General features: G+C 72.0%; 47 protein-coding genes (2 of these 47 cut by a window edge). 14 read left to right on the top strand and 33 right to left on the bottom strand.

Going from position 1 to position 57,671, the window contains the following annotated elements; translation table 11 throughout:
* Together ACIQFZ_RS10855 and ACIQFZ_RS10850 are read right to left on the bottom strand one after the other, a co-directional pair.
* A protein-coding gene (locus ACIQFZ_RS10855) for a sensor histidine kinase (RefSeq protein ID WP_402691077.1) crosses the window boundary here: on the bottom strand, positions 1-245 show its start. It extends 1,636 nt beyond the left edge of the window; only the first 245 of its 1,881 coding nucleotides appear in the window; it begins with the start codon at positions 243-245; the stop codon falls past the left edge of the window.
* Complete coding sequence (locus ACIQFZ_RS10850) at positions 242-916, bottom strand: response regulator transcription factor (RefSeq protein WP_365435191.1); 675 nt, start codon at positions 914-916, stop codon at positions 242-244. The genes ACIQFZ_RS10855 and ACIQFZ_RS10850 overlap by 4 nt, the downstream gene beginning before the upstream one ends.
* 176 nt (positions 917-1,092) lie before the next feature.
* Between ACIQFZ_RS10850 and ACIQFZ_RS10845 the strand changes: the two genes are divergently transcribed.
* Positions 1,093-1,500: a hypothetical protein gene (locus tag ACIQFZ_RS10845; RefSeq protein WP_365435193.1), complete on the top strand. Its 408-nt coding sequence runs from the start codon at positions 1,093-1,095 to the stop codon at positions 1,498-1,500.
* Positions 1,501-1,703: 203 nt separating this feature from the next.
* Here ACIQFZ_RS10845 and ACIQFZ_RS10840 read toward each other — a convergent pair whose 3' ends face one another.
* From ACIQFZ_RS10840 to ACIQFZ_RS10790, 11 genes are all read right to left on the bottom strand, one after another.
* A complete protein-coding gene (locus tag ACIQFZ_RS10840) occupies positions 1,704-2,483 on the bottom strand; it encodes an enoyl-CoA hydratase/isomerase family protein (RefSeq protein WP_376651440.1) in 780 nt (259 codons plus the stop codon).
* A gap of 5 nt (positions 2,484-2,488) precedes the next feature.
* Positions 2,489-3,736 (bottom strand): cytochrome P450, encoded by a 1,248-nt coding sequence (locus tag ACIQFZ_RS10835; protein ID WP_365432294.1) that lies wholly within the window; start codon positions 3,734-3,736, stop codon positions 2,489-2,491.
* Positions 3,737-3,825: 89 nt separating this feature from the next.
* On the bottom strand, positions 3,826-5,184 hold the full coding sequence (locus ACIQFZ_RS10830; RefSeq protein ID WP_383058394.1) for a cytochrome P450: 1,359 nt from the start codon (positions 5,182-5,184) through the stop codon (positions 3,826-3,828).
* A 13-nt stretch (positions 5,185-5,197) separates the two neighbouring features.
* Positions 5,198-5,758 carry an ATP/GTP-binding protein gene (locus ACIQFZ_RS10825; protein ID WP_361419790.1) on the bottom strand — a complete coding sequence of 187 codons (561 nt, stop codon included), beginning with the start codon at positions 5,756-5,758 and terminating at the stop codon, positions 5,198-5,200.
* A gap of 3 nt (positions 5,759-5,761) precedes the next feature.
* Entirely contained in the window at positions 5,762-6,139 is a 378-nt protein-coding gene (locus ACIQFZ_RS10820; protein WP_365432301.1) for a DUF742 domain-containing protein, read from the bottom strand.
* Positions 6,136-6,981 carry a roadblock/LC7 domain-containing protein gene (locus ACIQFZ_RS10815; protein ID WP_365432304.1) on the bottom strand — a complete coding sequence of 282 codons (846 nt, stop codon included), beginning with the start codon at positions 6,979-6,981 and terminating at the stop codon, positions 6,136-6,138. Before ACIQFZ_RS10815 ends, ACIQFZ_RS10820 begins: the two co-directional genes overlap by 4 nt.
* Complete coding sequence (locus tag ACIQFZ_RS10810) at positions 6,978-8,180, bottom strand: ATP-binding protein (RefSeq protein ID WP_365432307.1); 1,203 nt, start codon at positions 8,178-8,180, stop codon at positions 6,978-6,980. The genes ACIQFZ_RS10815 and ACIQFZ_RS10810 overlap by 4 nt, the downstream gene beginning before the upstream one ends.
* An 834-nt stretch (positions 8,181-9,014) precedes the next feature.
* Positions 9,015-9,293, bottom strand: coding sequence for a hypothetical protein (locus ACIQFZ_RS10805; RefSeq protein WP_365775045.1), 279 nt, complete (start codon positions 9,291-9,293; stop codon positions 9,015-9,017).
* The gene (locus ACIQFZ_RS10800; RefSeq protein ID WP_402691076.1) at positions 9,290-9,658 is read right to left on the bottom strand and encodes a hypothetical protein; all 369 of its coding nucleotides are present in this window, start codon (positions 9,656-9,658) and stop codon (positions 9,290-9,292) included. Before ACIQFZ_RS10800 ends, ACIQFZ_RS10805 begins: the two co-directional genes overlap by 4 nt.
* Positions 9,659-9,885: 227 nt before the next feature.
* A complete protein-coding gene (locus ACIQFZ_RS10795) occupies positions 9,886-11,364 on the bottom strand; it encodes a glutamate-cysteine ligase family protein (protein ID WP_402691075.1) in 1,479 nt (492 codons plus the stop codon).
* A gap of 133 nt (positions 11,365-11,497) precedes the next feature.
* The gene (locus ACIQFZ_RS10790; protein WP_365775049.1) at positions 11,498-12,862 is read right to left on the bottom strand and encodes an aminotransferase class V-fold PLP-dependent enzyme; all 1,365 of its coding nucleotides are present in this window, start codon (positions 12,860-12,862) and stop codon (positions 11,498-11,500) included.
* Positions 12,863-13,034: 172 nt separating this feature from the next.
* On the opposite strand from ACIQFZ_RS10790, the gene ACIQFZ_RS10785 reads away from it, so the two are divergent.
* The gene (locus ACIQFZ_RS10785) at positions 13,035-13,514 is read left to right on the top strand and encodes a MarR family transcriptional regulator (protein WP_365775052.1); all 480 of its coding nucleotides are present in this window, start codon (positions 13,035-13,037) and stop codon (positions 13,512-13,514) included.
* 102 nt (positions 13,515-13,616) lie between these two features.
* Here ACIQFZ_RS10785 and ACIQFZ_RS10780 read toward each other — a convergent pair whose 3' ends face one another.
* Entirely contained in the window at positions 13,617-14,864 is a 1,248-nt protein-coding gene (locus ACIQFZ_RS10780) for an FAD-dependent oxidoreductase (protein WP_365775054.1), read from the bottom strand.
* A gap of 914 nt (positions 14,865-15,778) precedes the next feature.
* Here ACIQFZ_RS10780 and ACIQFZ_RS10775 point away from each other — a divergent pair.
* The 4 genes from ACIQFZ_RS10775 (at position 15,779) to ACIQFZ_RS10760 (ending at position 19,752) form a co-directional block, all read left to right on the top strand.
* On the top strand, positions 15,779-16,612 hold the full coding sequence (locus ACIQFZ_RS10775) for a hypothetical protein (protein ID WP_402691074.1): 834 nt from the start codon (positions 15,779-15,781) through the stop codon (positions 16,610-16,612).
* A gap of 137 nt (positions 16,613-16,749) precedes the next feature.
* A complete protein-coding gene (locus tag ACIQFZ_RS10770) occupies positions 16,750-17,646 on the top strand; it encodes a class F sortase (RefSeq protein ID WP_402691073.1) in 897 nt (298 codons plus the stop codon).
* A 104-nt stretch (positions 17,647-17,750) separates the two neighbouring features.
* Positions 17,751-19,034 (top strand): ATP-binding protein, encoded by a 1,284-nt coding sequence (locus tag ACIQFZ_RS10765; protein ID WP_402691072.1) that lies wholly within the window; start codon positions 17,751-17,753, stop codon positions 19,032-19,034.
* Between the two features lie 79 nt (positions 19,035-19,113).
* A complete protein-coding gene (locus ACIQFZ_RS10760; RefSeq protein WP_402691071.1) occupies positions 19,114-19,752 on the top strand; it encodes a hypothetical protein in 639 nt (212 codons plus the stop codon).
* A 97-nt stretch (positions 19,753-19,849) separates the two neighbouring features.
* Here the strand turns inward: ACIQFZ_RS10760 and ACIQFZ_RS10755 are convergent, their stop codons facing one another.
* Together ACIQFZ_RS10755 and ACIQFZ_RS10750 are read right to left on the bottom strand one after the other, a co-directional pair.
* Positions 19,850-20,962 carry a sensor histidine kinase gene (locus ACIQFZ_RS10755; protein ID WP_402691070.1) on the bottom strand — a complete coding sequence of 371 codons (1,113 nt, stop codon included), beginning with the start codon at positions 20,960-20,962 and terminating at the stop codon, positions 19,850-19,852.
* The gene (locus ACIQFZ_RS10750; protein WP_365426433.1) at positions 20,959-21,627 is read right to left on the bottom strand and encodes a response regulator transcription factor; all 669 of its coding nucleotides are present in this window, start codon (positions 21,625-21,627) and stop codon (positions 20,959-20,961) included. Before ACIQFZ_RS10750 ends, ACIQFZ_RS10755 begins: the two co-directional genes overlap by 4 nt.
* A 200-nt stretch (positions 21,628-21,827) precedes the next feature.
* Between ACIQFZ_RS10750 and ACIQFZ_RS10745 the strand changes: the two genes are divergently transcribed.
* Positions 21,828-23,090, top strand: a complete 1,263-nt coding sequence (locus tag ACIQFZ_RS10745) for a DUF418 domain-containing protein (RefSeq protein WP_402691088.1) — start codon at positions 21,828-21,830, stop codon at positions 23,088-23,090.
* 58 nt (positions 23,091-23,148) lie between these two features.
* Here ACIQFZ_RS10745 and ACIQFZ_RS10740 read toward each other — a convergent pair whose 3' ends face one another.
* From ACIQFZ_RS10740 to ACIQFZ_RS10730, 3 genes are all read right to left on the bottom strand, one after another.
* Positions 23,149-27,204, bottom strand: a complete 4,056-nt coding sequence (locus tag ACIQFZ_RS10740) for an endo-alpha-N-acetylgalactosaminidase family protein (RefSeq protein WP_402691069.1) — start codon at positions 27,202-27,204, stop codon at positions 23,149-23,151.
* Between the two features lie 66 nt (positions 27,205-27,270).
* Entirely contained in the window at positions 27,271-30,003 is a 2,733-nt protein-coding gene (locus tag ACIQFZ_RS10735; RefSeq protein WP_402691068.1) for a family 20 glycosylhydrolase, read from the bottom strand.
* Between the two features lie 304 nt (positions 30,004-30,307).
* Entirely contained in the window at positions 30,308-31,348 is a 1,041-nt protein-coding gene (locus ACIQFZ_RS10730; RefSeq protein ID WP_402691067.1) for a LacI family DNA-binding transcriptional regulator, read from the bottom strand.
* Positions 31,349-31,687: 339 nt separating this feature from the next.
* Here ACIQFZ_RS10730 and ACIQFZ_RS10725 point away from each other — a divergent pair, with 339 nt between their 5' ends.
* Complete coding sequence (locus ACIQFZ_RS10725) at positions 31,688-33,481, top strand: beta-galactosidase (protein WP_402691066.1); 1,794 nt, start codon at positions 31,688-31,690, stop codon at positions 33,479-33,481.
* Positions 33,482-33,530: 49 nt separating this feature from the next.
* On the opposite strand, the gene ACIQFZ_RS10720 is transcribed toward ACIQFZ_RS10725, so the two are convergent.
* The 9 genes from ACIQFZ_RS10720 to ACIQFZ_RS10680 form a co-directional block, all read right to left on the bottom strand.
* Positions 33,531-34,364 carry a maleylpyruvate isomerase family mycothiol-dependent enzyme gene (locus tag ACIQFZ_RS10720; protein WP_376651451.1) on the bottom strand — a complete coding sequence of 278 codons (834 nt, stop codon included), beginning with the start codon at positions 34,362-34,364 and terminating at the stop codon, positions 33,531-33,533.
* Positions 34,365-34,517: 153 nt separating this feature from the next.
* Complete coding sequence (locus tag ACIQFZ_RS10715) at positions 34,518-35,312, bottom strand: maleylpyruvate isomerase family mycothiol-dependent enzyme (protein ID WP_365423911.1); 795 nt, start codon at positions 35,310-35,312, stop codon at positions 34,518-34,520.
* Positions 35,263-35,940, bottom strand: coding sequence for a TetR/AcrR family transcriptional regulator (locus ACIQFZ_RS10710; RefSeq protein WP_365423908.1), 678 nt, complete (start codon positions 35,938-35,940; stop codon positions 35,263-35,265). The genes ACIQFZ_RS10715 and ACIQFZ_RS10710 overlap by 50 nt, the downstream gene beginning before the upstream one ends.
* A 301-nt stretch (positions 35,941-36,241) precedes the next feature.
* Entirely contained in the window at positions 36,242-36,388 is a 147-nt protein-coding gene (locus ACIQFZ_RS10705) for a hypothetical protein (RefSeq protein ID WP_383058374.1), read from the bottom strand.
* A gap of 264 nt (positions 36,389-36,652) precedes the next feature.
* Complete coding sequence (locus ACIQFZ_RS10700) at positions 36,653-37,648, bottom strand: UbiA family prenyltransferase (RefSeq protein WP_383058372.1); 996 nt, start codon at positions 37,646-37,648, stop codon at positions 36,653-36,655.
* Between the two features lie 75 nt (positions 37,649-37,723).
* A complete protein-coding gene (locus ACIQFZ_RS10695; protein ID WP_402691065.1) occupies positions 37,724-39,454 on the bottom strand; it encodes a CoA transferase in 1,731 nt (576 codons plus the stop codon).
* Complete coding sequence (locus tag ACIQFZ_RS10690; RefSeq protein WP_383058369.1) at positions 39,451-40,278, bottom strand: class I SAM-dependent methyltransferase; 828 nt, start codon at positions 40,276-40,278, stop codon at positions 39,451-39,453. The genes ACIQFZ_RS10695 and ACIQFZ_RS10690 overlap by 4 nt, the downstream gene beginning before the upstream one ends.
* A gap of 768 nt (positions 40,279-41,046) precedes the next feature.
* The gene (locus ACIQFZ_RS10685; protein ID WP_361419876.1) at positions 41,047-41,709 is read right to left on the bottom strand and encodes a response regulator transcription factor; all 663 of its coding nucleotides are present in this window, start codon (positions 41,707-41,709) and stop codon (positions 41,047-41,049) included.
* Positions 41,706-42,830: a histidine kinase gene (locus ACIQFZ_RS10680; protein ID WP_365775066.1), complete on the bottom strand. Its 1,125-nt coding sequence runs from the start codon at positions 42,828-42,830 to the stop codon at positions 41,706-41,708. The genes ACIQFZ_RS10685 and ACIQFZ_RS10680 overlap by 4 nt, the downstream gene beginning before the upstream one ends.
* 209 nt (positions 42,831-43,039) lie before the next feature.
* Between ACIQFZ_RS10680 and ACIQFZ_RS10675 the strand changes: the two genes are divergently transcribed.
* The 4 genes from ACIQFZ_RS10675 to ACIQFZ_RS10660 all read left to right on the top strand — a co-directional run bounded on the left by ACIQFZ_RS10675 (position 43,040) and on the right by ACIQFZ_RS10660 (position 49,214).
* Positions 43,040-45,220, top strand: coding sequence for an MMPL family transporter (locus ACIQFZ_RS10675; RefSeq protein ID WP_383058366.1), 2,181 nt, complete (start codon positions 43,040-43,042; stop codon positions 45,218-45,220).
* A gap of 83 nt (positions 45,221-45,303) precedes the next feature.
* A complete protein-coding gene (locus tag ACIQFZ_RS10670; RefSeq protein ID WP_402691064.1) occupies positions 45,304-46,449 on the top strand; it encodes a winged helix DNA-binding domain-containing protein in 1,146 nt (381 codons plus the stop codon).
* Between the two features lie 71 nt (positions 46,450-46,520).
* Entirely contained in the window at positions 46,521-47,582 is a 1,062-nt protein-coding gene (locus ACIQFZ_RS10665; RefSeq protein WP_402691063.1) for a P1 family peptidase, read from the top strand.
* 174 nt (positions 47,583-47,756) lie between these two features.
* Entirely contained in the window at positions 47,757-49,214 is a 1,458-nt protein-coding gene (locus tag ACIQFZ_RS10660; RefSeq protein WP_402691062.1) for an aldehyde dehydrogenase family protein, read from the top strand.
* Positions 49,215-49,286: 72 nt separating this feature from the next.
* On the opposite strand, the gene ACIQFZ_RS10655 is transcribed toward ACIQFZ_RS10660, so the two are convergent.
* The 3 genes from ACIQFZ_RS10655 to phnA all read right to left on the bottom strand — a co-directional run bounded on the left by ACIQFZ_RS10655 (position 49,287) and on the right by phnA (position 53,221).
* Complete coding sequence (locus tag ACIQFZ_RS10655) at positions 49,287-50,420, bottom strand: TIGR03364 family FAD-dependent oxidoreductase (RefSeq protein WP_383058361.1); 1,134 nt, start codon at positions 50,418-50,420, stop codon at positions 49,287-49,289.
* Between the two features lie 70 nt (positions 50,421-50,490).
* Positions 50,491-51,831: an MFS transporter gene (locus ACIQFZ_RS10650; protein ID WP_365775075.1), complete on the bottom strand. Its 1,341-nt coding sequence runs from the start codon at positions 51,829-51,831 to the stop codon at positions 50,491-50,493.
* A gap of 145 nt (positions 51,832-51,976) precedes the next feature.
* Complete coding sequence (gene phnA, locus ACIQFZ_RS10645) at positions 51,977-53,221, bottom strand: phosphonoacetate hydrolase (protein WP_402691061.1); 1,245 nt, start codon at positions 53,219-53,221, stop codon at positions 51,977-51,979.
* A 225-nt stretch (positions 53,222-53,446) separates the two neighbouring features.
* Here phnA and ACIQFZ_RS10640 point away from each other — a divergent pair, with 225 nt between their 5' ends.
* Positions 53,447-54,370, top strand: a complete 924-nt coding sequence (locus tag ACIQFZ_RS10640) for a LysR family transcriptional regulator (protein ID WP_365775076.1) — start codon at positions 53,447-53,449, stop codon at positions 54,368-54,370.
* A 114-nt stretch (positions 54,371-54,484) separates the two neighbouring features.
* Complete coding sequence (locus ACIQFZ_RS10635; RefSeq protein WP_365424388.1) at positions 54,485-55,981, top strand: PucR family transcriptional regulator ligand-binding domain-containing protein; 1,497 nt, start codon at positions 54,485-54,487, stop codon at positions 55,979-55,981.
* Positions 55,982-56,006: 25 nt separating this feature from the next.
* Here ACIQFZ_RS10635 and ACIQFZ_RS10630 read toward each other — a convergent pair whose 3' ends face one another.
* Positions 56,007-57,431 carry a cytosine permease gene (locus tag ACIQFZ_RS10630; RefSeq protein WP_365424390.1) on the bottom strand — a complete coding sequence of 475 codons (1,425 nt, stop codon included), beginning with the start codon at positions 57,429-57,431 and terminating at the stop codon, positions 56,007-56,009.
* 158 nt (positions 57,432-57,589) lie between these two features.
* On the bottom strand, positions 57,590-57,671 hold the end of the coding sequence (locus ACIQFZ_RS10625) for a CaiB/BaiF CoA transferase family protein (protein ID WP_383058358.1). It continues 1,112 nt past the right edge of the window; the window shows 82 of its 1,194 coding nt (coding positions 1,113-1,194); the start codon falls outside the window, past its right edge; the stop codon is at positions 57,590-57,592.

The following is a 57,671-nucleotide window of genomic DNA, read 5'->3' as shown; positions in this document are numbered from 1 at the left end:
GCGGCCAGGAGCGGTGCGCCGAGCAGCGCCGCAGCGGACAGGGCGAGCAGCCGGGAGGCGGCCGAGGCCCCGCGCCGGGCGGTGACCAGGGCGTACGACGCCGTCAGTCCGAGACCGACGATGACGGCCCACAGGAGCCACCGCTCGGACGGGGACGGCGGCGCCCACCACAGGGAGGCGACCGACGCACCGGCGATCGGCGTGAGGGCCGCACACCGCAGGGCGGTCCGCAGGCGCGCGGTCATGAGGCGGGGCCGGACGCGTGGTCGCCCAGTCCCCGCTCGCGGGCGAGCAGGATGGCCTCGGTCCGGCCGCTCACCCCCAGTTTGGCGAAGATGGCGGACAGGTGGTTCGCGACGGTCTTGACGGCCAGTTCCAGCTCGGCCGCGACACGGGCGTTGCCGTGGCCGCGTGCCACCCGGTCGAGGATCTCGCGTTCCCGGGCGGTCAGTTCGGGGAAGGGGTCGGCCGGCCGGGGCGGCGGCCCGACCTGGCCGAGCAGACGGGCCGCCACGCCCGGCGCGATGACGAACTGGCCGGTCGCCACGGACCGGATGGTGGTCAGGATCTCCTCCTGCTGGGCCCCCTTGAGGAGATAGCCGCGGGCCCCGGCACGCAGCGCCGACAGCACCGTCTCGTCGTCCTCGTACATGGTGACGACGAGCACGGCGACGTCGGGCAGCAGCGCGGTCAGCCGCCGGGTGGCCTCCACGCCGTCCATCGACGGCATCCGGATGTCCATCACCACCACATCGGGACGGCTCAACTGCGCCTCACGCAGCGCCTCTTCGCCCGTGGCAGCCTCCGCCACCACGTCCACCCCGGCCAGCGAGGTCAGCAGCGCGCTCATCCCGCGCCGCACTACGGGATGGTCGTCGGCGATGAGCACCCGGATGGGACGGGCCGCGGAGGTCATGTCCCGATGATGGCGGAGACCGGTTCCCGGCGGGGAGGCTCTTCTCCCGGGACGTACGGGAAATCCTCCCTGCCGCCGGGGACGGACCACCGATGCGCTCCCTACCGCCGCTGCCGCATGCTCACCGCACCGGGTCGCCGCACCGGCGCCCCCGACTCCCGGACACAGGAGCCCAGATGAGCCAGACCAGCCGCACGGAAACCGTCCTCGGCCTCACCCGCAAGAACAAGGTGGGCCTCGTCCTCGCGGGCCTCCTGGGTCTGCTCGACATGACCAACTTCTTCACGCTCCCGGAACCCGACTCGGACACCCAGGGCCCGCCGATGGCCGTCGCCATCGCCGACGGCGTGCTCGGTGTGATCACGGTGCTCGCGGTCGTCTACACCTGGCGCACGCTCAACCGGACCGGCTCCCGCGTCGTGGCGGCCTCCCGGATCCTGTCGGTGGTCTCGGCCCTCCCGGCGTTCTTCGTCAGCGGCGTCCCGGCCGCGGTGGTCGCCCTGGTCGCCGTGTTCACGATCCTCAGCGTCGTCGTCATCGCCCTCGTCCTGACCCGCCCGGCCCCGGAGGCCGGAACCGCCTGACCGGCTCCGGGAGCACGGCGTGCCGCTCGGGCGTCGGGGACGCATCCGCCACCGCAGGGGAGCGGCGGATGCGTCCCCGTGCGTCGTCCCGTCCCGGTCCGGCCTGCCCTCGTCCTGGCCGGCCTGCCGTCGTCACGGACGCCTAAAACGCCGTACGCGCCCGACGCCAGGGGGGCGTCGGGCGCGTACGGACGGAGGTGTGGTCAGCGCTGGGCCACCGCCCGGCCCTGGTTGAGCTGTGCGGTGAGGAGATGGGCGTCGAGCAGCGCGACGTCGGCGGTGCGGTCGGCCCGCGCGTACCCGGCGAGCATGCGCTTGGTGAGGGTGAGGGCTTCCGGCGCGCGCCGGACGAGGGGTCTGATCCAGGCGTCGACGGCCGCGTCCAGCTCCTCCACGGGCGCGACCTTGTGCAGGAGACCGAGCCGGTGGGCGGTGGCCGCGTCGAACGGTTCGCAGGTGAGCATGAGTTCGCGGATCCTGGCGGACCCGCCCTCGGCGACCAGGCGGCCCATGGCACCTCCCCAGGCGGGGGGCAGACCGAGGGCGATCTCCGGCATACGGAAGCGGCAGGTGTCCGCCCCCGCGCGCAGGTCGCAGAAGGAGGCGAGCGCCAAGCCGGCGCCCACGACCCTGCCGTGGAGTCTGGCGATGGTCACCGCGTGCGAGTTCTCCAGGGCGTCGCACACGCGGTAGGCCTTGTCCACGATGCGGCGCATGGCGCCGCCGGTCGGGTCTTCCGCCAGTGCCGCCTGGAACTCGTCGCGGTCGGCGCCGAGGCAGAAGTCGTCGCCCTCCGCCGACAGCAGCAGCACCCGGATGTCGGGCCGTTCATGGAGGCTGTTGAGCAGGGAGACGAGGTCGTCGAGAGCCGCGACCGTCAGCGAGCTGTCCTGCGCCGACGGGTTGAGCCGGACCCGGAGGACGGGTCCGTCCTGCTCGACGCGTATCGCCTTGTAAGGGAAGTTGTCGAGGGTATTGGTCATTTCGATCATATGAGAGCGACATCCAGGTTCAGCGGGCGCCGGAAGGCCACGCGCGGCGCCCACGTCGGACGGCGCACGAGGGTGAGCCGCGGGAAGCGCCTGACCAGGTGGTGCAGGAGGGTCTGGGCCTCCAGCCGGGCCAGGGGCGCGCCGAGGCAGTAGTGAATGCCGCCGCTGAAGGCCAGGTGGGCCGGTTTGCGGTGCAGGTTGAACAGCTCGGGGTCCTCGTGCTTGGCGGGGTCGCGGTTGGCCGCTCCCACCATGAGGTGGACCATCTCGTCCTTGCGCACCTCGACGCCGCCCAGCTCGGTGTCCCTGGAGGAGACACGGCTGATCACATGGGTGGGCGGGTCGTAGCGCAACGACTCCTCCACGGCGGCCGGCACGAGGTCGGGGTGGATGGTGAGACGGTCCCACTGCCGGGGGTGTTCGAGGAGCAGCAGGGTCATGGTCGACAACAGGGTGGACGTCGTCTCCAGGGCGGCCAGCAGCACGAACAGGGCCAGGAAGTAGACGGCCTCGTCCGCCTTGTCCTGGTCGCTCTCCATGGCGTCCCAGAGGGTGATCCAGCGCGATACGGGGTCGTCGCCCGGGTGGGCTCGCCGCTCGCGCACCAACTCCAGGAAGTAGGTGCGCAGCTCGGCCGTGGCCGCGTCGGACAGCGCCAGTTGACTGGCCGAGGGCAGCAACTCCTGGGTGAAGACCTGGTCGTGGGTCAGCTCGCGCAGTCGGGGGAAGTCGGCGCTCGGCAGGCCCAGCCAGTGCCCGATGGTGGCGACCGGCAGCTCCTCGCTGACCAGGGCGTTGAAATCGGCCTCCCCGTCGCGTAGTTGAACGGCGAGGGAGTCCATCAGCCGGCCCGTGATATGGCCGACCGTGCCACGGATCTCCTCCAGGGAGGTGCGGTCGAACATGCCGGCCGACCGGCGCACCCACGTGTGTTCGGGGGGATTGAGGGCGGGCAGCGTCCTGCTCATCTCACGAGAGGAGGGGGCGGTCCACCGGGTGCCGTCCCCCTGCTGTTCTCGCCAGCGGGAGTCGGGCTCCAGCCACTCGCGGTTGCGCAGGATCTGATCGCACAGATCGAAGCGCGTGACGAGATGACCTCCCCAGGGCGCTGCGATGACTCCGCCCCTCGACCGAAGCTCCGCGTAGATCGGAAAGGGGTTGGCCTGGCCCTTCGCTGTCCGTAGACGAGAGAAGAGCGAGACCGCAAAACGTCTGTCGGGGGGCGGAGTTACCGCTGTCTCCACGACGGCTCCTTTCTAGGTATCAGCCGCCATGCATACCCCAACGGTGGCTTAAACATACGAGATGACTATGCGCGTTGGGGTTGCCTTCGTCACTCCCCTCGGGTCCATGCCAGGAAGCGGCTGAACATGCCCGCCTTGGGCTTGGCCGCGGACGTCGCCGCAGGCCTGGGCGCCGCGGAGGCGGCCATCGGGGCGCTGGGGGCGGCCGCCTGCTGCGCCTGCGAGGGCGTCGGCGCCACGACCCGGGGCGTGAACCGGACCGGGAGCGTCACCAGCGAACGGCTCCACGGAGCCGGAACCCAGCTCAAGTCCTTGAACGGCACGCGCACTTCGACGTCGGGCAGCCGGTTGAGGAGCGACTCGACGGCGGTGACGGCGATCATGAACGCGGGGTCCTTGGCCGGACAGGCGTGCGGGCCGGCCCCGAAGGCCAGATGCGCCTTCGCGCTGAGCTGCTCACGGTGCTCGGCCAGCCGGGGATCGGTGTTGGCCGCCGCGAAGGAGATGAGGACCGGGTCGTTGGCCCTGAGCGTCCTGCCGCCCAACTCCACGTCATGGGTCGGGTAGTGGGCCGCGTAGTTGGCGATCGGCGCGTAGTTCCACAGGACCTGGGTGACTGCGTCCTCGATCGGCAGGCCGGCCTGCCACCCCTCGTCGAGGATCAGCGCGCTGCTCGTGCCGATGGCCGCCGCCAGGGGAGCGGTGCCCCCGGAGAGCAGGGTCACCAGCTGGTGCAGCACCTCCTCGTCGGTCAGCCCCGCCACGTGCTCCATCAGACGGGTGGTCAGGTCCTGTCCGGGACGGCGCCGCTTGAGGGCGATCAGCTCCCCGAGCGCCTCGCCCAGCACCTGGTCGGCGTTGGGGGTGCCGTCGAAGATGCCGCTGATGCCGACGATGACGCGGTCGCCGATCTCCGGCGGGCAGCCGAACAGATCGCTGAAGACCAGCAGCGGCAGCGGCTGGGCGTAGTCGGCCATCAACTCGGCCTGGCCCATGCGGTCGGTGCTGAACCGGCTGATCAGGTAGTCGGCGGACTGCTGGGTCTGCCGCACCAGTTGAAGCTCGTTGACGCTGGCCAGACTGTCCGTGACCGCCTGGCGCAGCCGGGCGTGCGCCGCGCCGTCACTGAACAGCGCGTTGGGCCGGTACCCCAGCATCGGCAGCGCCGGGCTGTCCTCGGGGACACGTCCCTGGTTCAGCGCGTTCCAGCGCCGGGAGTCCCGGACGAACGAGGCGGGGTTCTGGAGGATGTACAGAGCGGCGTCGTAGCTGGTGACCAGCTCGACCTGGACGTCAGGGGCGACATCGACCGGCGCGCTGGGGCCGAGGGTGCGCAGGTACTCGTAGTGGCTGTCGGGATCGGAGCCGAACTGGGGGCCGTAGACCGGGACGTTGGCGTGGGCGGGGCAGCCGGGAGGTGGCCCCTGTATGCCGGGACGCTGCTGCATGGGCGGGTGGCTCCTAAGAAATGAGGGACAGGAGGTGGTGCACGAGGGTGATGAGGGCCTGCGCCGCCGAGTTCTGGTCCCGTACGTCACAGGCGACGACGGGGGTCTCCGCGGACAGGTTCAGGGCCTCGCGCACCTCCGTGAGCGGGTAGTTGGTGGTGCCTTCGAAGCGGTTGACGCCGATGGCGTAGGTCAGGCCGAAGCGCTCGACCAGGTCGAGGACCGGGAAGGACTCGGAGAGCCGCTCTGGGTCGACCAGCACCAGGGCGCCGAGCGCGCCCCGGGACAGCTCTTCCCACATCTCTTTGAACCGTTCCTGACCAGGCGTTCCGAAGAGGTAGAGCACCACCTCGTCGCTGATGGTCAGGCGGCCGAAGTCCATGGCGACCGTCGTGGTCGTCTTGTCCGGAGTTCCCGACAGGTCGTCAAATCCCACACTCGCTTCGGTGATCTCCTCTTCGGTCCGCAAAGGCTCGATCTCGGAGATACTTCCGATGCACGTGGTCTTCCCGACTCCGAAGTGGCCCACCACAAGGATCTTGACCGCGGTGGAGACGGCTGAATCCAGGTACACGTATCACGCTCCGAATCGGGCTTTGAGGCCATCGAGTACCGCGCTGAGGATTTCTCGATCGACACGTTCGGCGCGGGGGACGGGCTTCCTCGTGATGACGAGGCCGCCCTCTTCCAACTCCGCCAGAAGAATCCGGACGATCCCCAGCGGCAGGTGCGTATGGCCGGCCACTTCGGCGACGGACAGAAAGCCGTCCGTGACCATGTCCAGAACCTGGCCCGCCTCCGGGGAAAGCATGAGGCCGGCGGCGGAGGCACCGTCCTCCGCGGACACCAGCGTCGTGCGCTCGTAGGCGTGGTCCGGGGGCAGGGAACGCCCGTTCGTGACCACGAACAGTGGCACTAATGCCGACGTCAGCTCGAGATCGGGCTCGTCGTTCACTTGCTGCTCACCGCCCCCTGTGGTGACAGATGCGCGCTCAGCCGGGGCACCACCTGGTGCAGCCGGGTCGTGAACTCCTCGATGTCGGCGTCGTGGTCGGCCGCCGCGGCCAGGAAGGCGCGGTGACCGGCCGAGATCAGGAAGATCCAGCCGTGCTGGAACTCGATGACCGTCTGCCGCCACCGGGCGTGCTCGTGCACACCGGCGAACTGCGAGGTGGCGCGGCTGTAGGCGTGGATGCCCGTCATCGCCGCCGAGATCGTGTCCGCCAGGTCCTGGCTCATTCCCGTGGTGGCACCGCGGGGCAGACCGTCGGCGCCCAGCAGCACCGCGTGGCGGGCGCCGCGCACCTGGCTGACCGCCTCGTCGAGGTCGGCGATCGGGACACCGGTTCCCCGCCTGGCGCCCAGCTGGCCCCCGGCACGGTCGGAACGCTCGGCCGCGGCCTCCGCGTTGACCCTGGGGGGCGAGGTGAGGTTGTTGCCGAGCCGGGCGACGAGCCGGTGCATGCGGAAGGAGATCTGCTGCATGTCGACGTCGGGCGCCGCGGCCGCGGCGAGGTAGGCACCCTGCCCCGCCCCGATCAGGAAGATCCAGCCGTGGGAGAACTCGATGATCGTCTGGTTCCACTGCCGGTCCTCGCCGGGACCGGCGAAGTGGGAGGTCGCCCGGCTCAGTGCCTGCATCCCCGCCATGGCGGCGGATATGGTGCGCACGTCCTTCTCCGACATGCCGTCGGTCGCGCCGCGGGGGAGACCGTCTGCGGACAGCAGAACAGCGTGCCGCGCCTTCGGCACGTTGCTCACGATGTCCTCGAGCATCCACGACAGGTCGTTGGTCATGCGTTATCGGACCCTTCGAACGGAGCCGCGGAGAGGTTCCGGCCCGAGAGCGTGCCGCGCTGGAAGGCTCCCAGGCTTCGGCCGGCGCGGCCGGCCTCGTCCGGCGGCGCGACGGGCTGTGCCGAGTCGTCGCGGTCGGGCATGCTGTCGGGAACGGCGTCGGGAACACTGGCGATGGGCACCTGGCGCGCCCCTCGCTTGGGCAGACCGTGCGCGGTGCGCGGACCGGACTCGGACCGGCCCGTCGCGCTGCGGATCGGGCTGACCTGGGAGACCTCGGACGGCGCGGTCTCCTCCTCGGTCCACAGCTCCTCCGGCAGCAGCACGACCGCCCGGACGCCGCCGTAGCGGGAGACGCCGGTGACGTCCACCCGGAACCCGTACTGCTGGGCGAGCAGGCCGATGACGGGGAAACCGAACTTCGGCTGGTTGCCCAGCTGGGACAGTCGGGGGCGGAGCTCGCCGGACAGCAGGGTGGACGCCTTCTGCCGGTCCTCGTCGTTCATGCCGACACCGGCGTCGTCGATGACGATGCACAGGTTCTTCTGCACCCGCTGGAAGGTCACCTCGATCGGCGAACCCTGCTGGGAGAAACTGGCGGCGTTGTCGAGGAGTTCCGCGACGGCGAGAGCGACCGGGGAAACGGCGGACGCCTTCAGCGCGAAACCGGTCTGCTGCATGATTTCGACGCGGCGGAAGTTGCGAATCTGTCCCTGCGCGCTGCGCACCACGTCATAAACACTGGCGGGCTTACTGCGGCGGCCCAGCGGCGCACCGCACATCACCGCAATACCCTGAGCCTTTCGCGCCATTTGCGCATTGGCGTGGTTCACTTCCAGCAGATCCGCCAGTACGGCGTGGCCGCCGTACTTCCGCTGAACTTCCTCAAGGAGTGCCAACTGCTCGGCCGCAAGGCTCTGCAGGAAGCGTGCCGAGCCCTTGAGGACGGCCTTGGTGCTCTCCTCGGCCCCCTCTTCGGCTTCTTGGATGGTCTGGTCGTGCTCGGCCTTGTGACGCTGCAATTCATGCCACACGGTGGCAAGTTGCCCCTCGGCCTCGCTCAGCTTCTGTGTGTAGGCAGCCTCGGCCTGGCTCTTTTTCGTCGTGATGGCATTATTTCGACGATAGAGCACCAGGGTCGCTGCGACGGCGAGTACCACCGCGGCAACCAGGCACCAAACAAGTGCGTCTCGAATCATGGAAACCTTTCCTGGCGTTTAGCCTGCAGCCGATGGTGGGTGGCGCCTCGTGGGAGTCCGCGGCACAACCGCTCAGAGCGACCCGACCGCTGTTGCGTTGAGAACAGGCCGACCTCAATGCAGTGCCCGAGCCGAGTGGACCAAGGTCACAGACGCGGGGATGCTATCACTGACTTAGGACACCCTCCGCAACTCCGCGAGAGCAAGTGCCCGACGTCGTTCGCCACTTGGCCGCGTCCTGATATGCGCTGTGTTGCCTTCCCGCAGCCGGGACGTTAACCGTTATGTGTTCGCTACATAAGGCGGATTGCGGGATATCTGCGATTTATACGGTCAAGTCCCCACGCTCAGCGTGGATCTGACGGTCCGTCGCGGGCCCGGCGCACCACACGCTCACAACCCCGCAACGCTTTTTTCACAGACGAGGCTGCCCGCGCCCGCGGGTCATTACGCAGGGACGCCTCTCGGGTGTTCAACGGTTCCCGTCGTGCGACGCGGGCGCGGACACGGCGAGTTGAGAGCCCATGATCACCACCGGGTAGAATGCGGACGGAAACGGGCGGAGCCGTTCCACGTCTACCGGACGAGGCTCGCCGGATACAGGTGCTCCTCGGCCGGCGTGACGACCGAGGCGCGGGATCCGCCCCGCAGTCCACGGCGGCTCACGTGTCGCGGCGGACACCATCCGGCTCGCATACGGGACTTCGGGCGTCATCCGCCCGCACCTGTCCGGGCTGTCGCCTCCTGCTCGGCCGCGGTGCCGCTCACCGCGGCCGGTCTGTCGTGGCCGGGGTCAGTGGCACCGACTGTCCGCGCGGGCACCGGCGTTGGCGGTCACGTGCGGCTGCCGCATGGGTGTCGCGAGGGGTACCCGGCCGCGATCCATCGGCGCACCACGGCCCGCGGCAGGTGCCCGTCGGCCGCGATGACGTCCTCGGGTATGCCGGAGGACCAGGCGGCCAGCGCCGCCCTGTGCAGGGCGGCGGCGCGGACGCCGAGGCCGGCCCGGTACGCGGCCGCGGAGCCGCGGGCGAGCTTCGGGGCGTCCTCGGCCAGTTGCCGGGCCGCCCGGCGAACGGCGCGGCGGGCGCGCAGCACGTCGAGGTCGCTCATGCCGCCACCGCCTTCCGCTCCATGCCGAAGGGCGCGTCGTCCGGATGCCGGCACAGGCCCCGGACACCGCACTCCAGGGCCGGCCGTGCGACGAGCTGCAACAGCCCGCGCGCAGGATCCCCGGCCAGGGAGACGGCGGCGCGCACCGCCGTGGTCTCACCGTCGTCACGCCGCGGCCGAAGCCCGGTCGCGGCCCCTTTGCCGCCGGTGCCGCGGACGCCGCCGCCCTCACGCGGGATGCCTCCGCCGCCGAGGATGCCGATGCCGGAGACGAGGCAGGAGGCGACCCGGGTGGGGCCGCCGGAGTCGCAGTCGGGGTCGGCCACAAGCCGGAGAGCGAAGTCGAATGTGGTCGGGTTCGCCATGGAACCTCCCCTCGCCCCGCACGAGCGGGGCAGGACGAGGGCACGGCAGCCGTCGGCGGCGCGGGGCCGCGGGCTACCGGATGCCCGAGGAGCTGGGGGACACGGGAACGCGGGGCCGGGGACGGCCCGGACTACTACTGGAGTCCATGTCTCTCACCTCCTCGATGCCGGCGGCGAACCTCCACCATACTTGCACAGCAGCGCAACTACATACCCGGACGGTCCCGTCAGTCGACCGGCCACGTATGGCCCGGTGCGTTGAGGTGCATGTAGTCGACGTACTGCTGCGTCATGCGCCGCAGCGCCTCGTGCCGGCCGCAGTGGGTGGTGGCGTCGATGTGGTGGAACATCTCCTTCTGCCAGATCGCCCCGTTGCGGCCGGTGACGCACCGCTGCTCGATGATGCCGAGCAGCGGCTCGCGCCAGGCGTCGTCCATGCCGGACTGCTCCAGCCCCCGGTGGGCCAGCGGCAGCAGCCGCCGCAGCACGAGTTCGGGCACCGGCACCTCACCCATCCCGGGCCAGTACAGCCGTGCCTCCATGCCGTGCCGCGCCGCCGTGTGCAGGTTCTCCTCGGCGGCGGAGAAGGACATCCGCGACCACACGGGCCGGTCCTCCTCCACCAGGGCGCGGGTGAGCCCGTAGTAGAAGGCGCCGTTGGCGAGCGTGTCGGCGACGGTCGGTCCGGCGGGCAGTACCCGGTTCTCCACCCGCACGTGCGGCTTGTCGTGGTCGATGGCGTAGACGGGGCGGTTCCAGCGGTAGATGGTGCCGTTGTGCAGGGTGAGCTCGGCCAGCTCCGGGATGTCGCCGCGGTCCAGCGTCTCCTGGGGGTCCTGCTCGTCGCACAGCGGCAGCAGCGCCGGGAAGTAGCGCAGGTTCTCCTCGAAGAGGTCGAAGACGCTGTTGATCCACCGCTCGCCGAACCACACCCGGGGCCGTACCCCCTGCACCTTGATCTCCTCCGGGCGGGTGTCGGTGGCCTGCTCGAACAGCGGGATACGGGTCTCGTGCCACAGTTCCTTGCCGAACAGGAACGGCGAATTGGCCGCCAGCGCGACCTGGACCCCGGCGATCGCCTGCGCCGCGTTCCAGTAGCCGGCGAACTCCTCCGGGGAGACCTGAAGGTGGAACTGAGTACTGGTGCACGCGGCCTCGGGAGTGATCGTGTCGGCGTAGGTCCGCAGCCGGTCCACGCCGTCCACCTCGATGTGCAGGTCCTCGCCCCGGGCCGCGAAGACCTGGTCGTTGAGCAGCCGGTAGCGCGGATTCTCCGACAGCGCAGCCTCGCCGACGTCCTCCTGTCGCAGTGTGGGCAGGATGCCGATCATGATCAGATGCGCGCCGACCGAACCGGCACGATCCTCCGCGTGGTTCAGCGCGGCGCGGATCTCGGACTCCCAGTCGTCCGGGCCGCCCTCGGTCAGCTGGCGGGGAGGGATGTTGATCTCGAGGTTGAACCGGCCGAGCTCCGTCGCCCAGGCGGGATCCGCGATCGCCTCCAGCACGTCGCTGTTGCGCATCGCGGGCTCCGCCCCGTCGTCGCCCAGGTTCAGCTCGATCTCCAGCCCCACCTGGGGCCGCTCGGACTCGAACCGTGACTCGCGCAGCATCTGCGCGAACGCGTCGAGGCACTTCTGCATCTTGATCCGGTACCGGCGGCGGTCCTCGCGGGTGAAGACCAGCGCCGGGACGTCACGTCCCATCGGCCCTCCCGGAACCCCCTCCTCGGACACCTCACCTCCCCAGCGTCGCACCACCGGGCGACCCTGACCAGGCGAGGGCGGGAGGGCCCGAGCTCCGCACGGGGCGCGGGCCCGTTGCGGCCGCTCCGGGCGGTCACCGCGACCGGGCGAGCCGCTCCACCCGGGCGTGGACGTGTTCCACGTGGTGCTCGGCCTCCGGCTTCATCAGGACGCTGCGCAGGACGCGGGCGCCGTCGGCGTCCGCCGTGACCTTCGGGTGGCGGGCCGTGAACGCCTCGCGGCCGGCCCTCAGCGTGCTCAGGTACACGGGGTCGGGGCCGGTCATGCCGTCGTCGAGGATGCGCGCGGAGGCGGTGTCGACGGCGCTCAGCGTGGCCGGCTCCACGGCCGGGAAGTAGGTGACGATGTCCAGCTCGGGCCGCTGGTACAGCTCCAGGACCTCGGACTCGTCGATCAGGTCCGTCCACCTCAGCGCGGCCCGGCGGCCGGCCGACAGGACGCCGCCCAGACCGTCGGGCGTGGGCGGGAGAAGCCGGAACGTGAGCCACAGGGCGGCCGCCGAGGCGCCGGCGCGCGAGCACTCCAGGCTGATCTCGCCGAGGTGCAGTTCGGCGGAGGTGAAGTAGGTGTACGGGGAGTCGTGCAGGTAGAAGCGTCCCACCTCCGGGTCGCGGAAGAGGACGGCGCCGCAGCCGTAGGGCTGGAGTCCGTGCTTGTGCGGGTCGACGACGACCGAGTCGCACCCGGCGATCGCCCGCCACGGCTCGGGCGGCAGCCCCGCGTCACCGCCGGCGCCTGCGAGCAGGGTGAAGAAGCCGCCGTACGCGGCGTCGACGTGGACGCGGACGCCGTAGCGCCGCGCGAGGGGTACGGCGTCGTGGATCGGGTCGACGGCCCCGAGCCCGGTGGTGCCCGCGGTGACGACCACCGTGCCCACCCGGCCCGTCCGCAGCAGGTCCTCCAGCGCACCGAGGTCCATACGGCCCCGGTCGTCGGTCGGGACGGCGTGGCCCTCCATGCCCAGGACGCGGCACATGCGGCCGTGGGTGTAGTGGGCGTCCTCGCTGTAGGCGACGCCCCGCCCGGGGTGGAGTTCCCGGGCGACGTAGAGGGCTTCGAGGTTGGCGATCGTGCCGCTGGTGGTGAGGTGGCCGAGATGGGTGTCGTAGCCGAACATCGCGGCGAGCTGTGCGACGGCCTCCCGTTCCATGCGGGCGGTGGCCGGACCGCCGTCCAGGGCGTGGTTGTTGGGGTTGATCAGCATGGCGGTGAGGTAGCCGGCCACGGCCGCGGGGTGCGGGGGCTTGAGCATCTGGCCCACGTAGGACGGGTGGAAGAAGGGGTAGTTGTCCTTCAGCCGGCCGGTGAACTCCTCGAAGGCGGCGGCGAACCGGTCGTCGTCGACCTGGAGCGACGGGTGCGGCTGGTAGGGGGCGAAGGTGTCGGCCCACTCCTGTATCGCCTGGGTGGCTCGGCCGAGCCAGTGCTGCAGGTCCACTGCTCTCCCTCTCTTCGGCTCTCGTGCGGACCCGGCCACCATAGAACTTCGTTGACTGCTCAGCAATTGATTGCTCAGTAATTGAGGTGTCGGTAGGTGAGTCAGCAGTAAACTGGCCGGGACAGGACCGCGCGGGGCCGAAGTGGGAGAGGACATCAGGCAGGTGGAGGACATGACCCGGCAGGACGACGAGGCCGCCCGTGCCGCGAACAGTCCGCTCGTGCACGACTTCGGGCTGCTGATCAAGGCCGCCACTCGCCTGGAACAGCGGATCGACACCGCTCTGCGCCATGAGTGCGGGATCGGCCACACGATGTTCGAGGTCCTCATACGGCTCTGCCGGCAGCCGGACGAGGAGGTCTCGCAGCGTGTGCTCGCCACCGACCTCACCCTCACCAGCAGCGGCATCACCCGCCTGGTGGACCGCATGGAGGAGGCCGGCCTGGTCCGGCGCGTGCCGTCCCCCGGGGACCGCAGAAGTGTTCTGGTGGAGCCGACCGAGCAGGGCCGTGCTGTCTTCCTCCGGGCCGCGGCCGTGCACGCGGACGTCGTCGAGCGCTACTTCGTCACGCCGGTGGCAGGTGACGACTACGCCCGGCTGACCGGCTCGCTGCGGGAGATCCACCAGGCCCTGCGCGATGGCACCGACTGAGAGGTCCCGTCCCGAATCCATCGGGTGTCGGTCTTGCCGCGCCACCGTCGGACCTTACGGCCTTTCGAGCTTTCGGCCTTTCGAGCCTTCGAGCGTTCGGCCTTACGGCCGCCGGAGCCGGCGGACGGCGCTCTCCGGTGGGCGCTCGCGCAGCGCGCCGTAGGCGAGGAAGTACGCGGGCAGCCGCTGGACCAGCCGGGATCCGGTGAGCAGGCCGGCGGTGCGCCGGGCCCGGTCGGCGCTGCCGAGGGGTTGCCGCCCCCGCAGGACGGGCGCGATGACCCCGGCGTGGGCCGCCCGTTGCAGTGCCTGCGTCACGACGGTGGTGGGACGGCGGCGGCGCTGTACGGCGCGTACGTCGCGCAGGCCCACGGTCCCTCGGCGCAGCGGCCCGACCAGGTGCCGGGCGGCGGCGACGGCGTCCTCCACGGCGAGGTTGATGCCGATGCCGAAGACCGGGGACATCGCGTGCGCGGCGTCGCCGATGCACAGCAGCCCCGGGCGGTGCCAGCGGCGCAGCCGGTCCAGCCGCACGTCCAGGAGCTTGACCTCGTCCCAGGAGCGCAGGGCGTGCGTGCGGTCCGCGGCCCAGGGCACGGCGGCGGCGAAGTCGGCCAGGAAGCGGTCGAGGCCGGCGGCGCGGCGCTCGGCGTCGGTGCCCTTGGGGATGAGCGCGGCGCACTGCCAGTACGACCCGCGGTCGATCATCGCGGTCAGGAAGCGGTCACCCGCGCCGCCGACCAGTCCGCTCGGGTCGCCCTCGTGCCGCGGCAGCCGGAACCACCAGGCGTCCATCGGGCAGTCGAAGCGGCGCAGCCCCAGTTCCGGCCGCGAGCGGGCCAGTGAGCCGCGGCCGTCGCAGGCGACCGTGAGAGCCGCGCGCAGTTCACCGGTGCGGCCGTCGGAGGTGCGGTAGCGCACCCCGGTGACCCGTCCGCGCTCGATCAGGAAGGAGGTCGCCTCGGTGTTCATGCGCACGTCGAAGGACGGCTCGCGCCGGGCCTCGTCCACGAGGAGGTCGAGCAGGTCCCACTGGGGCACCATCGCGACGTAGTTGTACGGGCCGGGAAGCGCCGTGAGGTCCGCGACCGTCACCATCGACCGGCCGGGCCCGGCGGGCAGTTGGATGGTGCGCACCCGGCGCTGGGGCAGCCGCGCGAAGCGCTCGGCAAGGCCCAGCTCGTCCAGCAACGCCAAGGTCGAGGGATGCACGGTGTCACCGCGGAAGTCCCGCAGGAAGTCGCCGTGCTGTTCCAGCACGGTCACGGGGACGCCCGACCGGGCCAGCAGCAGGGCGAACACCATGCCCGCGGGACCGCCCCCCACCACACAGCACGTAGTCCGCTCCATCACGGCCCCGCCTCTCAGAAGAGCAGTAATTCATCGGATGATGAAAATTATACCCCCCGAGGGGTGGGTACACCCCCCTGAGCGGCCCGGAGGCCGGTCCGCGGCGTGGGCCAGTGCCGATCAGTGTCGGTCGGCGCCGGTCAGTGCGCTGGTCAGCGCTAATCAGCGCTGGTCGGTGCTGGGCAGAGGGAGACGCTGACGCTCGCCTGGCGTTACTGGCCCCACGGTGCCGATACCTGTTCGCCGGTGGCGGCGACCTGGCCCAGCAGGTCCGAGTCGCTGACCGCCGTGGGGTCGACGACGTATCAACTCTTACGGCGCATCAAGGGAGTTGGTCGCACCGATGGCCCATCTGCGCAGGCACGCCCACGACTTCGGGGATGCTTCGGCACACGCCGCCGCACGACATCCGGGCGCCGGTTCCGCCCCCGTCGTTCTGTCGAATGCGTGACGTGCGTACCGCGGTGCGCGACCCGTCGCGTCTTTGTATGCTTTCGTCATTCTTTGTACCTTCTTTGCGTATTCAGTGAGCCGGTTTACCAAAGACGGACGGCTGTTCGACGCTGAGAACGGGCTGTCACCGATCGGCTGTGGGCCATATGGATGGCCGGCATGGGCCGCTGACCCCCGCACGGCTTCGTTCGGCCCGCGGGCGTCCCGCGGATGGCTCCGGGGAGCGGGAGACCGGCCCGGACAACGGGATTCCGCCCTTCCTGACCGAGGAAGAGAGAGCACCGCGGCCAAGGCCGCCCTCGGTCCCCCGCTCGGACGTACGGAGAGGGTGTCAGTAGTCCGAATGCGACGCTCAGGTGGTGGGGCGTCAGAATTCCGCTGAAGGTGATCACGTTGCGGCTGCGATTCCCGATTGAGTGGGCGTTGGGCCGGCTCTCGCAGTCGTGACGGAAGGAACACCCATGCGTATCACCCGTACCCTGTTCACCTCCGCGGCCCTGGCCGCGGCTGTGGCGTTCTCCGCCCCTGCTGCGAGCGCGGTGACCCTGACCGCGCTCCCCTCCTCGCAGCAGCAGGCCGTCAAGGCCGACCACTCCCGCGGCGGGGACTCCGACGACAACGACCGTGACGAGGGCCAGAAGGGCGAGGACCGCGGCGACGACGAAGGCCGCGGTGGCCGCGACAACGACGACCAGGGCCGCGACTACGGCGACAAGGGCGGCAAGGGCCGTGACAACGGCGGCGAGGACCGTGGCAAGGGTCGCAAGGGCAAGCCGCACGGTGGCGTGCACGCCGGTGGCGGAGCCCTGGCCCTGTTGAAGGCTGACGGCGACCGTGGTGGTCGTGACGAGGACGAGCGCGGTGACCGCGACGAGGGTCGCGAGGGCCACGAAAAGGGCGGCAAGAGCCGTGGCGAGGGTTGCGACGACGACTGCGGTAAGGGCCACAAGGGACACAAGGGCCACAAGGGCCAGCCGCACGGTGGCGTGCACGCCGGTGGCGGAGCCCTGGCCCTGTTGAAGGCTGACGACGACGGTGGTCGTGACGAGGACGAGCGCGGTGACAGCGACGAGGGTCGCGAGGGCCGTGACAACGGTGGCGAGGACCGTGGCGAGGACCGTGGCGAGGGTGGCAAGGGCCGGCCGCACGGTGGCGTGCACGCCGGCGGTGGCGGGCTGGCCCAGTCCTCCAACACTCTGGGCCTCGGGGCGGGGGCCGCGCTGCTGCTCGGCGGCCTGGGTGCCGGCGCGTACATGCTCCGCCGCCGTCAGGCGTCGGACCCCTCCGCGGCCTGATCGGGCTGCTCTTGCTTGTCGCTGGGCTGCCGCGGTCCGCGTCACCTCCCCAGGAGGGCAGCGCGGGCCGCGGCAGCGGCGGCCGACCCCAACCGTCGCCCGCGGCCAGTACCACCCCATGACGAAAGGCACCGTCCATGGCTTCTCAGCAGCCGCCCCAGACGGAGCAGCGCGGGATCAAGCCCGCCAAGCGTCGTTCCCGGCTCCGCCTGCTGTGGCCCGCGGCAGCGGTCGGGCTGGGCATCGCTCTCATTCACAACTCCCTGGTCGCGGCGCCCGTGGCGCACCCCACGCACACGAACGGTCCGGCGGCGATCACCTCCCTGGCTCCCCTGTCGCCGGAGCCGAGCGTCGACACCAGGACCGAGACCAGGACCCGCACGAAGACCGACCCCAGGACCCGCACGAAGACCGACCCCAGGACCGGCACGACGACCGATCCCGGGACCGGCACGACGACTGATCCCAAGGCCGACCTCAAGACCGGCACGACGACCGATCCCAGGACCGGCACGACGACCGACTCCACAACCCACCCAAGGACCGGCACCAAGGCCGGCAAGTCGCTGCCCCGCTCGGCACCGACGCGGATCTCGATCCCGGACATCGGGGTGGACGCGCCGTTCACCAAACTGTCCGTCAACGCCTCGGGACAACTGAACCCGCCGCCGGCCGAGAACACCAACCTGGTCGGATGGTTCAAGGGCGGGCCGTCGCCCGGCGAGCGCGGAGCGTCGGTCGTCGTCGGTCATCTGGACACCAAGACCGGTCCCGCGGTCTTCGCCGAGCTGGACTCGCTCGAACCCGGAGCCGTCGTGAAGATCACCCGCGCGGACGGCACCGTCGCCCGCTTCAAGGTCGACTCCATCGATGCCTTCAGCAAGGCGCACTTCCCCGACGACAGGGTCTACGCGGACACCGCGACCCCCCAGCTGCGGCTGATCACCTGCGGCGGGAAGTTCGACCGTGCCAAGGGGGGCTACCAGGAGAACGTGGTCGTGTTCGCCCACCTCGCCTCGAGCTCGCGAAGCTGACGAACCGGGAAGGGTGCGTACCAGTGCGTGTCGCACCCACCCCGGCCTGCATGGCTCGCCGCCCGGCGCACCAGCGGAGACAATGGACTGCCGGGAGCGGTGAGGTGGTTGCGATGCCCGCATGGCACCTGCGCGACTATCGCGACGACGATCTTGACCAGGCGATCCTGATCTGGGAGGAGAGCCGGCAGGCCAGCGAGGATCCGGTCTTCCCGGTCTCGGAGGTGATGGCCGAGGCCCGGGCCGGACAGAACGCCGTGGTCGCCGTCGTGGGTGACGAACTGGTGGGCATGGCCGCGGCACGGGCAAGCGGCCAGCGAGGATGGGTCCTCCTGGTGGCGCTCGCCGCCCGGTGGCGTCAGCGCGGCATCGGCAGCGCCCTCCTCACCGAACTGGAACGGCGCCTGAGGGCACTGGGCGTGCGTCGCATCAGCGCCCTGCTGCCGCCCGGCGCCGCCGGAACCACGGCCCTGGAACACTGCGGCTACCGGCTCCGGGACGACCTGGTCTACTACGAGAAACTCGAACCGCAGGGACCCTCCAACGCAGGCGCCCTCACGGAACTGGGCGGGCGCATGCTTCCCGAGGGGCTCTGGGACGCCATGGCCGGCATGGAACGGGAGAAGCAGGTCGTCGAACGGCGTGTCGTGCTCCCTCTGGCGGAGCCGACGCTCGCCGACCGCTACGGCGTCGTCCCACCGAAAGGGGTCATCCTCTTCGGCCCGCCCGGCACCGGGAAAACCAGTTTCGCCAAGGCGGTGGCCTCGCGGCTCGGCTGGCCGTTCGTGGAACTCTTCCCGTCCCGGCTCGCCGCCGACACGAGCGAGGGGCTGGCGGCGGCGCTGCGGGAGGTGTTCGCCGATCTGGCGGAACTGGACTCGGTGCTGCTTTTCATCGACGAGGTCGAGGAGATCGCCGGTGTGCGATCCGGCATGGCGGTGGACCCGGGGCACGGGGTGACCAACGAGCTGCTGAAGCTGATCCCCGGCTTCCGCGAGCACGACTCCCGCCTGCTGGCCTGCGCCACGAACTCGGTGCGCTCCCTCGATCCGGCGTTCCTGCGGCCGGGCCGGTTCGACTACGTCATCCCGATCGGACCCCCCGACGCGATGGCCCGCTCGGCGATCTGGGACCGCTATCTCCGGGCGGCCGACTCGGTGGACGTGGCACAACTGGTCGCCGCCAGCGAGCTGTTCACCCCGGCCGACATCGAGTTCGCCGCCCGCAAGGGCGCGCAGGCGGCGTTCGAACGCGAGGTCACGCATCGGCAGGGCCGTCCGGCCACCACCGAGGACTACCTCGAAGCCATCGCCGACACCCGGCCCACGCTCACCGCGCAGGCGATCGAGGAGTTCAGCGAGGACATCGAGAAGTACAGTCGCCTCTGAGACGGGCGACGATGCCGGGCCGACGTCGACGACGAAACCGGCGTGCGGCGGTGACGCCGCGGTCGGGCGGGAGGCGGGTGTGGCGAGGTCACGCAACAGGGCGTCGCTGCGCCGGCGAGCGCGGCGCCGCAGGGCCGCGGCCGGTGGCGCGAGCGGCTACCGCGCGCCCGGCGCCCCGGAGGGTGCCGGATGGGGCATCGGCGCGGACCGGCAGCGGACCCTGCGGAAACTGGCCGATCGAGCGGACGCGTCCGCGGCCGCCCCGCTGCGGCGGCTCGTGTGGTGGTGCGGGTCCGTCGTGTTCCTGACCGGCATCGTGCTGCTGGGCACGGTGGCCGTCTCCGCGGTGGGATGGGCGGGCACCCCGGGTATGTTCACGGCCCGCGAGTGCCATCGGGAGGAGGGCGGCAGGGGAGGCAAGAGCAGGGCCTGCTCCGGGTCGTTCGTCGCCGAGGACGGAAGCCTCGTCGACACGGCCGCGGTCCTGCACTGGGCGGAGGGCAAGGCGGGAGGACGGATCCGGGTCCGCACCCTGATCCTGGGCGGCTACCAGAGGGAGAGCGCGCTCGACGCGGCACTGGTCGCCGTCCTCATCGCGCTTCTCGCCGCCCCGGCGATCGGCTGCGCCTTCGCCGGCCTGTCCCGCCACAGCCAGGACCGCCTCGCCGTCCGGCTGCCCGGCCGGGCCTTCAAGTCCTATGTGCGATGGAGGTCCTGACGGCGCGGAACCGTCGTCCCGACGGACGACCAACCGGGCATCCCGGGCCGGACGCCGTCCGGCGGCTCCGCTGCCCCGGTTCGCTTGCCGCGGGTGGTTACGACGGGTCGCCGGTCGGCAGTTCCAGGAGGAGTTCGTAGCCCCCGTCGGCCGTGGGCCCGGACGTGACGGTGCCGCCGAGGAGCTCGGCGCGCTGGCGCAGGCCGGCCAGGCCGTGGCGGGCGCTGGGCAGCGGGAGGGCGGACCGGGTGGGGGCGGTGTTGGCGATCGTGGCGCGCAGCGTGCCGCCGCTGTGCTGGACGCGGACGGTCGCCGTGGCGCCGGGCGCGTGTTTGCGGATGTTGGTCAGGGCCTCCTGCACGGTGCGGTAGACGGCGCGCTGAACCGGGGGAGGAAGGTCCTCGGGCAGGTCCGTCTTCAGTTCCGCCTCGATGCCGCTGCCGTCCACCAGCCGTCGCAGGTCGGCGAGGGACGGCTGGGGGGTCAGCTCGGTGGGGCGGCTGCCGGAGGCGCGCAGCACGCTGACCATGTGCCGCAGCTCGTCGAGGGTCTCCACACTGAGCCGCCGGATGGTCGCCGCGGCCTTCCTCGTCCCGGTGTCGGGACCGGCCACCTGGAGCGCCCCGGCCTGGACGGCGATCAGGCTGACCTGGTGGGACACCACGTCGTGCATCTCCCGGGCGAGCTGCGCGCGTTCCTTCGCCAGGACGCTCTGGGCGGTCAGCAGCCGTTCGTACTCGCGGGCCTCGGAGATCTCGGCGAGCCGGAGGGACAGGTCGCGGCGGGCCTGTACCAACTGGCCCAGGAAGACGGGGGCGGCCGCGGTGGCCAGCGTGTAGCTGAGGTGGAACAGGCTGCCGGTGCGGGTGAGTTCGGCAGCCTTCAGGGACGACCACGGCCAGGGCAGGAAGTCGGTGGTCGCGTAGACCAGGGCGCAGCCGGCAAGGAGCGGGCGGTGGCGGCTGAGCGAGGAGAGCGTGTACAGCGCGGCCATCGGGGCGATCACCGCTTCGCCGACCAGGGCGCTCGGGAGCGTGAGCACGAACGTCGTGAGGGGCAGGCGGCGACGCAGCGCCAGGGCCAGGGCGGCGAGCAGTGCGCAGGCCGTGGCCGCCCGCGCCTCGACGTGGACGTGGACCGCGGCATCGGCCAGCGCGGCCAGGACCAGGGCGGCGTCCAGCAGGGCGGGCCGCGGCCGTCGGGGACTCATCCGGCACGGCCGTCCTGCGACGGCGTGAGCAGGCCCGCGCGTTCGGCGATCAGCGCCGCCTCGACGCGGCTGCCGACCCGGAGCTTGCCGAGGACGGCGCTGACATGGCCCTTCACGGTGCCGGTGCTCAGGTGCATCCGGGCGCCGATGTCGGTGTTGGCGAGCCCTTCGGCCATGAGGACGAGGACGGCGCGCTCGCGTTCGGTCAGCCGGGCCGTGAGCCGGACGGCGGACGGCTCGCGCACGCCGTTGTTGAGGTAGCCGTCCACCACCGTCCGGGTGACCGTGGAGGACAGCACCGTGCCGCCCTCGGCCAGGGCACGCACGAGAGACGGAAGTTGCTCGGGGTCGGTGTCCTTGAGGAGGAAACCGGCGGCGCCCGAGCGCAGCGCGGTCGCCACGTACTCGTCGGTGTCGAACGTGGTGAGCATGGCGACCACCGGAGGGTCCGGCAGGCGCCGGAGGCCGGCGAGGACGGTGAGCCCGTCCACGTCGGGCATCCGGATGTCCAGCAGGACCACATCGGGGCGCGACTCGCGCACCGCCCGTACGGCCCGGCCGCCGTCGACGGCCGCCACGACCTCGATGTCGCCCGCCGTGTTGAGGATGTGTGTGAAGCCCCCGCGGACCAGGGCCTCGTCGTCGACCACCACTACCCGGATCACGTGCGCTCCGCTCGTCGCAGCCCGTCGCTCGATCTGTATCACGCGGGGTGTCCGCCCGCTCGCGGACCGCAGGCGCCTCCCGCCGACCGGCGGCCGCGGCGCCGGCCGACCGGCCGGGGCGGCTCGGGCCGGTCGGCCGGGTACCTTCGGAAAGGAGACATGTACGTCGTGCCGGGTATTTGGCAGAGTCTGAGGACATGATGCAGAACGCAGTACCGTCGGCCGTGCCGTCACTGGCGCCGTCCGGGACAGGGGCCGAGCCCGCCGCCACCCGCGCCGGGCCGCCGTCGACGGGACGGCTGATCGGCATCGACCTGGCGCGCGGACTCGCGGTCTTCGGCATGTACTCCGCCCACGTCGGCCCCGACGTGACCGTGGGCGGGCCGGTGGGGTTCTTACTGGAGACGGCACGGGGCCGGTCCTCCGCGCTCTTCGCGCTGCTGGCCGGCTTCTCGCTGATCATCCTGACCGGCCGGCCGCGTCCCCGGACCGGGCGGGCCGGCCGTCAGGCGGTGGCCAGGATCGTGATCCGCGCCGCAGTGCTCGTGGTGCTCGGCTACGTCCTGACCGCCCTCGACACCGGCGTCGAGGTGATCCTCAGCTTCTACGGACTGCTCTTCCTGGCCGTCCTGCCGCTGTACCGGCTGCGGGCCGGGGCCCTGGCGCTCATCGCCGCCGCCGGTGCGCTGGTCCTGCCGCAGATCCTCTACGTGGTGCGGAAGTCGATCGAGGAGGGGCACTGGGCGGACGCGGTCGTCGCCCGGGACCCGCTGGCCCGGATCACCGGCACGCTCGGCATCATCGAGCTGCTGTTCACCGGGGGATATCCGGTTCTCGCCTGGGTGCCGTACCTGATCGCGGGCATGGTGGTGGCCCGGCTCGACCTCACCCGGCCCGGGGTCCGGTCCCGGCTGGGCGCCGCCGGCGGCGCCCTCGCCCTGCTCGGCTACGGCGGCTCCTGGCTGGCCCTGCGACTGGTCCCGCGCGCCCTGCCGGCCGTCTCGGCCGCCACGGACGGCGGCGCGGCGAACTCGGCGTGGTGGTCCGACCGGGTCGGCGAGACCGGGCACCACATCCCGCCCGCCTGGTTGCTGGTGGCCGCACCGCACAGTGAGACGACGTTCTCCATCCTCGGCAACACGGGCGTGGCCCTGGTCGTGATGGCCGTGTGCCTGACCGTCGCCGCCCGGCTGCCACGGCTCACGCGCGCGGCCAGGCCCGTCGCCGCGGTCGGCATGATCGCGCTGACCGTGTACGTCCTGCACATCGTCGCTCTGTGGCTGCTCTCCGACGTCTGGCACGTGGGCGGGATCGACGAGGACGGCATGTCCGCGCTTCCGGTGCTCCTCTCCTTCATCGCCGTCGCCGTGCTGCTGGCCACGGCATGGACCCGGCTGTTCCGGCGCGGCCCCCTGGAGTCCCTGCTCCACCTGGCCACCAGCCCGGCCCGGCACGTCCGCTAGACGACCCTGCCGCCACCGGTGGTGAACACGCCGGTGGCGGCAGGGCCAGGAGGTGCCGCTACGGCCGGTCGGCCGGCGGGTACCCGGTGGGCAGGTCCACCGGAGTGCCGTACACACGCATCTCGGCGGCGGCCGCGAACGGCTGGCCGTTGAGAGCGTTCAGCGCGGTGAACCTCACGTAGGAGGCGCGGACCGAGGGGAAGGAGATCCGCTGCATCTGCGGCGAGTCGACGAGGGTGCCCCTGGCCACCGTGGACCAGGTGCGGCCGTCGTCGGAGACGGCCACCTCGTAGTCCCCCACACGGCCGTTCTGACCGCCGCTCTGCCGGTCGAGGTAGCCGAAGCCGTTGACGTCGGCCGGACCGGCCGGCTTCAGCGTCACCCAGTGCGGGTACGGCGCGTTCCCGTGGCTGTAGTCGGTGTGCCAGATGGTGCCCGGGTCACCGTCCAGCACGTTGGCCACCGGGCCCTCCGCCGGTCCCGACGAGAGGTTCTCCGAGTCGGCGGTCGCCGTCATCGAGCCGGGCGAGAGGACCGGCACGGTCGAGACAGCCGCCCTGGCGTCCGCCGACACCGTCTTGGTGACGCCGGAATCAGCGTAGACGGCCGTCGCCTTCCAGGTCGCCGACGTCCCCGCGGCGCTCGCCGGCGGTGTGAGGATCCAGGTGGTGCTCACGGTCGCGCCCGGCTTCACGCTGTCGAAGAGGTTGCCGTCGCGCTTCTCGACCATCGCGGTCCAGCCGTCGGGCAGGCCGTCGAGCCGCAGGGCGACGTTCGTGACGTCGCTCTGCTCGTTGTTGGTGAACGTCGTGACGTACTCGCCCGGCACGCCGGGGCTCAGGTCGGCGCCGGCCGGAGTGGTCACGCTCGCGCAGGCGGCGCCGCCGCTCACCGGACCGAGGTCGGTCACACGGAAGTCGTCGAGGACGAAGTCCGTACCGGCCGCGCCGCCGAGCTTGCGCAGGCCGACCCAGGTGTCGCCGCAGCCGGCGACGATCTCCTTGGAGTAGGTCGCGGTGTCCAGCGCGGGGGCGAGCGTCTCGCGGGTGATGTCCTTGGAGACGGCCTTGCCGTCCCCGACCCGGTCCGCTCCCGTCACCCAGGCCCACTGGCCTTCGACGTTGGTCTGGTAGCGGAACGAGACCGCGTACTTGTGCCCGGCGGTGAACGGCACCGTGGCGGGGACCGTCCGGTACACCAGTCCCGTGTTCTCCTCGTGGGCCTTCAGCGAGTGCTTCCCACCGATGACGTCGTCCACCGCCTGGCCCTTGAGGGTGCCCGAGGCGTAGGGCGAGTAGGTGTTCTTCCAGGTCTTCTGGCTGTACGGGGCGTGCAGCTCGCTGACGCTGGTGCGAGGGTCGGTGGAGCCGCCCGCGTCGCCCTTCACGAACGGCCCCCAGCCGGGCTGGTTGCCCTCGAAGTCGTCGTGGGCGACCACGGTGCCGCCGGACGGGCCGTCCTCGCCCCGCGGCAGCGGCGTGGAGGTGTCGGCCATGATCCGCACGTCGTCGAGGGTGACCGCCGCGTCCCCGGCGGCCGCCCCGATCGCCACGGTGACCTCGCCGTCGGCGGGCGCGGTGAAGGCGACGGACGCGCGCTGCGCGTAGGTGCCCTGCTTGGAGTCGGCGGCCATGGTGTTCCGCAGCGGGGTGGTGTCGAAACCGTTGTGCGCCTTCACCCCGTCGCCGGTCACGCCCAGGGTGACGGCGCGGCGCTGCCCGGCGGCGACCTCGACATGGGCGCTCAGCGTGTACCGCCGGCCCGGCTTGAGGTCCTTGACCTGCTGGGAGATGCCGGACTCGCCGGTGCCGAGCCGCACGACGTTGTCACCGGTGGCGCTGCGCGCGACCGCCGCCCCGCCGCGCGGGTTCCAGGCGTCCAGGTTTCCGGCGTTGAAACCGGGGTCGGCCAGGCCGGTGCCCTCGCCGTAGTGCGCGTCCCGGTGCGGGGCCTGGTTCCCGTTCGGCACGAGGACGTAGGGCTGGTCCTTGTCGCCGGTGAGCGTCACCCGCCCGTCCTGGGCCTTCACCTGGGCGGCCTTCACCCGGCCCTGGTCGGTGAGCTTGTACAGCGTGAAGTTGCGGGTGGAGGCGAACTGCCGGGTCAGGTCGAAGGTGCGGGTGCCGCCGGAGGCGCTGTAGTAGTACATCTTGTCGGCCCGGCTCGGCGAGGAGGTGCCGTTGCCGTCCTTCGCCTCGCCCCAGGGCAGCAGATAGGTGTCGCCGTCGAGCACGACCGTGCCGTCCATCGACACCTGGCGCCTGCCGTCGGCCTTCGCGACCCGGACACCGCCGGTGAGGGTGGCGGACTTGCCGAAGTCCCAGTTCATGACCTGGTAGTGCTGGAGGAACTTGGTCGGCAGGTTGTCGGTCCAGATGTTCCGGTAGAAGGCGTTGAAGTCGTCGTGGCCGGTCCAGCCCTCGAACTCCTTGACGCTGGCCCCGCCGAGCAGCGGGTCCACGTTCCACACGTCGCGGTCGGAGTTGGCGATGAACCGGACGATGTTGGAGTTGATGCCCTTGTTGGTGGCGCCGCCGTAGCCCTTGTCGCTCGCCCAGTGGGACCAGGTCGACGTGCCCTCGAACTTGTAGGCCCACTCGGTCGCGACCTCGAAGCCCATGGTCCGCAGCCGCGCCGCCAGCGAGTCGGCCAGCCAGCCGCTGGAGTAGTAGACGTCTATGTAGAGGCCCTTGAGGCCCGGGGCTTCGCGGCGCAGCTGCTCGAACCGGTCGAGGACGGCTCCGGAGCCCAGGTCGGCGCGCTGGTCGATGTGGTACGACTGGTTCAGCCAGTTCCAGCCGTTGACCTGGCCCTTGACCAGGGCCTCACTGAAGTTCCTCGCCTGCGGGTACGCCTCGGTGGCGTTCACGTGCACGGCGAAGTCGGAGTTGTACTCGGCACCGGCCTTGGTGAGCTTGTTCAGGTCGGCGAGCCCGCCGGCCCGGGTGTTGTAGTTGCCGCCGTAGTCCGGGTGGGCCGAGTCGTGGCCCTCGCTGCCGTAGCCCTTCTCCAGGACCCACTGGCCGAGGTCGTCCGTGGCCATCGAGACGCGCTTGACGTTGTCGAGCGTCTTGAGGAACGGATTGGTCGCCTGGCTGGCGAAGTTGAAGGGGATGTGCTGCACGACGCGCTCGGGCACCCGGTCCGCGCCGAGCGGCCGGGGCATGTGGTCGCGATAGGCGATGGCGCCGTCCTGCCAGTCCACCCGGCCGTCCCCGTTGGCGTCCGCGGCGAGCACGACGGTCGTCTTGGGCAGGGCGTACGTCCTCACCCGCGGGTCGGTGGCGCCCCGGGGCGCGTAGGTGTAGGTGCCGGCCGACAGCTCCGCGCGCCGGGCGCCGTTGCCGGCGTCCACGATCCGCGACTGAAGGCGGGTGTTCCAGTTGTCGTTGTTGTCCTGCGCGGAGTCGTCGGTGGCGTTGGTGATGATGCCGCCCGCCAGGTCGCCGTTGCTCACGAAGCCGTACGGCGTGCCGACGGCGGCCTTGTCGGGGGCCGTGGCGGCGGTGATCGGGACGAACTCGTCGGCCGTGGTGGTCGAGTTCGTCGAGATCTTCGTACGGGCCAGGGCCGTGTGCGGGGAGGAGGAGTCGGCGGAGACGAGTGACTGGTCGGGGATCGACAACTGGTCGACGGTGGAGGCGGCGGCGCCCTCGATGCTCTTCACCGCGAAGACGACGGTCCCCTCGTCGGTCACCGTGATCGTCGAGGTGATGGTGAGGTCCGGCAGATCGGCGAAGACGGAGGTGTAGACGGCCTGGTTGTCGTTCGCCGTCATGGTCGTGGTGGCGGTGTGCGCCTTGCCGTTGACGGTGAAGGTGTCCAGGGCCCGCGCCTGGCCGCCGAGGGATCTGCCGTTCATCGTGTACGAGATGACCTGCGGGAACTCCTTGGCCACCTGGACCGTCAGGCCGGGACCGGTCAGCTCGACCGGTGTCGCGGGGTGGTCCGGGGGAGCCGGCGCCGCCGTCGTGGGCGCGGCGGCCGGGCCGGCGTGGGCGGGAAGGGCGCCGGCCGACAGCGTGCCGAGCGCGAGCAGCGCGGCGGTCGCCGCGGCGGCGCCTGTTCTCGACCGGGGCGTGCGTCGAGGGCGTTGCGGGTGGATGGCATCCACGGTGGGGCCTCCTGATGACTCCGGTACGGGAGAGAGGAAGACACGACCCTTGTCGGGGCCGGTGGGTCAGGGGGTCGGCGTCGCGTCGACGCCGACTTCGGCGACGGCGGTCCACGGGTTGCCGTTCACCTCGGACAGGGCGACGAGCCTGAGGTAACGCGCCGTCGTGGTCGGCACCGGCACCCACCGGGCCTCGGCGGTGTTGGGGAAGGTGCCCTTGGCGACCGGTTCGCCCCAGGTGCTGCCGTCGGTGCTCAGGTAGATCTCGTAGTCGGCGATCCGGCCGTTCCCGGAGCCGCCGCCGCTGCCGTGCCGGGGCAGGTAGGTGACGGCGCAGACGGACTTCGCCGCGCCCAGGTCGAACCGGATCTCGTGCGGTGGACGCGGCTCGTTCCTCGACCACTCCGTGTGCCAGTACGTCGCCGGGTTCCCGTCGATCGCGTTGACGGCCCGGCCGTCCTCCCCGGCGGTCTCCTGGCTGTCCGCGTAGGTGACGGCGGTCGGCCGGGTCGATGTGTCCGCGCAGCTCAGGCGCAGCTGCGCCGAGGCGGTGACCGTGTGGCGGACGCCCTGCACAGTGGAGTCGACCGCGACCCCGAGGGAGGCTGTCCCGGCCTGCGCCCGCTGCGGCGGCGCGGCGGTGAAGGTGGCAGTCCAGGTCGCCCCGGGCGCTACGGTCGACGCGGTCGCGCCGTCCGGGGTCACCGTCCAGCCGGCCGGGGCGGTCGGCCGGACCTCGACCGAGGAGGCGGGTGTGGCGGTGGTGTTGGCGACGGTGACGGTCAGCGTCGCGGTGCCGCCCGGCACGACGGTCGCCCGGTCGGCTGCCGCGGACACCCTCAGCACCGGCGCCAGGGTGAACACCGTGGCCCGGTGGCCGTCCGGCACCTGCTGCACCAGGCGGCCGTCGTCGTCGAGGACGGCCACCATCCGGGTGATCGCGTTGGTGAGGGTGACACCGCCGTCGGCCGCGGTGGCCTGCCAGCGCTGCAGCCGGTTGCCCGCGGCGCAGGTCTGCGCGGTGATCGGGGTGCCGGGCTCGAGCGGGGTGTTGAGGTAGCGGGTGCCGACCCGGGACTCCGCGCAGCGGCCGGTGGCGGCGTTGCGCAGCGTGTAGTAGCCGTCGGCGGTGGTGCCGAGGTCCCACGCCGACTCCGCTGCCCCCATGGTCAGCGGCGCGCCCTCGGCGGCCGTGGTCGCGGACAGGAACGCGTCGCCGCGTGCGAGGGTGTACGTGCCCGGCTGGACCGGCGTCCGGTCCACGTTTTCGAACCCGGGCGCCCGGCCGACCGCGTTCACCCGGGCGGTGAAGGCCGCGTAGTCAGGGTCGGGCTTGGGCCGGCCCCAGGTGACCTGGGAGACCAGGCGCAGCGGCGCGAAGACGTCGGACTCGACCTCGTTCTCGGTGTTGCCGGAGCCGTTGTCCGGCCACATCGTCAGCTTGGCGCCGGTGACACCGTCGGCCGACGGGACGGTCTCGCCGAGGAAGTTCCGCGGGTCCCAGCCGTCGTCGTACAGCTTCCGGGTGTTGACACCGTAGCTGCCACGGACGTGGTACAGCGCGTTGCTCGCGTTCATCAACCGGTGCCCCTGGGCCAGCAGCCGGCTGGGCTTCAGACCGGAGTTGGTCCAATGCTCGACGACGATATCGGGGTTGAGCGGCACCGTCGCGGCGGAGGTGATGCCGTCGTTCCAGATCCGCAGCGTCTTGCCCTTGGCCCTCACATGGGCGTCGACCCGGTTGACGAAGTCCACGAACGCGTCCTGCGGCACGGCGTCCGGGCCGAACTTCTCCTTGGCGTACGCCGCCATCTGCGGGTACCTGGCGTAGTCCGAGCCGAGCATGTACTCGTCCGCGCCCATGTGCCAGTACGGCGTGTCGAACACCGTGAAATACTCGTCGATGATCCGGGTCAGGAAGGTGAACGCCTCGGGCTTGGTGATGTCGAGGCGACTGACCTGCTTCTGCCCGGCGTTGTCGGTGAGTTGCAGGTCGGGGCGTTGACGGATCCACGGCTCGATGTGGCCCGGCGAGTTCACCTCGGGCACCAGCGTCACGTGGTAGCGGTGCGCGAGCCGCTGGAGGGCGGCGATCTGAGGCTTGGTGTAGTAGCCCCATTCGTTCGCCTCGGGGTGGGTGGTGCTCTTCACCTTCAGCTCGATCCACAGCTGATTGAGCTTCAGGTACGCCGCGTCCTTCACCAACCGCTCCAGCGACGGGGTGGAGACGTTGATGATGCAGGCGCAGACGCCGACGCCGCGTTCGGCGTACCGCGGCACGTCGACGGCGCTGCCCGCCGGTACAGCCGAGCCGCTGTGGAACATCTGCAGCAGGGTGCGGGTGCCGTAGAACGCGCCGGCGTCCGTCCGGGCGGTGACGGTGGCGGCGGTGCCGACGGTGAGCGTGTAGCCCTCGGCGCCCAGATCGGTGCGGGAGGTGTCCAGCCGCAGCACGATGTCGCCGGCCTTCGCCGCCTCGGTGCTGTGCACCACGGGCGGCCGCTTGCCGGTCTGCACCGCGATGTCGTCCGCGAACGTCGCGGCCTCGTCGTGCGTGGAGGTGGCGCGCGGGTCGACCAGCACGCGGCTTTGGCGGGTGAGGTGGAAAGCCCCCTCGGCGGGCTTCCAGTCGGGCAGTGCCGGGACCGTCACCGGCGCGGTCGTCGCGTCCGGTGCGGCCTCCGCGCGTGCGGGGGCCGTTCGCGCCGGGGCCGGTGTGGTCGTCAGCGTGGCCAGCGCGGTGACCAGGGCGGCCGGCGTGCCGACGCGGCGCCGGTACCTACGGGATCGGGGTCTCACAGGACCGTTCCTCCTCGGGTCGGGAGGGGGCGCAGGGCAGGGGCTTCACCTGGCCGCCTCCTCATGACGCTGATGGGGGCGGGGGAGACAGTAGGGGAATGGCATCGATAACACCAGATGCTGTTTGCGATTCGCTGTTGGGGATGGCATCGCCGTGCATCGTCGGAGAGCACTGCCGGCTGTCCGCAGTCGGCCGCAGCCGGGCCGGCCCGGTCGGGCACGGACAGGCCCCGACCGGGCACGGCAGAGCGGCGGCCGGAGCCGCCTCCTTCCGGGGCTGCTCCGGCCGCAAGCGGAGGGCTTTCTACTGGTCGCCGCGGCGCATCGGCGCGGTGCTCGCGCGCACGATCAGGGCCGGCTCGACGGACGCGGGTTCGGGGGCGGCGTCCGGGTCCTCCAGATGACGCATCAGATGGGAGACAGCGAGAGCTCCCATCTGCGTGAACGGCTGGGCGACGGTGGTCAGCGACGGCGAGCAGTACTCGGCCAGGGCGATGTCGTCGACGCCGACGACGGAGATGTCGTCGGGCACCCGCCTGCCGAGCTCGTGCAGCGCCCGGATCACTCCGAACGCCATCTCGTCGCTGGCCACGAAGACGGCCGTGACGTCCGGGATCCGGCCCAGGACGAGGCCGTTGCGGTACCCGGACGCGGGCGACCAGTCACCCTCCAGCTCGGGCGGGACGCTCCTGCCCTCCGCCTCCAGCGTGTCGCGCCAGCCCTGGGTGCGGCTGACCGCGTCGAGCCACTCGCGCGGACCGGCGACGTGCCAGACCGTCTCGTGCCCGAGGTCCAGCAGATGCCGGGTGGCCAGGCGTGCGGCCTGGGTCTGGTCGACGGCCACCACCTCGGTGGCGGAGGTGCGCGACCCGTCGATGGTGACGGTGGGAACCGAGCCCGTGAGCTGCTCGATCCGCCTGCTCACATGGATCAGCGGGACGGCGAGGACGATCCCCTCGACACCCTGCTCCTCAAGGCGCGCCAGCGCTCCCTCGATGGCGGAGGTGTCCAGGGAGGCGGTGGTGGCGGTGGAGACCGAGTAGCCCGCCTCGCGCGCCGCGTTCTCGATGCCGTACAGGACGGCGGTGCGCGAGTAGAAGGTGGTCTGCAGCGTCACCACGCCGATGGTGCGGCTGCGGCCGGACGACAGCATCCGCGCCGCGTTGTTCTTGCGGTACCCGAGCTGGTCGACGGCCGCGAGGACCTTGGCCCGCGTCCTCTCCCGCACGTTGGGGTGGCCGGACAGGGTCCGCGACACGGTCTGGGGGGAGACCCCGGCGAGCCGGGCGACATCGGTCATGCCCGGGGGCCGTGCGGCGCCGTCGCCTTCGCTCGGCTTCTTCATGCGTTCCCTCGTCCGCTCATCCCACCGCGATGATAGCGCCCGCACGGCGGTGTCCGTGCTGCTCGGAGTGCCTTTTGCAGCGGAGGCACCCTCCCATTGGCATCGCTATCATCCTGTGTCATAGTTCCGGCACGTCAGCGTGTCCCGGCCGTGCGGCGGACCGCAGGGAAGCCGGGTTCCGCTCTCCCCACCCCACGTCGAAGGAGAGGCCGTGAGGAAGCCAACCACGCGCAGGGCGGCAGTGACGAGCGCGGTCCCGCCCGGACCCGTTCCCGCGCGACGCCCCCGCGGTCGCGGGCCGGCCTCGTGCGCCACCGCACCATGAGAGAGGCACGCCCCATGCGCCGGCCGACGCCTGCCCTGTCCCACCCCGACGGCGAACTCCTGCGGCACGGCCGCCCGCACCGCGTCCTCGCCGGGTCGCTGCACTACTTCCGGGTCCACCCCGACCAGTGGCCGGACCGACTGGCGCGACTCGCCGCCATGGGGCTGAACACGGTCGACACCTATGTGCCGTGGAACTTCCACGAGCGGCACCGGGGCCGGGCGCGCTTCGACGGCTGGTACGACGTCGAACGGTTCCTCCGCCTCGCGCAGGAGGCCGGGCTGGACGCGATCGTGCGACCCGGCCCGTACATCTGCGCCGAATGGGACAACGGCGGGCTGCCCGCCTGGCTGACGGGCACCCCGGGGATGCGGCCGCGGTCCTCGCACGGCCCCTTCCTGGACGCGGTGGCGGGCTGGTTCGACCAGTTGATCCCGCGTCTCGCCGCGCTTCAGACGGCGCGGGGAGGGCCCGTCGTCGCGGTGCAGATCGAGAACGAGTACGGCAGCTACGGCGACGACCACGTGTACCTTCGCTGGGTCCGCGACGCCCTGGTGGAACGCGGCATCACCGAACTGCTCTTCACGGCCGACGGCCCGACCGAGCTGATGCTCGACGGCGGCACGCTGCCCGACGAGCTCGCGACCGCGACGTTCGGCTCCCAGGCGGCCGAGGCCGCCGCACTGCTGCGGGCGCGCCGCCGGGGCGAGCCGTTCGTCTGCGCGGAGTTCTGGAACGGCTGGTTCGACCACTGGGGGGAGCGGCACCACGTCCGGTCGCCTCGGAGCGCTGCGGAGACACTGGGCGACATCCTCGACGCCGGTGGCTCGGTGAGCCTCTACATGGCCCACGGCGGCACCAACTTCGGGCTCTGGGCTGGCGCCAACCACGACGGCGAGGCCATCCAGCCGACCGTGACCAGCTATGAATCGGACGCGCCGATCGCCGAACACGGCGGGCTCACCCCGAAGTTCTTCGCCCTGCGCGACCGGCTCGGCGCCGTGACCAGCCTTCTGGAGCAGCCACCGCCCGCCGATCCCGCGCTGCTGGCACCCCGTGTCGTCCCGGTCGTCCGGGGCGCCGAACTGCTCGGCGGGCTGGAAGCCGTCTCCCGGCCGGTGGACTCACCCCACCCGCCGAGCTTCGAGGAACTGGGACAGTCCTCCGGCCTGGTGCTCTACCGTGCGCACCCGAAACTCCCCGAAGGCGCCCTCGAATTGACCGTCAGCGGACTGCACGACCGCGCCCAGGTCTTCGTCGACGGCGCCCCGGCCGGCGTCGTCGACCGGGAGGCCGCCTCGCTCACCCTCCACGGCACGGGGCGGCGGGTACGGCTGGAACTCCTCGTCGAGAACCAGGGGCGGATCAACTACGGCCCGCTCCTCGGCCAGGGCAAGGGCATCCTCGGCCATGTCCGGGTGGGACGCCGGATGGTCCACGGCTGGACGACGCACCCGCTGCCGCTGGACGAGTGGTCGGCGGAGGAGGTCGACCGCGCGGCGGCCGCCACCGACCCGCGGGGACCGGCCGGATTCGCGACGGCACGGTTCACGGTGGACGAGCGGGCGGACACCTTCCTGGCGTTTCCCGGCTTCGGCAAGGGGTTCGTCTGGATCAACGGCTTCCTGCTCGGCCGGTACTGGGAGATCGGCCCCCAGATGACGCTGTACGTCCCGGCGCCGCTCCTGGTGCCGGGCGAGAACACCGTCACCCTGCTGGAGCTGGAATGTCTCGGGGAGCGGATCGAGTTGCGCGACGCGCCGGAGCTGGGGGAGACCGAGGAGTACGTCGAGACCTTCTCCTCGTAGCGGCACCGACAGCACGGCCGGGGTGAGCGCCGCAGGGGAGTCGGGCGGATCAGGGCGCCGTGAACAGGTTCGGGAAGCGGGGCGCGAGCCAGGGCCTGCGGCCCCAGGCGATGACGTGCCCCCGTGCCATGGCCCGCCACGGGTTGAGGCGGCCCAGCGCGATGAGGAGGAAGGCGACCGGTTCGATCAGGATCGTGCAGTCGGGCCGGATCGCGGGCCCTGAGGCCACGTGCACGGCGCCGTCGTCGAGAGCGACGCCGAACGCGGCGCCGCCGCGCAGGCGGATGGCGTAACGCGCCGTCATGCCCGCGGCGGACGCCGCGGTGACCCTCGGCATGACCAGGAGCATGAACGGCATGCACAGCCCGACACGGGCACGGTCGACCATGTGCGGGCGGCCCAGCGCCCGGGCCAGGTCGTAGCCGTGGCCCAGCATGTGCGTCAGGAGGTAGGACGCGAGCGTGGCCCTGTTCATGCGGCCCAGCGGCGTGACGAGCGCCGGGTCGTCCGCGGCGCCCTCGTCCGCGGCCCGGTCCACGGCGTCCAGGAACGCCTCGGCCTGTTCCACGATCATCGCCGCGAGCGGCTCGGGCCGACGCTCCTCGAACGCGGCGAGGGCCCGCGCGTTGGCCGCCGCCAGACTCTGCGGTGTGCCGTCCCCGTAAGGGCGATCCCGCCCGCGCGCGAGGTCGGCCATCAGCTCGTTGGCCAGCGCCAGATGGGCGGCCGCCTCGCCGACCGTCCACTCCGACCGCGGAACGGGAAGCGCCGGGTCGGCCGCGCCCCGCAGCAGCGCGGCGATGTCAGCGGCGGTCTCACGTATCGCTTCCGCGAGCCCTTCGGGCAACGGCCGCCCGTTGCCCGGCCGCACTGTGGGATGCACGCCCTTGGACCCCTTCCTGTCTCGTGTACGCGCGGTCGAGTTCCCGCTGTGAACGAGGGCCGAGCGTACCGGGTCGGGCAACCGGCGGATCGGTACCGCGACGGCTGCCCCACGATCCCGGCCGGGCCCGCTCCCAGGGTGCCCGACGGGGGATCAGAAGACGATCCGGGCCCGGCGGGCGGCCACGAGGGCGGCGTCGGATCCGGAGACCAGTTCCAAGGGCACGTCCGGATCGCGTCCGGCCAGGCCGCGCAGATAGGCGACGGCGTCCGCCCGGACGACCGACGCGGGCAAGCCCGAGCCGATCAGCCACGTGCCCCCGGCGGGCCCGGTGAGCTCCAGCACGACGGGTGCTCCGGACCAGGTCAGGGCCAGGTCGCGGATCACCTGCTCGACGATGAGCCGGTCGTGCTCCCCCACCACGAGGGGCTGCCCCGTGGCCCGTGCCAGGTCGACGCGGTGCATCCACAGGTCGCGGTTGTAGATGGTGTCGAGCAGATGGCCCACGGACATCCGGGGTGCCTCGGCCACACCGGTGGCGACCCGGGCGCGCCGCATCAGCCCCGGGCGGCGGCGACGGGCCTGTACGGCGCGGGGCCACAGCAGCGCGAACCGCTCGGCCAACTCCGGTCCTGAGGCGGTGGCGTGGTCGGCGATCTGGGCCGCCATGTGGGCGTCGACCGGGCCCATGCCCCGGTGGCGCCGCCTGCCCGTGATCTCCCTACGCACCATGGTGGCCAGGGAGATGTTGTCCTCGCACTGGGCGACGAGGTGGGAGACCAGCGTGCGCACGTCCCACTCCACGCAGTCGGTGGGACGGTGCCAGTCCTCGTCCCCGAGCTTGTCGAGTACGTCCATGGCGGCCCGGCCTTCCGCCTCTGCGATCGCGGCCGACTGGTCACGACCGGTCTGCGGCAGGCGTGCGGCCTCCCCGTAGGTCTGAGTCATCGCACTCGCCCTCCTCGGGGGCGTAGAAGTGGAAGAACATGTCGACCGTCGTCCGGGTGAGCCGGGTGAAGCGGCCCTCCTCGACCCGCGCGGACGGTTCGTTGGCGAGCTGCTGGCTGATCACGCCGGCCATCAGCGCCGTGTAGAGGGCCATCCCGTCCTCCTCGGCGGCGGCGGGCGACAACTGCCCGGCGCACACCGCGGCCTGGAGGGCGGCCCGCAGGAGTTCCAGTTGCCGCACCGCGGGTTCGAAGGCCCGCGGGGTCGGTTCGAATCCGGGCACGGGCCGCCAGTACAGCAGTTGTGCCAGGACCGGATGGGCCATCGCCCAGGCGACGGTGGCCTGCTGGCCCGCCAGGAGGGCACCGCGCGGATCCCGGGAGAGCACGGCCCGGTACGGCTCCAGGACGTCGACCGTCTCGCGCATCCCCCGCTCGAACAGCGCGTCGTAGACGGCCGTCTTGGAGGGGAAGTACTGGTAGAGCGAGGGCGGCCGCATACCCATCCGCCGGGCCACCTCGGCCATGCTCAGCGCGGCCACGCCTTCTTCCGCCATCACCTCGAGCGCGATGTCGAGGATCTCCCGCACGGTGTCGTTGCGCCGGCGCAGCCTCCGGTCCTCCCTCATGTCCTTAGGAAAACCTAATGGGCGTAGGGGAGTCAATACCCCGTCAGTTCCACGATCGGACACGCGGGGAGAGGGCATGCGTCGCGATCGCCCGGGCGTTGACGTGCGGTCAGGACTCCGCGACCCTCCAGTGACCGTGGCTCGCTCCGACCGCCCCGCGGACGGCTCGCGTCACGGCGGCACCCGCTCACCGACCTTCCGTACGGAACGGGTGTGGTGCGCGTACGGATGGGTGGTGGCGCGCGTGCGGATGGGCGGTGGCGCGCGGAAGGCCACCGTCAGGACGGGGCCCGGGTACGGATCAGGTCCACCGTCCGGTGCCGTAGGGCAGTGCCCCGTCGAGCAGCCGGTCGCGCAGTTCCTGCCGACGGACCTTGCCCGTCGCGGTGAGCGGGAGCTGGTCCAGGGGCAGCACCGTCGGCTCGCCGAGTGGCGGGAGGTCGGTCACGGCCTGCTTCCACGCGTCGAGGTCCAGCGTGCGGCAGTCCGCCGGCCGCGATGTCCAGCGGCCGGCTCAGACGGACCGTCGTCCCGGTGCCGCGGTCGGCCAGGACGTCGAAGAACGGTCCGGGGGCGAGGAGTTCCATCGGGTGACCTCCGAGGAATCCCGTTACGCGCACGGGAGCTGATGGAAGGTGGGGCGCGACGGGTCGGGCGGGCCTCCGCTCGGAGCGCGGGGACGCGGCTCGGGTCCTTGCCCCGCCCTTCCGGCTCAGGCGAGGCCGGTGATCGTGAGATTGACCGCCACGAGTGTGACGACCAGGATCCGGTGGGCCCGGATGCCGATCAGCCGGCCGCGCAGGACGTCACCGCGCACCATGCCGACCGTGAACTGCCGGACACGGGTCGCCTTCAGCGGGACGAAGGCGAGCGGCAACCACCACGGGGCGAATCCCAGCAGCGGCGCGGTGACGATCGCCATGGTCTCGAGTAGCGACAGCGCACCGATGAACAGGCGGTTGCCGCGGAGGGACAGCGGACACGCGGCGGTCGGCCGGCCCACCGCGCGGTCACCTGCGACGTCGTGGGTGTCGGAGTACACGCCGAACAGGACCGGACCCAGCCCGAACAGGAACGCCTCCACGGCCGCGAGCCCGGTCGCCTCCCCGGCGAGCAGGCCGAACAGCGGCAGCACGAAGGCGCAGCCGACCACGGCGAGGAACACTTCCTGGAATCCCCGGTAGCTGAGCCGCAGCCCCCACGAGTACTGCGGGACGACGACGGCGGCGGCCACCAGGGCGAGCACCGCCCACAACGGTCGGTGCGGCGCCCAGACCAGCGCCGCCGTCCAGCACAGACACCCGGCGACGAGCGCGCACCAGGCGAAACGGACCGCGGCCGCCTCGGTGAGCGTCCCGGCCGGCAGCGGTTTGCGGGCCAGTGCCCGTGCCTGCGCGTCGGGGCCGTAGTTCGCGGCGTCGCTTCCGTTTCGGTAGCCGGTGACGTCGTCGAACGCGACGGCCGCCGCCACCAGGCACACCTCGCCCAGCAGGAACGCGAGCAGTGTCGGCAGCGACCCGCCGTCGAGCCGCTGGGACGAGGGGAGCAGCGACCAGACGACGGCCAGGCTGAGGTAGTAGTCGACCAGGCCGAGCTTGGCCGGCCGGAGGTAGGCGGGCAGCCGCGCTCCCGGGTGCCGGCCGGTACGGACGCCGGCCTCCTGGGGCGGCGGCTCCGTGGCGGTTCCGGTGCTGAGCTCACTGGTCATGGACGCTCCCTGTGGTCGTGGCGTCGGGCGTCCGCGGGGCGCGGAGCAGCGGTGTCGCCGTGGTCCAGGTCTTCGTCATGCGGTGAACTCCCAGGGCGTGCCGGGCAGGACACAGCCGGCCCGGGTCAGTGCGGCGCCGAACCGCGGGTCCGCGGCGAGTTCGGTGAGGTCGGACGTCAGCGGTACCGAGGGCCCGGGACGGCGGGAGGCGTCGGCGCCGGATCCGTGCCGGGTCAGTACGGTCGCGGCGGAGAGCAGGGAGGTGTCCACCCGCAGGAGTGGGGCGCTGCCGTGCCGGTCGCGGCCGCTGGTGGAGCGCGCCGCCAGCGCGGCCAGCACCCCCTCGGCGCAGACCAGACCGCCGAGCACGTCGAGCAGCGTCATCAGCGAGGGCGTCGGTGGCTCGCAGTGCCGCCCGGTCAGCCCGGCCAGACCGCTGCCCGCCTGCACCAGGTAGTCGGTGCCGAGCGGCGGGGTGGGCCCGAGGGCCTCGCCCCAGCCGGACGCCCGGGCATGGACGAGGCCGGGCCGGACGCCGGCCAGATCGGGGGCGTCGAGGCGCCACGCGGCCGCCTTGCCGGGGGCCCAGTCGTGCAGGAACACATCGGCGTCGCGGACGAGTTCGCGGAGCGTGCCGCGGCCGCCGGGGGTCCGCAGGTTCGCCTCCACCGCGTCCTTGCCGTGGTTGAGCGCCAGGAACCGGGCCGAGCAGCCGCCGACCAGCGGCTCGGTGCCGCGCAGGGGGTCCCCGCCCGGCGGTTCGACCTTGATGACCCGGGCCCCGAGCCGGGCGAGTACGTGCCCGGCGAGCGGCCCCTGCACCTGTTCGGTGGACTCGACGACGACCAGCCCGGCGAGCGGCCCGGACACCGTGGGGGAGGCCGTGGCGGGTGAGGGCACGGAGGGCCCCGCCGCGGTGGGCAGTGCGCTGACGGTCCATGGGGTCTCGGGCAGGGCGCCCGGGTCCGGTGCGTCGGGGCCGCGGACGGGCAGCACGCTGACGTCGGTCCGGGCGGCCACGGAGCGGATCACCTGGTAGGAACGCCGCGCGGCGACGCGGTGCAGTGCGGCGGGCAGCGGGCAGACGGCGGTGGCGAACCGGTTCTGGAACGGCGACCAGCCCCGGCGGATCGCGGTCCGCTCGGCGTCGAGGAGGGTCCAGAAGCTCTGCCAGGCCTCGGCGTCGAGTGTCTCGATCTCGAACCTGACCCCGTCGGCGCTGGTGAACGGCGGTGCCGCGGCGTCCGGAGCGGGGGACGTCATCGGCACCGGCATGTCCGGAGGGTGCGTACGGGCGGCGCTCGCCATGGCCAGGTACTGGCCGGTGGCGAGCAGCGCGCCCTGCGCCACCGAGGTGCGCACCCGGCCGATCCGGGTGCCGCGCGCGGCGGCGTGGAACGCGGCGAGCATGCCGGTCACGGCGAGCACCCCGGCCACCGTTCCGGCGTAGTCGAGGCCGAGCGGCGTGGGCGCCCCGTACCGGCGCCCGTGGATGTGGGCGATGCCGCAGGCGGACTGCACATCGGCCTCGCTCGCCAGGGGCAGCGCCACCGGGCCCGCCCAGTCGATGGCGCAGGTGAGGCTGCCGGCACCCGTGGCGGCGACGAGGGTGCCCGCGTCGCCGGTGTCCAGGGGGCCGTGCCCCGGGCCGGTGGTGGCCGGTTCGCAGCCGAGGAGCGCCAGGTGATCGGCGGCGACCGCGAGCGCCGTCGAGCCGCCCGCGGTGCTCACCTGGATCCCGGCCAGCGGCCGGTGCGGTTCGGGCGCCCGACGCGCCTCGGTCCGTACGCACGCGTCGACGCTCACCGAGCCCGCCGCCCCTGCACGGAGTAGATCACGCACGAGCCGGCCCGGAACTGCGGATGCCGCATCACCTCGCGCACCTCGGCGAGTTCGGCGTCGGTCATGCCCGCGGCGACGAGGCGGTCACGCAGGTGGTGGGTGTGGTGGATCAGGAGGTGGACGCCGGGCGAGTCGGCGTGCCACGGCATCAGGAAGGGCACCGGGTCGATGTCGACGAGCCCGACGTCCCGCATTGCTCCGGCGGCGTGCCGTCCCCAGTTGCCGTCCGCTCCCGCCTGTGCGAACACGCGTGCCTTGGCCGCCAGGAACCGCTCGTACACCTCGGCTCCGGCACGGCTCGGCGCGAGCAGGGCCGGGCCGTAGTCGAGGTCGAACTCGTCGAGCTGGAGTCGGCCGCCCGGGCGCAGGGCCCGGGTCATCGCGGCGAGTGCCGCCCGGCGCTGCGGCAGAGGGAGCAGCACCAGACGGGAGTGGACCAGGTCGAAGGCCTCCTCGGGCAGCGGGTCGCGGGTCACGTCGTGCCGCAGCGTCCGAAGGCGCGGGTGTTCGGGGAGGTGCACCGGATTGATGTCCATGGCCACCACCTCGCCGGTGGGCGCCACGCGTTCGGCCAGCCAGGTGGCGACGCCGCCGCCGCCCGCGCCGACCTCGAGGCAGCGCCAGCCGTCGGTGACTCCGGTGCCGGCCAGCCGCGCGGTGGTGATCGGGTCCAGCGACGCGGCGAGGCAGCGGTGCTGCTCGGTCGCGTGGACGTTGTCGTTGTCGAAGGCGTATCCCTCGCCGGGATCCGAGACCGCGGTGGCGGGTGCGTGGAGAGCGGACTTCACCAAGTGCTCCTGGGATGCGGGTGAGTACGGGACCGGGCGCGCGGATGAGGCCGGGGCGACCCCGGCCCCGTCCGCCGTGTCAGGAGGAGAAGCTGCCGGACAGCTGCGTGGTGTGCATGCCAGACCGAGGACGCCCGCGAGGGACGCGGCGGCTAGGGCGGTGGCGAAGCGCTTGCCGACAGCGGTGCATGAGATCTCCTTGGACATCGCGGGCCCGTTGCCCGACGACACACACAGAAGATCACATTGAGCGACAGTCAGCTCGCTCTCCGTGGCGACTCTGTCCGTGGCCGCGCTGCGGCATCCCCGCGGTGCGGCCCGGGTTTGCCGCCGGGCCGGCCGGTTCCGGGGGCACCTGGGTTTCACCGCGCTGAGTGAGCATGATCGCCCGGTCGGAGGCGCGCGTCCTGTCGGCCTCCGGGGCCTGCGGCGGCCCGGTGCACAGCGGCGGCGGCCGCCGGCGAGCCGTCGGGCCCGTCCGGTCACTGGGGCCCCGGCGGGAGGGAGAGGCACGGATGGTGCGCGATCTGGTCGTCGTGGGTACGTCGGGCTACCGCTCGCCAGGACCGCCGGCGCCGCCGGGCTCACCGTCACCGGATTGGATGTGTTGCGGCAGGTCGTCGCCGGGATGAACGCCGGGCGCTCGCACATGCGGGACATGACCGACCACGAGGTGCGGGGGGTTCTCGCCGCCGGCCGTCTGCCACGCCCGGCCCTCACCCCCGCCGTGGCGTGCCGACCGGTACGGCGGCGGTCCTCCCGACGCAGTCAGCGGCTTCGCGGGGTCACCAGGCCCGACTCGTAGGCCAGAACGACGAGTTGGGCGCGGTCACGGACCCGGAGTTTGACCATGGCCCGGTTGACGTGGGTCTTCGCGGTCATCGGGCTGATCACCATGCGGTCGGCGATCTGGTCGTTGGACAGCCCCTGCGCGACCAGGGCGACGGCCTCGCGTTCGCGGTTGGTCAGCTCCTTCAGCCCCGGGCCGACTCCCGTGTCGAGCGGCTGGGTGACGTACCGGCTGATCAGCTTGCGGGTGATCGACGGCGCGAGCAGGGCGTCGCCCCGCGCGGCGACGCGCACGGCGTGCAGGAAGTCCTCCGGCACGATGTCCTTGACGAGGAATCCGGCCGCCCCGGCCCGCAGCGCGTCGAAGACGTACTCGTCCAGGCCGTAGTTGGTCAGGATGACGACGTGCACCCCGGACAGCGCCGGGTCCGCGGCGATGCGCCGCGTCACCTCGATGCCGTCGAGGACCGGCATCCGGATGTCGACGAGCGCGATGTCGGGCAGGTGCTCCCGGACCAGGGCCAGGCCCGCCATCCCGTCACCGGCCTCGGCCACCACCTCGATGTCGCCCTCCATGTCGAGCAGCGCCCGGAATCCGCTGCGCAGGAGCGGCTGGTCGTCGACCAGCAGGACACGGATCACGACGTCTGCTCCACGGGGAGTTCGGCTTGGACGGTGAAGCCTCCCTCGATACGCGGCTCGGCCCGCAGCCGGCCTCCGAGGGCGGTGACGCGCTCACGCATCCCGAGCAGTCCCACGCCGGGCACCGGGGCGGTGCCCGGCGTGGCCCTGCCGTCGTCGTCGACGCGTATCGTGAGCGCGTCCGGTCGGCAGTCGATCCGGACCGACGCCGAGTCCGCGGCGGCATGCCGGGCGATGTTGGTCAGCGACTCCTGAACGATCCGGTAGACCGTCCGGTCCACCGCGGCGGGCACGTCGTGCCGTTGCCCCTTGATCGTCAGCGTCGCGTCCAGGCCGATGGCACGGGCCCGTTCCACCAGCTCCGGGACGTGGTCGAGACCGCGCGGCGGGGCCGTGTCGTCGTCGCGCAGCGCCTCCAGGGTCGCGCGCAGCTCCCGGCTCGCCTCACGTCCCGCCTCCTGGATCGCCAGCAGCGCCGCCGGCACCTGTTCGCCGCGCCTGCGGGCCACATGGACGGCGACCTCGGCCTGCACCTTGATGATCGAGATCTGGTGGGTGAGGGAATCGTGCAACTCCCGCGCGATGTGCAGCCGTTCCTCGTCGGCGCGGCGCCGCGCGGTCTCCTCCCGGGTGCGTTCGGCCTCGTCCGCCCGCCGCTCGGCCTGCCGCAGCGCCTCGCCCGCCGCGCCGGCCGCGATCAGCCAGGCCACTTCGAGGGCGCCGCGGGCCTGCGCGAACGCCTCGCCCGTGTCGTGCAGGGAGGCGAGGGCCGCGAGGGGGAGGGCGGCCAGCATGGCCACGCTCGCCGCGACGGTGACGGTGCGGTGCCCCGCCCGCATGGCGGCGTACACCGCGAACAGGTAGGCGACGGCGGGCACATCGAAACCGACCGCCTGGTAACCCACCGCGCACAGTCCGGTGACGGCCAGCACGGGCAGCGGGGCACGGCGGCGCGCGGCCAGCGCCAGACCGCCGGCCACCAGCAGCGCGTAGCCGAGCAGTCCGAGGTCGTCGGCGGAGTGCCCGCCGGACAGCCCGGTGGCCAGCAGCGCCCCCGCCACGCCGACGGCGATCGCCCAGTCCCCGACACCGGCCGGGACACCGAACCGTGCTCTGTCCATGGGCGCACCCTAACGGGACGCCGCCGCGGGCGGATCACGCTGGCGGACGAGCGCCCCTGTACCGCGCCCGCGGTACAGGGGCGGCGCCCGCGGTATCCGCCGCGGCCGCGTGCGCCGCCGGTGGCAGCCCAAAGTGTCCGCGCCTGAGGGACGTTCGGCGGCGGGTCCGGCGGACATGATCGGGCGACGTCCAGTCGCAGGAGGAGAAGATGACGGCAACCGACACCCCCCGTACGGAAGGAGCCCTGGCGGGACTGGCCCGGTTCTGCTACCGGCGGCGCCGTCTGGTGCTCCTGGCCTGGATCGTCGGCGTGATCGCCGTGGCGTTCGCCGGCTTCGGCTTCGGCGCCGCCCCCGACAACGACTTCTCCGGCGGAAGCTCCGACTCCGCCAAGGCGCAGGCGCTGATCGAGAAGCACTTCCCCGAACGGCAGGGGGACACGCTGACTCTCGCGATCAAGGCGGAGAAGGGGATCGACGACCCCGCCGCCCGGCAGAAGATCGAGAAGGTCGTCGCCGATCTGGACGCCTCCCCCCTTACGGGGCCGGTGACCTCGCCGTATCAGGACGAGGATCTGGTGACGAAGGATCGTCATATCGCCCGTACGACCATCCCGCTGACCGCCAAGGATGTGAAGAAGACCGAGGTCAAGCCCCTGGTGACCATGGTCAAGGAAGCCTCCGGCGACGGCGTGACGCTGGGGCTGGGCGGGGAGAAGGCGGAGAAGGCCGAGACACCCCCGCAGGGTTCGTCCGAGAGCGTGGGCATCGTGGCGGCAGCGGTGATCCTGTTCATCGCCTTCGGGTCGCTGGTGGCGATGGGACTGCCGATCGTGACCGCCCTTCTGGCGATCGTCGCCGGCCTCGCCCTGATGAAACTGGTGGGGTATCTGGTCCCCTCACCCGATTTCACCGCGATCCTCGCCGCGATGATCGGGCTCGGCGTCGGCATCGACTACGCGCTGTTCATCGTGACCCGCTACAAGGACGGCCTGCAGGCCGGTGACGAGCCGGAGACCGCCACGGTCAAGGCCATCACCACGGCCGGTCACGCGGTCCTGTTCGCCGGCACGACCGTCGTGATCGCGCTGATGGGCCTGATCGTCATGGGTCAGCGGCTGATGACCGGGGTGGCCGTCGCCACGTCGGTGATCGTGCTGGTGACGATGATCGCCGCGGTGACCCTGCTGCCGGCGTTCCTGGGCTTCACCGGCCACAGGATCAACTCGCTGCGCCTGCCCCGTCGCACGTCCCGCCGGAGCGGGGCCGACGGTGTCCCGGCGCGGGAGCGCCGTACCCTCGCCGAGCGCTGGGCCGGTGTGGTGCAGCGCAAGCCGCTGGTCGCCGCGGTGCTGGCCGGCGCGGTCCTGCTGGTGCTGGCCGCCCCCACGCTGTCGATGCGGCTGAGCAACCCCGACGCCAGTGTCCAGCCGCGCGACAGGAGCAGCTACACCTCGTACAAGATCCTCTCCGAGGGTTTCGGTCCCGGCTACGGCGCACCCCTGATCTTCGCCACCGAGGTCGGCTCCGGCCACACCGGTCTGGGTCCCGTCGTCGAAGCGGTCGGCAAGACCGAGGGCATCGCCCACACCACACCGCCGCAGGTCAGCAAGGACGGGCAGGCCGCGATCTTCATGGCCTTCCCCCGGACCGGATACCAGGACGAGGCGACCGCGGACGTGGTGCACCGGCTCCGCGACGACGTGCTGCCCAAGGCAGCCGGCGGCGAAGGGGTCTACGTCGGTGGCCCGAACGCCGGCACGATCGACATGGCCGACGACATCGGCTCGCGCTTGCCCCTGATGATCGCGGTCGTCATCGCGCTGTCCCTGGTGCTGCTGATCGCGCTGGTCCGGTCGGTCACGATCGCGCTGCAGGCCGCCGTGATGAACCTGCTGGCGATCGGCGCCGCCTACGGCGTGCTCGTCGCGGTCGTCCAGTGGGGATGGCTGGGCTCGGCCCTCGGTTTCCCCACCGAGATGCCGATCACGACCTGGGTACCGATGATGATCTTCCCGGTCCTGTTCGGCCTGTCCATGGACTACGAGGTCTTCCTGATCTCGCGGGTCCGTGAGGAGTACGAGCGCACCGGCGACACCCGGACGGCCGTCGCTCGCGGGATGGCGCGGACCGCCAAGGTCATCACGGCCGCGGCCGCCATCATGGTCGCCGTCTTCACGACCTCCCTGCTCGGCCCCGACGTCGCGGTCAAGCAGGGAGGGCTGGGCATGGCCGTCGCCGTGCTCATCGACGCCACCATCATCCGGATGATCCTCGTCCCCGCGGTGATGGAACTGTGCGGCAACGCCAACTGGTGGATGCCCGGACGCCGTTCGCCGAAGGCGACCGCGGCTCGAGGCGCCGAGGTCGCGGAGGAGGCCAGGGTCTGACCCTTGCTCCAGCCGGAGTGCGGGGGACCCTTGGGTGGTGGGGTCCCCGCACGACCGCGAGACAGGCTCGGCATGATGGCCGGATGATTACCGCGCGCGCCCTCAACCGCTCAACCCTCGCCCGGCAGTTGTTGCTCGACCGGGAGCCGCTCACCGCCGCCGACGCGGTGCGGCGCGTGGTCGCTCTTCAGGCACAGCAGCCCGCCTCGCCGTATTTGGCGCTGTGGAACCGGCTCAGCGGCTTCGACCCGGCCGGCCTCGACGCCGCCGTGGCCGGCCACCGGACGGTCAAGTCGACGCTGATGCGGATCACGCTGCACATGGTCCACGCGGAGGACTACCGGGAGTTCCGCGAGGCCATGGAGCCGACACTGCGCGGCTCCCGGCTCGGCGACTCCCGCTTCACGGCGTCCGGGCTCACCACCGCCGACGCCCACGCGCTGATCCCGGGACTGCTGGAGTACACCGGCCGGCCGCGGTCCGCCGCCGAGGCGCGGGGCCGCATCGAGGAGTTGCTGGGCGCGCCGGTGGAACCGGCGGCCTGGCGGATGCTGCGGCAGTACGCGCCGCTGTGGCACGCGCCCACCGGAGGTCCCTGGTCGTTCGGCACCCAGCAGTCGTACGTCGCCGCCGGCACGCCGCCGGAGCTGGCCGACCCGGACGCCCCCGTCGCGGGTCTGCGCACTCTGATACGCCGTTACCTGGAGGGCTTCGGCCCGGCGTCGGTGGCGGACATGGCGCAGTTCGCGCTGGTCCAGCGGGCCAGAGTGAAGACGGCGGTGCAGTCACTCGCCGCCGAACTGGAGCAGTTGGAAGGCGCCGACGGCACGGTGCTGTACGACATCCCCGGCGCGCCGCGGCCGGCCGAGGACACCCCGGCCCCGCCCCGGCTGATGGCGATGTGGGACAGCATCCTGCTGGCCTACGCCGACCGCGGCCGCGTCATCCCACCCGCGTACCGCAGGCTGGTGACGCGCGTCAACGGCGACGTACTGCCCACCCTGCTGGTCGACGGCTACGTCGCCGGCGTCTGGCGTCCCGTCGACGGAGGAATCGAGGCCACCGCCTTCCACCCGCTTCCGGAGCACGTCTGGCGGGGACTGGCCACGGAGGCCGGCTCGCTCACGCGGTTCCTCGCCGACCGCGAGGACACGGTCTACCGGCGCTACGGCCACTGGTGGACCAAGGGGCTGCCGGCCGCCGAGACACGCCTGCTGCGCGGCGACTGAGCCGTACCCCATGCCGGTGCCGGCCGACCCGGCCGCCCGAACGAGGGGTGCGGCGCGTAGCGTCCGGTCCTATGGAACCCATGGCGCACGTCCAGTCGGCACAGGGCACCCGGCCTCGGGCCCGTGACCTCGGCATCGTCGTCGGGCAGGGCGGTACCGGGCCCCTCAACGCGATCACCGATGTGCCGGGCGTCCGGGTCGGGCACACCACCGTCCGGCGTCCTCCCGACGTGCACAGCGGAGTGACCGCGGTCGTGCCCGGCACCGTCGGCCCCCACTCACCGCTGCCCGCCGGGGTGTTCAGCGGCAACGGCTACGGCAAGCTCATCGGCACCACCCAACTCACCGAACTCGGCACGCTGGAGACCCCGGTGCTGCTCACCTCCACCCTGTCGGCGTTCCGGGTCGCCGACGCCCTCGTCGGGTGGATGCTCGAACGGCCCGGATGCGGCGAGGTGCAGAGCCTCAACCCGGTCGTGGGCGAGTGCAACGACGGCTTCCTGTCCGACATCCGCGCGCGGCCGGTGCACGAGGAGCACGTCCGGGCCGCGCTCGACGGAGCGTCCGGCGGTGCGGTGGCCGAGGGCTGCGTCGGCGCGGGAACCGGAACGGGAGCCCTGGGGTTCAAGGCGGGGATCGGAACCGCCTCGCGCACCCCCGAACTTGCGGGCCGGCGGTGCACGGCCGGGGCCCTGGTGCAGGCGAACTTCGGCGGCACACTGCGGGTGCTCGGCCGCTGCGTCACACCTCGGTGCCTGGGCCTGACCGAAGCTCCGGCGCCGGTCGCGGAGACCGGCTCCTGCATGATCGTGGTGGCCACGGACGCCCCCGTCGACGCGCGGCAACTCACCCGCCTCGCACGGCGGGCCGTGTTCGCCCTGGCCCGCACCGGCGCGGCCTACAGCCACGGCAGCGGCGACTACGCCATCGCCATCGGCACGCGACCGGAGGCGGGCGCCCCGGTGACGGACGCCGAACTGGGGCCCCTGTTCGAAGCCGTCCTCGACGCCGTCGAGGAGGCGGTGCTCAACTCCCTGCTCGCCGCGACCACGACCACGGGCTTTCGCGGCCGCACCCTGCCGGCCCTGCCCGCGGACCGGCTGCTCGAGGCCCTCAAAACTCCTGCGCTCTGATCGGTCTCGTACGAGACGGCGCGGCCGGCCGGCTGACCCCGGACCAGCGGCGGCACGCGATAGGCCGTGGCTATCAGCCGCATTCGGCAATCGCGCATTGTGACGGCCCGGCCCTTCGGAGAGCCTGACCACGTCCGGCAGCACGGCCGGCGTTGGTCCAGCGAAGGGGAGGGCATGGCACAGTCACAGCACCTTCGGCGCAACTTCATCGATGGACAATGGGACCCGGCCGAGTCGGGACTGACCAGGGAGAACACCAACCCGGCCGACGTCAGCGACCGGATCGGGGAGTTCGCCGAGTCGGGCGGCGTCGACGTGGACCGGGCGGTCGACGCCGCCACGGCCGCGCTGCCCGGCTGGCGTGCACTCGGGTCGGTCGGGCGAGCCGAGTTCCTCGCACGGGCCGGAACCCTGCTCACCGAACGGGCCGAGGAGTTCGCCGCCGCCATCACCCGCGAGCAGGGCAAGCTGCTCGCCGAGGCACGCGGTGAGGTGGCCCGGGCACGCGCCGTACTCGACTTCACGACCGGGCAGGCGCGGCTGCTCGGCGGCGTGACGGCGCCCGCGGAGGACGAGCGCACGTTCGCCTACACCTTCCGTCGCCCGATCGGCGTGGTGGGTCTGGTCTCGCCGTGGAACTTCCCTCTGGCGATCCCGATGTGGAAGGTGGCACCGGCGCTGCTGTCCGGGTGCACGGCGGTGCTGAAACCCTCGCCGCTGACCCCGCTCACCGCGGCCCTGCTGGTCGAGGTGTTCCAGCAGGCCGGAGTCCCGGACGGGGTACTCAACCTGGTGCAGGGCGACGTCGCGGCCGGCGAGGCGCTCGTCGCCAACCCGGCTGTGGCGGGCATCAGTTTCACCGGCTCGCTCGCCGTGGGCACCGCCATCCAGACCGCCGGCGCGGACCGCCTGCTGCGCACCCAGCTGGAGCTCGGCGGCAAGAACGCGGTCGTGGTCTGTGACGACGCCGACCTGGACCGGGCCGTGGACGCCGTCGTGCACGGCGCGTTCGGGCAGGCCGGACAGCGGTGCAGCGCGACGAGCCGCGCGGTGGTGGACGTACGGGTGCGGGAGGAGTTCCTCGAGCGGCTGGTGCCGCGGGTCGCCGGGCTGCGCGTCGGCCCGGGTGACGACCCGGCCTCCCAGGTGTGCCCGGTGGTCAACACGGTACGCAGGGACGCGGCCCTGTCGGCGATCGCCGGGGCTCAGCGCGACGGCGGCAAGGTGCTCTGCGGCGGCGGCCCGGAGGAACGGGCGGACCTGCCACAGGGATGCTACGTACAGCCGACGGTGATCCGGGACGTCCCGTGGAACAGCGAGCTCGCCCAGGAGGAGGTCTTCGGCCCGGTGCTGGCCGTGGTCGACGCGGACGGGTTCGACGACGCGATACGGATCGCGAACTCGGTGAAGTACGGAATGAGCGCGACGGTGTTCACGGCCTCCCAGTCACGGGCGTTCGAGGCGGTGGAGCGCTTCGAGGCGGGGATGCTGCACGTGAACCGGCCGGGCGTCGGTGCGTACGCGCATCTGCCGCACACGGGCGCGAAGGCGTCCCAGTACGGGCCCCCGGAGTGTTCGCCCCAGGTGTGGGACTTCTACACCGCATGGCATTCGGCCTGCATCGCCTACTGACCCGGAAGACCGGTCCGGAAACGGTGAGGAGCCCGGCGGGAACGTTCCGCCGGGCTCCTCACCGTCCTGCGCTCAGCCGCCGATGTTCTCCTCCGCGAGTCCGAAGGACAGGGTCATGCCGGCGCCGCCGACACCGTTGACGACGGTGACGGCCGGCTCCGGGGAGACGACGAGTTCGGTGCGCCCGTCCCGCAGCGAGGGGTAGTAGCCCGCCCAGCGTTCGGTGATGCGGGCGTCGGGGAGGGCGGCGAAGGTGTCCAGGTAGGAGAGGACGGCCTCGTTGATCTCCTCGTTCTCGAACGGATCGTGCGTCATGCCGTAGGCGTGGCTGTCGCCGATCGTCAGCCGTCCGTCCGCCGTCTGGGACATCAGGACGTGGATGCCGTGCTCGCGGTGGAACGGCAGCTCGACGGCCATCCGGTCGGCGAGCGCGGCACGAGCGGTCAGGCCGTTGAAGGCCGCGTAGTGCAGCAGGGTGAGACCGCCGCAGAGCATCGGCCCGAGCTGCCGGCCGCCCGGCTGCACGCCGGTCCGCATCATCTGGAGCTTGCAGCGGACCAGGCCGCTCTCGGCGAAGACGTCCGGATAAAGCGTCGCGAAGTCGTTCCCGCTGCACACGAAGACCCGCTCGGCGTGCCACTCGCCCGCGGTCGTGGCGACAGCCGGCATGTCGATCGAGCGCACGGTGGTGCCGAACCGGATGTCCACCCCGTACTCGGCGACGAGGTGTTCGGCGACGGCGGGGATCGCCCGCCGGGGGTCGACGTTGACCTCGGTGGGGCTCCACAGGGCGGCCAACAGACCGTCAGGCCGGGCGGTTGCGCTGCGCTCGGCCGCCTCGCGGGCGGTGATCATGGTGGTGCCGCGTTCCCGCGCGGCGGGCGCGGCGGCGAGGAACTCCTCGAGGACCGCCACCTCGTCGGGGTGGTGGGCGAGGTGCAGCGAGCCGGTCTGCTCGGCCCACAGCCCGGTCTTGGCGGCGATCTCCAGCCAGATCTCCCGGCTGCGCAGCGCACGTTCGTAGACGGCGCCGCGTTCCTGGCCGATGGCCCAGATCATGCCGAAGTTGCGGATGGAGGCGCCGACGGCGAAGTCGTCGCGTTCGAAGACGACGACGCGTTCGCCGCGGCGGGCCGCGGCCAGGGCGTGCGCGAGTCCGACGATGCCTGCGCCGACGACGACGGTGTCGGCCCGGTTGACGGTCATGGAATGTTCCTCTCTGAGTACGGCGGAAGGTACGGCGAGGGGTCACGCAGGAGTCCTGAAGGAACGGAGCTCACACACCGGCCGCGCGCGGCGTCCGGTTCCAGTGCGGCAGCATCAGCAACCCGGCGAGCAGCGCTGCGACGGCGAACCCGGTGAACAGCACGCCCCCGGAGAGGAACCCGGGCAGCAGGCCACCGAGGATCGCACCGACGGAGCCGCAGCCGTTGACCAGCCCGGCCGCCGTGCCCGCACCCTTGTCGGTGCCGAAGTCCACCGCGGCGACGCAGGAGATCATCGAGTCGGCGGCGTACACGCTCAGTCCGATCACGGCGAGGACGCCGATCATGACCGCGACGCTGCCGGTCGCGGTGAGCGGCATGAACAGCGCCAGGGCCGCCGTCAGCAGGGCCAGCGCGAGCACGCACGGCGGTACGCGGCGCGAGGCGAACAGCCGGTCGGAGAGCCAGCCGACGCATATGGGAGCGAGAACTCCCGCCGCGCCGAACGCGATCGGGACGAGGACGGCACCGACCTTGTCGAGGTCGGGCAGCCGCCGGCTGACGAGTACGGGACCCCACAGCAGGATCGCGTAGCGGGCGGGTTTGAGGAGGAAGTAGGTGGCGCCGAGGGTCAGCACCATGCGGTCGCGCAGCGTCTCACGGTAGAGGGCGATCCCGCGGCTCCGTTCACCGGTCTCCAAGGCCGGTGCGGGCCGCCCGCCCGGCGCCGGCTCCCCGGCCGGTGCGTCGTCCTCGGCGATGCCCGCGTCCCGCGGGGAGTTCTTCTGGAACGCCGCGAACAACAGCAGTACGGCGCCGAGCGTCGCCGCGCCGGAGAAGAACGCGGCCCGCCAGCTGTCGAAGAGGGCGTACGCGATCCAGCCGAGGAACGGGGGCGCGGCCAGGCCGCCGAACGCGTAGTTGGTGCTCCACAGTCCGAGAGCCCGGCCGCGCTGCCGCATGGGGAAGAAGCTGCCCATGTTCTTGCACAGCGGTGCCCAGCCGGCCGACTGGGCGAGGCCCTGGACGACCATCGCGCCGCCGAAAACCAGCAGAGCACTGCTGAGGCCCATCACGCAGGCCGCGGCGATGGCACCGATCATGCCGCCGATGACGACCACCCGGGGACCGAAGCGGTCGGCCCACATGCCCCACAGGAACTGCCCGGCCGCATAGGCGGCGAGGTACACCGCGTCGATGACGCCGAGGGCGTGTTCGGTGAGGGCGGTGTTGGCGGCGGGGTCGTCGAGGATGCCGAGCTTGGCGACGGAGAAGGCCTGGCGCACGAAGTAGAACCCGGCGTAGGCGAGCCAGGTCACGGCGAAGATCCGCCGTCGCCAGCGGACGGCGTCGGCATGTGCCGGGCCGGTCAGGGGAGTGCGGTGCGGTTGCGGTGGTGCGAGGTCGGCCATGGCGGTGTCCTGTCCCTCGTCTGGGGCGGATGGGCTGGCGTGGGGGGCGGCAGCGGGCATGGCAGGGCCCCGGACGCTCGTACTCGGGGCTCGGCGGGCGGGCCCCGGCGGCCGGGGCCGGTCGCCGACGGGTGTGCTGGACGGGTCAGACGGAGAGCGGCTCACCTGCCGCGATCGCCGTGCCGACCCAGAACGCGTCGAAGTTGCGCAGGCGGTGTCCGTCGGGCAGACCGGGGACGGGCGCGTTCACGAGGAACGGCACCTTCTGCTCGGACAGCCCCCCGTGCGAGCGCAGGGGCTCGGTGAAACCGGAGATGTCGTGCCGGGCGGGCGTCGTACCGAGCACGGTGTTGCGTTCCGCGATGACGACGAGGTCGCCGATGCGGTCGCCGGGCAGCTCGAAACGGGCGGCCGCCTCGTCGCGGGTCAGCACCGTGTCCACGCCCTCCAGGGCCTGGAGTCGGGCGGTGACGGCGCCGGTGTCGGCGTGCTCGGGCAGATGGACGGTGGCGTAGGAGCCCAGTGCGCCGTGGTGCACGGTGTACGGGTCGGTGATCGGCAGCACGACCCGGGCGGAGCCCGGCTCCAACTGGGCGTCGAGGACGTCCTGGAGATGGATGACCCGGGCGTTCCCGTCGCGGTCGGCCTTGGCGTTCATGCCGTGGTCGGCGGTGACGACGAGTACCGCGCCGAGCGCGTCGATGCGCTCGAAGTACTGGTCGAGCATGGCGTAGAAGTCGTTGGCGACGGGCGATCCGGGGGCGTGCTTGTGCTGGATGTAGTCGGTGAGCGACAGGTACATGAGGTCGGGGCGGTCCTTGTCGAGGATGTCGGCCCCGGCGGCCATGACCAGTTCGCTGAGCTCGGCGCTGTAGACGGACGGCAGTTCCATGCCGGTCCGGGCGAGGACCTTGCCGATGCCGTTCTCCTCCTCCGTGGCCTGGTCGGCCTTCTCGGCGGAGAAGCAGATGCCGTCGACGAGACCGCTGCCGAGGAGGCGGCGCAGCTTGTCCTTGGCGGTGATGACGGCGACCTTGGACCCCTGCTGCGAGAAGGCGGCGAACAGGGTGGGCGCGCGCAGCAGTTCGGGGTCGTTCATCATGACCTCGGTGCCGGCGGCGGTGTCGTAGAAGTAGTTGCCGCAGATGCCGTGGACGGAGGGCGGCACCCCTGTGGCGATGGACAGGTTGTTCGGATTGGTGAAGGACGGCATCGTGCAGTCGGCGCGCAGGTCGCTGCCCGCATGGAGCATGCGTTCCAGGAAGGGCATGCGGCCGTCGGCGATGGCCCGCTCGTGGTAGGCGTCCTCACTGCCGTCGATGCACACCACGACGACGGGCCGGCGGGGCCGGTGGTAGCGGCGTCCGTTCACTGTCAGCGGTTCGGTCATGTGCGGATCCACCTCTGAAGGTCGAAGGAGCCGGGAGGGCCATCGCGTCGGCCGTCCCGCTGTTTCATGGGTAGCACCGCGCCGGGGACGGGCAGAACCACCGGATTCGCTATGACGGTCATAGCCGCGGACGGTGCTCTCGCCGCCTCTCGCACCCTCCCCACCAGGGTGTTCTGACGCTAGAGTCGGCGGCTCGGGTGATCGGCGACGGCCTGAGGGAGGCGTGTGGAACTCAACCTCCACCGATTGTGGATCTTCATGCAGGTCGTGGAGCACCAGGGCTTCTCGGCGGCGGCGCACCGTCTCTACATGAGCCAGCCGTCGGTCTCCAACCAGGTGCGCCGGCTGGAGCAGTCCCTCAAGGTCACCCTCATCGACCGCTCGGGAACCCGGGCGCGGCCGACTGCCGAGGGCGAGATACTGGCCGAGTACGGCAAGAGGGTGTTCCTGCTGGCCGAGGAGGCCGTCGCGGCGGTGCAGCAGGTGAGCGGTCTGGTGTCGGGACGGCTGCTGGTCGGTGGCTCGACGACCGTCGGCACGTATCTGCTGCCGTCGCTCCTGGCCCGGTTCCAGGAGAGGCATCCGGGCATCGAGTGCGACATCTTCGTGGGCAACAACGAGGCGGTGCTGGAGCGGTTGCTGGCCGGGGACATCGGTGTCGCCGTGGTCGCGGGGGTTCCGGCGGAGTCCCGGCTGGTGCCGGAGACGGTGCTCGGCGAGCGGCTGGTGCTGATCGCGGCGCCGGGGCATCCGCTGGCGGCGCGGGACCAGGTGAGCCCGGGGGACCTGAAGGGCTGTCGTATTTTGCTGCGTGAGCCGGGCTCGCAGACACGTGAACTCCAGGAACAGGCGCTCGCGGAATGGGAGCTGACCGAAGTGTCACGGGGTGAGGTCTGGGGCCCCGAGGCGGTCAAGCAGTGCGTGGCGGCGGGCCTCGGACTCGCCCTCATCTCCGAGCACGCCGTGGTGGACGACGTACGCGCCGGGACCCTGACCGTCCTGCCGGTCGACCCGGCCCCGCGCTCCAGGCCCGTCAACCTCGTCCGCCGCAGGGACCGTCTGCTGTCCCCGGCGGAGCGCGCGTTCATCGAACTACTGCGCTCCGTAGGCCAATGGCCGCGTGAACTCCCGAGGCCCGCCACGTCCTGAACGGCGGCCGGTGCCCCGGTCGGCCGGTCATACCGGAGATCCGGGGACCGATCGCGTACGAGACGGCGCGGCCCGGCTTCCGCAGGACGTTTTGTGCTGTTGCACAATCGTCGTGTGCCCGTCTCGGTTCCCGACCTCCTCAGCGAACCCGCCCTGCGGCTTCGCGCCCTGAGCAGCCACTGCCACGACGAGGACCGGCGGATCGGCTGGGTGTCCACGACGGAACTGCCGGACCCGACCCCGTTCCTGCGCGGTGACGAACTGGTGATGACGACGGGCATGCTGGACCGGGACGACGCCGAGTGGATCCGGCTGCTCGGCCGGCTGGCGGAGCTTCCGGTGGCCGCGCTCTGCTTCGGCACCGGCCTGGTGCACCAGGACGTGCCGCCCGTCGTCGTCGAGACCGCCGAGCGGGTCGGTCTGGCCCTCCTGGGCTCACCCGTGGAGGTGCCCTTCGCGCAGATCAGCCGGTGGGTGGCCGACCGGATCTTCGCGGAGCGCTACGACGCGGTGCGATCGGCCGTCGTCCTCCAGGACCAGCTGGTCCGGGAGCTGCTGTCCGGTCACGGCCTGCGCGGGCTGATGCGGCGGCTGCACCGCGAACTGGGGGCGGGGCCGGTGGCCGTGGTCGAGCCGGGTGGGCGTGTGCTGGCGCGGCATCCCTCCTCCTCCGAGTGGCCGCAGGCCGGTGCGGACGAGGGGGCGGCGGTCGACGCGGGGACGTCCGTGCCGATCGTGGTGGACGGCGTGCCGGTCGCGTGGCTGCGCACCCGGCTGGGCACGGTGCGGCAGGACGTGCTGTCGTTCGCCACGAGCATCATCGGCCTCGAGGTGGCCCGCCACCAGGCCGTGCTCAACGGCCGGCGGGAGCTGCTGGGCCAGCTCCTCGAGGACGTCCTGCACCGCACGGTCTCCGACGCCGACGCCCGCCGTCGGCTGACGGCGTACGGCCTCGCGGTGGAGGGGCCGCACGTGGTCGTGGTCGCCCGGGTCGGCGGCGCCCCCGCGCGGCTGCGCAGCCTGCCGTGGACGCTGGGACCGCTCCTGGAGCGTGAGGGCGACCGGCTGCCCACCGCACTGATCGACGACACCGTGATGATGATCGTGCCCGACGGCGTCGATGCCGCGGCCGCCGCCCGTACCGTCGCGGACCACCTGACCGTGCTGGACCCGGAGGTCCGCGTGGGCGTGGGCGAACCGCGACGCGGGGTGGCCGGGCTGCGGCTCGGCTACTTCGAGGCCCGCCAGGCGGCGCAGGCCGGCCCCGGGGTGCACCGGGCGGCGCCGCTGAGCATCGCCGGACTGCTGATGGGCAATCTGGACCTGCCGCTGCGGGAGCTGGGCCACGCCGTGCTCGCGCCGCTGCTGCGGCACGACGAGGAACAGCGGGCCCAGCTGGTCACCACGCTGCGGTCGTACCTCGCCCACGACTGCGCGTCCGCCGCGACCGCCCGGGAGCTGACGCTCCACCGCAACAGCCTGCGCTACCGGCTGCGGCTGATCGAACAGCTCACCGGCCGTGACCTCGACCGCCTGGCCGACCGCACGGAGCTGTGGCTGGCCCTCCTGGCACTGGAGGCCGACCCCGCCGGCGCACCGCCGGGGCAGTGAACGGGCGCTCCCGCCTCCGCAGCCGTCAGGGGATGGGGGAGGGCGATCCGGCCCTCGCCCCCGGCTCGGTGGTGAGGATCATGCGGTCCGGTACGTGGGCGGTGTCCCGGCGGGCCGTGAGCCAGTAGAGGAAGGCCGGTACGGCCAGGCCGACGATCCAGGAGATGTCCGTGCCGCCGAGCGGCTTCACCAGCGGGCCGGTGTAGAAACTGGTCGCCAGGAACGGCAGTTGGACCAGAAGGCCGATGCCGTAGACGACGAGTGCCTTGACGCGCCATGCGCCGTAGCGGCCGTGCGGGTCGCTCAGGGCGGGCAGGTCGTAGCGCTCCTTGGCGATCAGGTAGTAGTCCACCAGGTTGATCGCCGACCAGGGGGTGAAGGCCGTGAGCAGGAAGAGCAGGAAGTCCTTGAAGGAGGACAGGAAGCTGTCCTTGCCCAGGAGGGCGACCGCGGTCCCCGCGATCATGATCCCAGCGATGTAGGCGGCGCGGCCGCGTGTGGACAGCGCGCGCTGCCCGCGGAAGCCGCTGATGCCGGTGACCATCGACATGAAACCGCCGTAGGTGTTGAGCACGTTCACCGTCAGCTTGCCGAGGGCGATGACGAAGTACAGGAACGAGGCCGCGAGGCCCGCGCCGCCCAGGCCGACTATGTAGCCGACCTGGTTGTCGACGAAGGCGCTGCCGGCCGCGGCCGCCGCGAGCGCGCCGAACGTCATGGACCACTGGGAGCCGAGGGCCGAGCCGCCGAGGGTCCACCAGAAGGTGGCGCGGGGAGAGGTGGCGCGGGGCAGGTAGCGCGAGTAGTCGGCGACGTAGGGGCCGAAGGCGAGCTGCCAGGAGGCGGACAGGGAGACGGCGAGAAGGAACAGCGGCAGGTCGAAGGAGCGGTTGGCGAGGAGGGCGCTCAGTTCGGCGTGCTCCAGGAGGCGGATGCCCAGGTAGATGAAGGCGAGCGCGCAGACGACGCTGGCCACCCGTCCCAGGGTGTGGATCAGCCGGTAGCCCACGAGCGTGGTGACCGCGGTCACGAGGGCGAAGATCACGATGCCCGTGGTGTCGCCGAGGTGCGTGAGCCGGCCGACCGCCTGGCCGGCCAGCACGCTGCCGCTGGCGAAGAAGCCGACGTACATCACGATGACCAGGACCAGCGGGACGACGGCTCCGCGGACGCCGAACTGGGCCCGACTGGAGATCATCTGCGGCAGGCCGAGGCGGGGCCCCTGGGCGGAGTGCAGGGCCATCACCGCGCCGCCCAGCAGGTTGCCGAGCAGCAGGCCGATGATCGACCAGAAGGCGCCCCCGCCGAAGACGACCGCGAGCGCGCCGGTGACGACCGCGGTGATCTGGAGGTTCGCGCCCAGCCAGAGAGTGAACTGGCTGAACGCGCTGCCGTGCCGTTCGGCGTCGGGGACGACATCGATCGAGCGTTGTTCGACCACGCCTGTCATAGATATGCCCTCTTCCACAGGTCCACTTCTGAGATGCATAGGGTCATTCAGAATGGGATCGTATGAATGAGAGGTCAATACTTTGCTGCAAAATATGGGCTGAGGATTGCCTGGGCCAGGTGGCGAGGCCCGCACCTACGGCCCGTGGCCGCCCGGACTCACCGACGTCCCCCGTCCCGGTCCTCGCGGAGCCATTGCCCGACGACCGCGTCGGTGTGCTCGCCGAGAGCCGGGCTCGGA

It is taken from the genome of Streptomyces sp. NPDC093064, from assembly GCF_044754605.1.
GTDB lineage: Bacteria > Actinomycetota > Actinomycetes > Streptomycetales > Streptomycetaceae > Streptomyces.
This window is presented reverse-complemented; position numbering and strand designations above follow the sequence as displayed.

Coding starts and splice junctions, on each gene's coding strand:
- ACIQFZ_RS10755 (WP_402691070.1), bottom strand. CDS start 20,962: ATGAGTCCCCGACGGCCGCGGCCCGCCCTGCTGGACGCCGCCCTGGTC.
- ACIQFZ_RS10775 (WP_402691074.1), top strand. CDS start 15,779: ATGCGTATCACCCGTACCCTGTTCACCTCCGCGGCCCTGGCCGCGGCT.
- ACIQFZ_RS10630 (WP_365424390.1), bottom strand. CDS start 57,431: ATGACAGGCGTGGTCGAACAACGCTCGATCGATGTCGTCCCCGACGCC.
- ACIQFZ_RS10655 (WP_383058361.1), bottom strand. CDS start 50,420: ATGACCGTCAACCGGGCCGACACCGTCGTCGTCGGCGCAGGCATCGTC.
- ACIQFZ_RS10725 (WP_402691066.1), top strand. CDS start 31,688: ATGCGCCGGCCGACGCCTGCCCTGTCCCACCCCGACGGCGAACTCCTG.
- ACIQFZ_RS10710 (WP_365423908.1), bottom strand. CDS start 35,940: ATGAGGGAGGACCGGAGGCTGCGCCGGCGCAACGACACCGTGCGGGAG.
- ACIQFZ_RS10650 (WP_365775075.1), bottom strand. CDS start 51,831: ATGGCCGACCTCGCACCACCGCAACCGCACCGCACTCCCCTGACCGGC.
- ACIQFZ_RS10660 (WP_402691062.1), top strand. CDS start 47,757: ATGGCACAGTCACAGCACCTTCGGCGCAACTTCATCGATGGACAATGG.
- ACIQFZ_RS10675 (WP_383058366.1), top strand. CDS start 43,040: ATGACGGCAACCGACACCCCCCGTACGGAAGGAGCCCTGGCGGGACTG.
- ACIQFZ_RS10805 (WP_365775045.1), bottom strand. CDS start 9,293: ATGAGCGACCTCGACGTGCTGCGCGCCCGCCGCGCCGTTCGCCGGGCG.
- ACIQFZ_RS10830 (WP_383058394.1), bottom strand. CDS start 5,184: ATGCAGCAGCGTCCCGGCATACAGGGGCCACCTCCCGGCTGCCCCGCC.
- ACIQFZ_RS10745 (WP_402691088.1), top strand. CDS start 21,828: ATGCAGAACGCAGTACCGTCGGCCGTGCCGTCACTGGCGCCGTCCGGG.
- ACIQFZ_RS10780 (WP_365775054.1), bottom strand. CDS start 14,864: ATGGAGCGGACTACGTGCTGTGTGGTGGGGGGCGGTCCCGCGGGCATG.
- phnA (WP_402691061.1), bottom strand. CDS start 53,221: ATGACCGAACCGCTGACAGTGAACGGACGCCGCTACCACCGGCCCCGC.
- ACIQFZ_RS10795 (WP_402691075.1), bottom strand. CDS start 11,364: ATGGGACGTGACGTCCCGGCGCTGGTCTTCACCCGCGAGGACCGCCGC.
- ACIQFZ_RS10845 (WP_365435193.1), top strand. CDS start 1,093: ATGAGCCAGACCAGCCGCACGGAAACCGTCCTCGGCCTCACCCGCAAG.
- ACIQFZ_RS10715 (WP_365423911.1), bottom strand. CDS start 35,312: ATGACTCAGACCTACGGGGAGGCCGCACGCCTGCCGCAGACCGGTCGT.
- ACIQFZ_RS10840 (WP_376651440.1), bottom strand. CDS start 2,483: ATGACCAATACCCTCGACAACTTCCCTTACAAGGCGATACGCGTCGAG.
- ACIQFZ_RS10680 (WP_365775066.1), bottom strand. CDS start 42,830: ATGGACAGAGCACGGTTCGGTGTCCCGGCCGGTGTCGGGGACTGGGCG.
- ACIQFZ_RS10700 (WP_383058372.1), bottom strand. CDS start 37,648: ATGACCAGTGAGCTCAGCACCGGAACCGCCACGGAGCCGCCGCCCCAG.
- ACIQFZ_RS10785 (WP_365775052.1), top strand. CDS start 13,035: ATGACCCGGCAGGACGACGAGGCCGCCCGTGCCGCGAACAGTCCGCTC.
- ACIQFZ_RS10815 (WP_365432304.1), bottom strand. CDS start 6,981: ATGACCAACGACCTGTCGTGGATGCTCGAGGACATCGTGAGCAACGTG.
- ACIQFZ_RS10730 (WP_402691067.1), bottom strand. CDS start 31,348: ATGAAGAAGCCGAGCGAAGGCGACGGCGCCGCACGGCCCCCGGGCATG.
- ACIQFZ_RS10800 (WP_402691076.1), bottom strand. CDS start 9,658: ATGGCGAACCCGACCACATTCGACTTCGCTCTCCGGCTTGTGGCCGAC.
- ACIQFZ_RS10665 (WP_402691063.1), top strand. CDS start 46,521: ATGGAACCCATGGCGCACGTCCAGTCGGCACAGGGCACCCGGCCTCGG.
- ACIQFZ_RS10810 (WP_365432307.1), bottom strand. CDS start 8,180: ATGATTCGAGACGCACTTGTTTGGTGCCTGGTTGCCGCGGTGGTACTC.
- ACIQFZ_RS10850 (WP_365435191.1), bottom strand. CDS start 916: ATGACCTCCGCGGCCCGTCCCATCCGGGTGCTCATCGCCGACGACCAT.
- ACIQFZ_RS10670 (WP_402691064.1), top strand. CDS start 45,304: ATGATTACCGCGCGCGCCCTCAACCGCTCAACCCTCGCCCGGCAGTTG.
- ACIQFZ_RS10770 (WP_402691073.1), top strand. CDS start 16,750: ATGGCTTCTCAGCAGCCGCCCCAGACGGAGCAGCGCGGGATCAAGCCC.